Annotated in this window: 45 protein-coding genes and 2 pseudogenes; 22 read left to right on the forward strand and 25 right to left on the reverse strand. The window is 54.4% G+C overall.

Features of this window, described 5'->3' with window-relative positions; all coding sequences use genetic code 11:
• From APY94_RS06395 to APY94_RS06410, 4 genes are all read right to left on the reverse strand, one after another.
• On the reverse strand, positions 1 to 925 hold a 925-nt coding region (locus tag APY94_RS06395), incomplete at its 3' end, for a hypothetical protein (RefSeq protein ID WP_157065488.1).
• Positions 922 to 2,646, reverse strand: a complete 1,725-nt coding sequence (locus tag APY94_RS06400) for a PEGA domain-containing protein (protein ID WP_058938839.1) — start codon at positions 2,644 to 2,646, stop codon at positions 922 to 924. The genes APY94_RS06395 and APY94_RS06400, both read right to left, overlap by 4 nt.
• Positions 2,643 to 3,665: a hypothetical protein gene (locus APY94_RS06405; protein ID WP_058938840.1), complete on the reverse strand. Its 1,023-nt coding sequence runs from the start codon at positions 3,663 to 3,665 to the stop codon at positions 2,643 to 2,645. The genes APY94_RS06400 and APY94_RS06405 overlap by 4 nt, the downstream gene beginning before the upstream one ends.
• Positions 3,662 to 4,087, reverse strand: a complete 426-nt coding sequence (locus APY94_RS06410; protein WP_058938841.1) for a hypothetical protein — start codon at positions 4,085 to 4,087, stop codon at positions 3,662 to 3,664. The genes APY94_RS06405 and APY94_RS06410 overlap by 4 nt, the downstream gene beginning before the upstream one ends.
• 427 nt (positions 4,088 to 4,514) lie before the next feature.
• Between APY94_RS06410 and APY94_RS06415 the strand changes: the two genes are divergently transcribed.
• A complete protein-coding gene (locus APY94_RS06415; protein WP_058938842.1) occupies positions 4,515 to 6,122 on the forward strand; it encodes a B12-binding domain-containing radical SAM protein in 1,608 nt (535 codons plus the stop codon).
• On the opposite strand, the gene APY94_RS06420 is transcribed toward APY94_RS06415, so the two are convergent.
• From APY94_RS06420 to APY94_RS06435, 4 genes are read right to left on the reverse strand one after another with little or no spacing between them, the layout of a single operon-like run.
• Entirely contained in the window at positions 6,119 to 6,964 is an 846-nt protein-coding gene (locus tag APY94_RS06420) for a deoxyribonuclease IV (protein ID WP_058938843.1), read from the reverse strand. The two genes, APY94_RS06415 and APY94_RS06420, sit on opposite strands and share 4 nt — an antisense overlap.
• A gap of 41 nt (positions 6,965 to 7,005) precedes the next feature.
• On the reverse strand, positions 7,006 to 8,067 hold the full coding sequence (locus tag APY94_RS06425; protein WP_058938844.1) for a hypothetical protein: 1,062 nt from the start codon (positions 8,065 to 8,067) through the stop codon (positions 7,006 to 7,008).
• A complete protein-coding gene (locus APY94_RS06430) occupies positions 8,045 to 9,178 on the reverse strand; it encodes a DUF373 family protein (RefSeq protein ID WP_058938845.1) in 1,134 nt (377 codons plus the stop codon). The genes APY94_RS06425 and APY94_RS06430 overlap by 23 nt, the downstream gene beginning before the upstream one ends.
• The gene (locus tag APY94_RS06435) at positions 9,171 to 9,473 is read right to left on the reverse strand and encodes an MTH1187 family thiamine-binding protein (protein ID WP_058938846.1); all 303 of its coding nucleotides are present in this window, start codon (positions 9,471 to 9,473) and stop codon (positions 9,171 to 9,173) included. Before APY94_RS06435 ends, APY94_RS06430 begins: the two co-directional genes overlap by 8 nt.
• A gap of 93 nt (positions 9,474 to 9,566) precedes the next feature.
• Here APY94_RS06435 and APY94_RS06440 point away from each other — a divergent pair, with 93 nt between their 5' ends.
• Positions 9,567 to 10,184: a TIGR00296 family protein gene (locus tag APY94_RS06440; RefSeq protein WP_058938847.1), complete on the forward strand. Its 618-nt coding sequence runs from the start codon at positions 9,567 to 9,569 to the stop codon at positions 10,182 to 10,184.
• Here the strand turns inward: APY94_RS06440 and APY94_RS06445 are convergent.
• A complete protein-coding gene (locus APY94_RS06445) occupies positions 10,181 to 11,536 on the reverse strand; it encodes an RsmB/NOP family class I SAM-dependent RNA methyltransferase (RefSeq protein ID WP_058938848.1) in 1,356 nt (451 codons plus the stop codon). The two genes, APY94_RS06440 and APY94_RS06445, sit on opposite strands and share 4 nt — an antisense overlap.
• A gap of 86 nt (positions 11,537 to 11,622) precedes the next feature.
• On the opposite strand from APY94_RS06445, the gene APY94_RS06450 reads away from it, so the two are divergent.
• Together APY94_RS06450 and APY94_RS06455 are read left to right on the forward strand one after the other, a co-directional pair.
• Positions 11,623 to 11,919 (forward strand): hypothetical protein, encoded by a 297-nt coding sequence (locus APY94_RS06450; RefSeq protein WP_157065489.1) that lies wholly within the window; start codon positions 11,623 to 11,625, stop codon positions 11,917 to 11,919.
• A 799-nt stretch (positions 11,920 to 12,718) separates the two neighbouring features.
• A pseudogene (locus tag APY94_RS06455) lies at positions 12,719 to 15,047 on the forward strand (DNA polymerase).
• Positions 15,048 to 15,164: 117 nt separating this feature from the next.
• Here APY94_RS06455 and APY94_RS06460 read toward each other — a convergent pair.
• The 4 genes from APY94_RS06460 to APY94_RS06475 all read right to left on the reverse strand — a co-directional run bounded on the left by APY94_RS06460 (position 15,165) and on the right by APY94_RS06475 (position 17,817).
• On the reverse strand, positions 15,165 to 15,368 hold the full coding sequence (locus APY94_RS06460) for a hypothetical protein (RefSeq protein WP_058938850.1): 204 nt from the start codon (positions 15,366 to 15,368) through the stop codon (positions 15,165 to 15,167).
• Between the two features lie 222 nt (positions 15,369 to 15,590).
• On the reverse strand, positions 15,591 to 16,283 hold the full coding sequence (locus APY94_RS06465) for an HAD family hydrolase (RefSeq protein ID WP_058938851.1): 693 nt from the start codon (positions 16,281 to 16,283) through the stop codon (positions 15,591 to 15,593).
• 40 nt (positions 16,284 to 16,323) lie between these two features.
• On the reverse strand, positions 16,324 to 17,355 hold the full coding sequence (locus APY94_RS06470; protein WP_058938852.1) for a DUF3226 domain-containing protein: 1,032 nt from the start codon (positions 17,353 to 17,355) through the stop codon (positions 16,324 to 16,326).
• Positions 17,356 to 17,817 carry a DUF2391 family protein gene (locus APY94_RS06475; protein WP_083500626.1) on the reverse strand — a complete coding sequence of 154 codons (462 nt, stop codon included), beginning with the start codon at positions 17,815 to 17,817 and terminating at the stop codon, positions 17,356 to 17,358.
• Positions 17,818 to 17,951: 134 nt separating this feature from the next.
• On the opposite strand from APY94_RS06475, the gene APY94_RS06480 reads away from it, so the two are divergent.
• Together APY94_RS06480 and APY94_RS06485 are read left to right on the forward strand one after the other, a co-directional pair.
• A complete protein-coding gene (locus tag APY94_RS06480; RefSeq protein WP_245610429.1) occupies positions 17,952 to 19,427 on the forward strand; it encodes an S-layer protein in 1,476 nt (491 codons plus the stop codon).
• 138 nt (positions 19,428 to 19,565) lie between these two features.
• Entirely contained in the window at positions 19,566 to 20,732 is a 1,167-nt protein-coding gene (locus APY94_RS06485; protein WP_058938855.1) for an MFS transporter, read from the forward strand.
• Positions 20,733 to 20,742: 10 nt separating this feature from the next.
• Here the strand turns inward: APY94_RS06485 and APY94_RS06490 are convergent, their stop codons facing one another.
• Positions 20,743 to 22,971: a methyl-accepting chemotaxis protein gene (locus APY94_RS06490; RefSeq protein WP_058938856.1), complete on the reverse strand. Its 2,229-nt coding sequence runs from the start codon at positions 22,969 to 22,971 to the stop codon at positions 20,743 to 20,745.
• A gap of 206 nt (positions 22,972 to 23,177) precedes the next feature.
• Here APY94_RS06490 and APY94_RS06495 point away from each other — a divergent pair, with 206 nt between their 5' ends.
• From APY94_RS06495 to APY94_RS06505, 3 genes are all read left to right on the forward strand, one after another.
• Positions 23,178 to 25,403, forward strand: a complete 2,226-nt coding sequence (locus APY94_RS06495) for a DHH family phosphoesterase (RefSeq protein WP_058938857.1) — start codon at positions 23,178 to 23,180, stop codon at positions 25,401 to 25,403.
• An 83-nt stretch (positions 25,404 to 25,486) separates the two neighbouring features.
• Positions 25,487 to 25,741: a hypothetical protein gene (locus APY94_RS06500; RefSeq protein ID WP_058938858.1), complete on the forward strand. Its 255-nt coding sequence runs from the start codon at positions 25,487 to 25,489 to the stop codon at positions 25,739 to 25,741.
• 39 nt (positions 25,742 to 25,780) lie between these two features.
• Complete coding sequence (locus APY94_RS06505) at positions 25,781 to 25,996, forward strand: hypothetical protein (protein WP_058938859.1); 216 nt, start codon at positions 25,781 to 25,783, stop codon at positions 25,994 to 25,996.
• A gap of 64 nt (positions 25,997 to 26,060) precedes the next feature.
• Here APY94_RS06505 and APY94_RS06510 read toward each other — a convergent pair whose 3' ends face one another.
• The 3 genes from APY94_RS06510 to APY94_RS06520 are packed head-to-tail and all read right to left on the reverse strand — an operon-like array spanning position 26,061 to position 28,002.
• Entirely contained in the window at positions 26,061 to 27,242 is a 1,182-nt protein-coding gene (locus APY94_RS06510) for an MFS transporter (protein ID WP_058938860.1), read from the reverse strand.
• 3 nt (positions 27,243 to 27,245) lie between these two features.
• Positions 27,246 to 27,536: a PadR family transcriptional regulator gene (locus APY94_RS06515; RefSeq protein ID WP_058938861.1), complete on the reverse strand. Its 291-nt coding sequence runs from the start codon at positions 27,534 to 27,536 to the stop codon at positions 27,246 to 27,248.
• A gap of 49 nt (positions 27,537 to 27,585) precedes the next feature.
• Positions 27,586 to 28,002, reverse strand: coding sequence for a PaaI family thioesterase (locus tag APY94_RS06520; RefSeq protein ID WP_058938862.1), 417 nt, complete (start codon positions 28,000 to 28,002; stop codon positions 27,586 to 27,588).
• Positions 28,003 to 28,100: 98 nt separating this feature from the next.
• On the opposite strand from APY94_RS06520, the gene APY94_RS06525 reads away from it, so the two are divergent.
• Together APY94_RS06525 and APY94_RS06530 are read left to right on the forward strand one after the other, a co-directional pair.
• Positions 28,101 to 28,499: a DUF2240 family protein gene (locus APY94_RS06525; RefSeq protein WP_058938863.1), complete on the forward strand. Its 399-nt coding sequence runs from the start codon at positions 28,101 to 28,103 to the stop codon at positions 28,497 to 28,499.
• A gap of 65 nt (positions 28,500 to 28,564) precedes the next feature.
• The gene (locus tag APY94_RS06530; RefSeq protein WP_058938864.1) at positions 28,565 to 29,110 is read left to right on the forward strand and encodes a nicotinamidase; all 546 of its coding nucleotides are present in this window, start codon (positions 28,565 to 28,567) and stop codon (positions 29,108 to 29,110) included.
• Here the strand turns inward: APY94_RS06530 and APY94_RS06535 are convergent.
• Genes APY94_RS06535 through APY94_RS06545 form a run of 3 tightly spaced genes read right to left on the reverse strand, consistent with a single transcriptional unit; the run spans position 29,098 to position 32,097 of the window.
• Positions 29,098 to 30,438, reverse strand: a complete 1,341-nt coding sequence (locus tag APY94_RS06535; RefSeq protein ID WP_058938865.1) for an RNA-guided endonuclease InsQ/TnpB family protein — start codon at positions 30,436 to 30,438, stop codon at positions 29,098 to 29,100. The genes APY94_RS06530 and APY94_RS06535 overlap by 13 nt on opposite strands.
• Positions 30,435 to 31,055 carry an IS607 family transposase gene (locus APY94_RS06540; protein WP_058938866.1) on the reverse strand — a complete coding sequence of 207 codons (621 nt, stop codon included), beginning with the start codon at positions 31,053 to 31,055 and terminating at the stop codon, positions 30,435 to 30,437. The genes APY94_RS06535 and APY94_RS06540 overlap by 4 nt, the downstream gene beginning before the upstream one ends.
• Positions 31,056 to 31,110: 55 nt before the next feature.
• A complete protein-coding gene (locus APY94_RS06545) occupies positions 31,111 to 32,097 on the reverse strand; it encodes an AI-2E family transporter (RefSeq protein ID WP_058938867.1) in 987 nt (328 codons plus the stop codon).
• Positions 32,098 to 32,140: 43 nt separating this feature from the next.
• Here APY94_RS06545 and APY94_RS06550 point away from each other — a divergent pair, with 43 nt between their 5' ends.
• Genes APY94_RS06550 through APY94_RS06555 form a run of 3 tightly spaced genes read left to right on the forward strand, consistent with a single transcriptional unit; the run spans position 32,141 to position 33,872 of the window.
• Positions 32,141 to 32,410 (forward strand): hypothetical protein, encoded by a 270-nt coding sequence (locus tag APY94_RS06550; RefSeq protein WP_157065491.1) that lies wholly within the window; start codon positions 32,141 to 32,143, stop codon positions 32,408 to 32,410.
• Complete coding sequence (locus APY94_RS13350; protein WP_169791806.1) at positions 32,410 to 32,565, forward strand: hypothetical protein; 156 nt, start codon at positions 32,410 to 32,412, stop codon at positions 32,563 to 32,565. Before APY94_RS06550 ends, APY94_RS13350 begins: the two co-directional genes overlap by 1 nt.
• Positions 32,562 to 33,872, forward strand: coding sequence for an RNA-guided endonuclease InsQ/TnpB family protein (locus APY94_RS06555; protein ID WP_058938869.1), 1,311 nt, complete (start codon positions 32,562 to 32,564; stop codon positions 33,870 to 33,872). Before APY94_RS13350 ends, APY94_RS06555 begins: the two co-directional genes overlap by 4 nt.
• Before the next feature lie 81 nt (positions 33,873 to 33,953).
• Here APY94_RS06555 and APY94_RS06560 read toward each other — a convergent pair whose 3' ends face one another.
• Complete coding sequence (locus tag APY94_RS06560) at positions 33,954 to 34,445, reverse strand: hypothetical protein (RefSeq protein ID WP_245610430.1); 492 nt, start codon at positions 34,443 to 34,445, stop codon at positions 33,954 to 33,956.
• A 54-nt stretch (positions 34,446 to 34,499) separates the two neighbouring features.
• Between APY94_RS06560 and APY94_RS06565 the strand changes: the two genes are divergently transcribed.
• Complete coding sequence (locus APY94_RS06565) at positions 34,500 to 35,183, forward strand: DUF4152 family protein (RefSeq protein ID WP_058938871.1); 684 nt, start codon at positions 34,500 to 34,502, stop codon at positions 35,181 to 35,183.
• Between the two features lie 254 nt (positions 35,184 to 35,437).
• Here the strand turns inward: APY94_RS06565 and iorA are convergent, their stop codons facing one another.
• From iorA to APY94_RS06575, 3 genes are all read right to left on the reverse strand, one after another.
• Positions 35,438 to 37,336 carry an indolepyruvate ferredoxin oxidoreductase subunit alpha gene (iorA, locus tag APY94_RS06570; RefSeq protein WP_058938872.1) on the reverse strand — a complete coding sequence of 633 codons (1,899 nt, stop codon included), beginning with the start codon at positions 37,334 to 37,336 and terminating at the stop codon, positions 35,438 to 35,440.
• Between the two features lie 139 nt (positions 37,337 to 37,475).
• Positions 37,476 to 37,634, reverse strand: coding sequence for a hypothetical protein (locus APY94_RS13195; protein ID WP_157065492.1), 159 nt, complete (start codon positions 37,632 to 37,634; stop codon positions 37,476 to 37,478).
• 70 nt (positions 37,635 to 37,704) lie between these two features.
• Positions 37,705 to 37,965 carry a hypothetical protein gene (locus tag APY94_RS06575; protein ID WP_342667077.1) on the reverse strand — a complete coding sequence of 87 codons (261 nt, stop codon included), beginning with the start codon at positions 37,963 to 37,965 and terminating at the stop codon, positions 37,705 to 37,707.
• An 81-nt stretch (positions 37,966 to 38,046) separates the two neighbouring features.
• On the opposite strand from APY94_RS06575, the gene APY94_RS06580 reads away from it, so the two are divergent.
• Together APY94_RS06580 and APY94_RS06585 are read left to right on the forward strand one after the other, a co-directional pair.
• Positions 38,047 to 38,334 (forward strand): hypothetical protein, encoded by a 288-nt coding sequence (locus APY94_RS06580; protein ID WP_058938874.1) that lies wholly within the window; start codon positions 38,047 to 38,049, stop codon positions 38,332 to 38,334.
• A gap of 19 nt (positions 38,335 to 38,353) precedes the next feature.
• A complete protein-coding gene (locus APY94_RS06585; RefSeq protein WP_058938875.1) occupies positions 38,354 to 38,680 on the forward strand; it encodes a nucleotide pyrophosphohydrolase in 327 nt (108 codons plus the stop codon).
• Here the strand turns inward: APY94_RS06585 and APY94_RS06590 are convergent.
• Positions 38,667 to 39,119 (reverse strand): HIT family protein, encoded by a 453-nt coding sequence (locus tag APY94_RS06590; protein WP_058938876.1) that lies wholly within the window; start codon positions 39,117 to 39,119, stop codon positions 38,667 to 38,669. The genes APY94_RS06585 and APY94_RS06590 overlap by 14 nt on opposite strands.
• Positions 39,120 to 39,165: 46 nt before the next feature.
• Here APY94_RS06590 and APY94_RS06595 point away from each other — a divergent pair, with 46 nt between their 5' ends.
• The 5 genes and pseudogenes from APY94_RS06595 to APY94_RS06615 all read left to right on the forward strand — a co-directional run.
• Positions 39,166 to 39,396 (forward strand): hypothetical protein, encoded by a 231-nt coding sequence (locus APY94_RS06595; protein WP_245610431.1) that lies wholly within the window; start codon positions 39,166 to 39,168, stop codon positions 39,394 to 39,396.
• 77 nt (positions 39,397 to 39,473) lie between these two features.
• Complete coding sequence (psmA, locus tag APY94_RS06600; protein ID WP_058938878.1) at positions 39,474 to 40,256, forward strand: archaeal proteasome endopeptidase complex subunit alpha; 783 nt, start codon at positions 39,474 to 39,476, stop codon at positions 40,254 to 40,256.
• Positions 40,257 to 40,267: 11 nt separating this feature from the next.
• Positions 40,268 to 40,978, forward strand: coding sequence for a ribosome assembly factor SBDS (locus tag APY94_RS06605; protein WP_058938879.1), 711 nt, complete (start codon positions 40,268 to 40,270; stop codon positions 40,976 to 40,978).
• A complete protein-coding gene (gene rrp4, locus APY94_RS06610) occupies positions 40,975 to 41,745 on the forward strand; it encodes an exosome complex RNA-binding protein Rrp4 (protein WP_058938880.1) in 771 nt (256 codons plus the stop codon). The genes APY94_RS06605 and rrp4 overlap by 4 nt, the downstream gene beginning before the upstream one ends.
• Positions 41,742 to 42,185: pseudogene (locus APY94_RS06615) on the forward strand (exosome complex exonuclease Rrp41); the annotation flags it as partial. The gene rrp4 and the pseudogene APY94_RS06615, both read left to right, overlap by 4 nt.

Consider the following 42,185-nt stretch of genomic DNA (forward strand, 5'->3'; position numbering starts at 1 on the left):
TGGCCCTTGGGGTGGTGTTTACGCTAACCCGGTAGAGCGCGACGCTCTCCTCCCTCACCCTGATGAGCCCCAGGGCGGTCCTGAGGCTGTAGGAGATGCCGTACCTCTTCCCGGGTCTGAGCCTCACCACGGCCGTCACGAGGGTGTGGTTGACGCCGACGCTCAGGTTGTAGGTGTCGACCTTCGGAATATGATTTATCCGGATAACGTCTCCATCAGTAGTCGTTCCGGTGACGTCGTACACATCGTGAGGAACCACCGGCAGGATTAGGGTGAAGGGGGTTACCATCGAGGCGGAGCTGACGTTGTAGAGGTAGCCCTCGACGTATTCTACGTCCGCCGTGACCCTAACCTCCGAGAGGGGCACGATGAAACTCGCGCTCTTCACGGACGTGGAGAAAACGCCGAACGGCCCCACGATGATGTAGCTGGAGGACACCACAGTACCGTTGAGGAAGAGCTTTGCGGCCCTGTCGCCAACGTCCACCAGGGTCATCGGCAGGGGTCTGTTCGTGTAATAAAAGGGGCTCCATCCCCATCCACACCCCCCTGGGAGCCCGAGGCTCAGGGGAGAGCTGTATTTTGGGTAGTTCTTCAACCAGTCGTACGTCACTTTAACGCCGAGGATTGTGAGGTTGCCCTCAACGAGCTCCCCCGGGTTTCCCTTCCTGAACTCCACCTCGACGAGCTTTGAGGCGTTCAGGAAAACCCTGGCCTCGAGCTCTATCTGACTCCCGGCCCTTACCGTGTAGTTGCCTACAGGAAGGACAAGGGTTACCGGGGTAGGGTAGACCCCGATTCCCTGGACGCTGACCTCTTCAATGTCTCCGGTGATGGTCAGCATGCCGTAGGTGGGGGTTTGAGCGCCGGCACTCAGGGGCAGGAGTGCCCCGAGAAGGATGCCGATCAAAAGTAGCCTCTTCACTTTCTCCACCTCCGCCTGAGCAGGATTAGGGTAATCCCAACGACTAAGGCGAGAACGAGGAGCTTGAGCTCCACTCCCTTGTCGGTGTCCAGCGGTGAAGCGCTGGAGGAGGATTGATCACTTGAAGTTGGGGATGTTGGAGTAATCGCAGGCACACTGCTCGTTGTTCTCCCTTGCTTGATTTTTTCGAGGGTCAGCGTTACGCTGACATTCTCCCCGGCTTTCAGGTAAACTCCAGCACTCGCGTTCTCGTAGCCCTCCAGCGACGCGGTGACAACGTAGTGGCCGGGAGTTAGGGTTAGCCTGCAGGGACTGGCGCAGGTCTGATTCGTGACGCTAACCCTTGCCCCAGCCGGCTCTGTGTCAACAACCAGAACTGGGAGGCGCTTTAGGGCCACCTTTATAGTTCTGGACTCGTTTGGGGTGAGGAGTACGCTGAAGTTCTCCGCGACGTAGCCATTGGCCGAGACCAGAACCTGGTGCTCGCCGGGTGAAAGCGTCACGCTCGTGTTCTTGACCTGTTCGCCGTCGATGGCCACGGAGGCATTCTCGGGGGTGACGTTGAGGACGAGAGTCGCGGGGAGGGGCTTAAGCGTGAGGTTAATCCCTTCCCTCTCCGGGACGCTGAAGCTCTCTACGGCACCGCTGTCGTTGAGAAATGCCGTTACAGTGTAGCTCCCGGGGGGCAGGTAGAAGGTGCCTGGGGAAGTGCCCCTGACGAGGACGGTGCCGCTGATGACGAGCGATGCTCCCTCCGGATCCGTTCTAACCGTTATTCGGTGGAGTTCTACTTTCTCCTCGGTAACGCGCACCAGGTCACGGGCGCGCTTGAGACTGTAGCTTATTTTGTACTTCTTCTCAGGTTTGAGCCTTATAGCCGCCGTCACGAGGGTGTGGTTGACGCCGACGCTCAGGTTGTAGGTGTCAATCCTTGGAATGTGCTCTATTCTTATGACGTCCCCGTCCGTACTCGTCCCCGTGACGTTGTACACATCGCGGGGAATCACCGGCAGGATTACGGTAAACGGGGTCGTCATCGAGGCCGCGCTGACGTTGTAGAGGTAGCCCCCGACGTATTCTACGTCCGAGACCACTTCAACGGACGAAAGGGGAGCCAGAAAGCTTGTGTTCTTAAGGGCGATTCCTGATGTTCCAAAGGGGCCTACAATCGTATAAAAGATGTACTCCAGCTTTCCATTTATGTCTTGGATGCCACTCATTAAGTAACATGGTGTTATAGTGTTATTGATCGTGAGCTTTGCAATGGTGTCCCCAACGTCCTCCAGGGTCATCGGCAGGGGTCTGTCCGTGTAATAAAAGGGGCTCCAGCTGCCCCCGCATCCCCGCCCAACGCCGAGGCTTGGCGTGGAGTTGTAAACGGGGTAGTTCTTCCACCGGTCATAAATCACTTTAACGCCGAGGATTGTGAGGTTGCCCTCAACGAGCTCCCCCGGGTTTCCCTTCCTGAACTCCACCTCGACGAGCTTTGAATGGTTCACGAAGACTCTCGCCTCGAGCTCAACGTCTCCTTTCACTCTAACGGTGTAGTTGCCGGCGGGGAGGACTAAGGCAACCGGAGCGGTAAAGGTGCCCACCCCATCAATTGTGACTTTTCCCGCTCCCTTTATGCTCAGGACACCGTATGCGGTGTTGCTGGCATTGACGGCGGGCAGTAGGGAGAGCAGGAGAACCCCAAGCAGGAACAGTCCCTTCAACCTCACCTCTTCCACCTCCTCAAGAGCGATGCAGTTAAAATGATTAGCCCAAAGACGAGGTAGTACTTCAGTGGCGTGTCTGGGGCTTTCCCAGTCCTCTCCTCCGGGAACTTGATGTTGGTATCGTAAAGAACGAACCCGTAGGGCCAGTACTCCCTGGAGAAGTCGATTTTATCGTTCATCTCCGCGGAGCAATAATTGAATGGGGCGACGAACATTATCCCGGCTACGTAGAGTTCAGGATAGGGTGAATCTATATTAATTGCGATTCCTGTGTTCAAATCGTAGAGTGATTCAAAACCGATAGAAGAGCTTAAGTAGCCTTTTTTCTGATAGAGTATCGGCAACCAGTTTGATCTAATCTTCACTAGCGGTGGGTAGAAGGTTCTAACGAAAGTGTGCACGAGTTTGTCCTGGGTGAAAGTTATGTTGTTAACCTTAAGGTCGCCCACTATCGTAAAACCATACCTTCTCAATATTGATGCTTTGTATAGCAGACTCCTCCTCTCGGGGAGGCTATATGGGAGTATAAAGAAGGAAGGCCTTCCTAGTTTGGAGCCGTTGAGGTAGTAGTACCCATCGGTGATGTTCAGAAAAAGCTTTCCTCTGAACGTTAGGGAATCAACCCAGCATCCGGGGCTCGGAGTCGCGTTCTCCAGCGTTAATGTAACCAGAACCACCGCGGAGGAGTTCGTAACGTCCGTGAGGTTAAACGTGATGAAGACAGAACCGTTGTATTGAACGATGTCCCAGATACTGTTGCTATAGTTTTCCAGTTTCTCCCGAAGCCCCCTGCACTCCTCGCCCCCGTTTTTGGCGGCGGTGGAAAGGGAGTTCCAGTTCTCCCGGGGGAGGAGAGCGGGGATGTAGAAGAAGGTATTGAAGTTTCTCCGGGTTTTTTCATTGGGGAACGCCGCGTACGTCACGTACGTCCCGTTCTTGAACCAAGGGGGAGGGGTAAAAGCGCCTGCATAGGAGACAAAAAACAATGAAAGGATGAAGAAGCCCGCGAAAGCTCTCTTCACGGCCTAACCCTCCGCTCATCCGCGGGGCCAGAGGTGGGGATTTCCGCATGTACATAGGTACGATCTCCCGTCTCCGGGTCGATGTAATCAATGTGGGCATACGCCTTTTCCCACTTCTTGACATCCACGAAAGTTTCATTGTTTATTACCTGCACCCCCTGTGCTTCTGCAACAAGGTTAGGTGAGGGTGGGTTGTGGTTCGGATCCGGGATTATGCGAACGAACCTACCGTTGCAAATGAGAACCTTGGCGTGGACGCCGGCCCAGACAAACTTAGAAGTGCCCCAGCTCTTCTCATCCACGTCGTGCTCCCATACCTCATTGCAGGATGCCGCTGTTGGAACCCGGGGTTTCCACGCTGACACCAACCCGAAGAGGAGTCCCCCGAGCAGGAGAACTCCGAGCAATTTCCTCAACCTCATAGGTGCCACCCCTGCCCCAGCAGGCAGTTTTAACTATGAATAAAAGTACATAAGTCTTTTCAGCAAACAAAACAATTTACGTTCAATATGAATGATTAAGAACATTCGTGAATACTGTTGTTCTTCAGATACTAGTATTTAATGGTCACAATGTAACGAGGGATGTTCCGGTAGGGGCCCATATCAGGCCAAAGATTGGTTCTAACGTGGTGCTTTAAATAGATAATGTTACCTTAAGTACGCATACCTGAGGCCATCGCCGTCTCAGGGGCACCTCTGATTTGGGAAGCACGTCCCGGGTTTCCGCTCTGTGTTACTCTATTTTATAGGTATTAATTGGGATATTTTAAATTGACACTATGATATTTCTGGAAAATAGAAATTCTTAAATATGCAATTTTTTCTTCAGATGTATGTGGTGACCGAAATGACCAGGGTTGTTTTCACGTTGGATGAGACCCTGACGAGCACGTACCACGACGTCCCCCTGCTGGACTTCCTCGGCTGTGCGCCCTACGACAAACTCCCCAAGTGGGTCTTCCGGGTAATGGACACCCAGCTCCCGGACGAAGACGGCATCTTAATCCAAGCGCCCTACGGCCTCCGGAAGGTCGAGGCGGCGCTCCTCAGGAATGGCTTTGGGAGGGACGAGGTAGTCGTGGCGCACCCAAGGAAGGTAGAGAGGTTCATAGGTGAGGACACGACGATAGTTTCCCTCTACGAGATGGACCCCCTCGGCCTCGGTCCGGTAAGCATGATGTTCACCAACGGCGGCCAGTGGAGGAACTACACCCGCGTTAAGTTCAGGGAGCTAGTCGAGAGGATAAACGCGGTAAGGGAAAAGAAGAACCTGGACTTCAAGCTCGTTGTCGGCGGCCCTGGAGCGTGGCAGCTCGACCTCAGGAAGGACGAGAGGGAAATGCTGAGGATAGACCATGTCGTCATAGGGGAGGCCGACCATGTTGCTGGAAGGCTCTTCAGGGAGATAGAGGCCGGAAGCGCCGACGAGACGATAGTAATCAGGGGCTGGCCGAGGGTAGAGGAGATACCCACCATCGTGGCCCCATCCTACAAGGGGCTCGTGGAGGTCATGCGGGGCTGTGGGCGGGGCTGCCGCTTCTGCGAGCCCAACCTGAGGGTTGCGCGCTTCATACCCCTCGAGAAAATCGAGAGGGAGATATGGCTCAACGTTAGGGCCGGGATAGACCACGCCTGGCTGCACAGCGAGGACATCTTCCTATACATGGTCGAGGACAGGAGGAACTTCTACCCCAACGTAGATGCCGTGGTTGAGCTCTTTGAGACCGCGAGGAAGTACACAAGAAACGTGAACCCTACCCACGGAACCGTTGCGGCAGCGCTAGCTGCGCCGGATATGATAGAGGCCATCTCGGGCATCGTTGACGCCGGCCCGAACCACTGGGTCGGCATACAGGTCGGCTTCGAAACCGCCGCCCCGGAGCTCATCGGCAGGTACATGAACAACAAGATGAAGCCGTTCTCTCCTGAGGAGTGGCCCTGGGTTCTGCTCAACGGAACCTACGTCTTCAACAGGAACTACTGGTTCCCGGCTTACACAACGATTCTGGGATTGCCAGGCGACACGGACGACTACGAGATAGAAACGGCCCGGCTGATTGTCACGATGGAGAGGAAACTCGAGGAGAATCTCGGCGAAAGGGCCCACTTCACGGTGACCCCGCTCGCCTTCGTGCCCATGGGCCTTCTGAGGGGCGAGGAGTTCTACCGCATCGAGGACATGATAACCTACGGGCAGTTCCTCCACCTCTATTACGCCTGGAAACACCTGGCGAAGGAGGTCATCCGGGGATTACCCAAGCTCCTGCGGGGAAACCCGTTCCTGATTCCCTTTTACCCCCTCGCGCGCTTCGGTGTGAGGGTCGTCCTCAGGCAGATAGAGAAGTGGGGTAAGAGAAAAGGCTATGAGGTCAGGCCCCTCGAACCACTCGATTTGCACATCGAGGTCGAGGAGCACAGATGGTATGGCCAGTCGAGTCTTGTTGAGGCCTATTAGGCCTTTATCTCCTCGTATTTCTTCTTCATCAGGAGGGCATCGCCCTCGATGTTCGGGCTCTCGCTTATGACGACGCCCTTGACCCTGAACTCCTTGAGAACCCTGAGCAGGTCTTCCCAGTTCATGTCGCTCTCCTGGAGGTTCAGGTGGTTCCTCTCGCCCTTCGAGGTGTAGTTTATGCCGCTTATGTGGATGTGCATGTTGTCGAGCGCCTCCCTGCCCAGGCGGTCCTCCATGAAGGCCAGCATCCCGCGCCACTCCTCAGCGGTGTTGAACTTCCCTACGTTTCTCGCGTAGCAGTGGGCGAAGTCTATCGTAGGCAGAACCATTTCGATCTCCTCGCTGAGCTTCACGAGTTCCCTCAGGTTTCCGAACTGGGTTGGCTTTCCGGTCAGCTCAGGTCTTACCCACACTTCGATGCCCCTGTCCTTGAGGTTGCTCACTATGTCCTCAATCTCGCCCTTTATCCTCTCGTAGACCTTCGCGGGGTCCTGCTTGAGGTAGTAGCCCGCGTGGAAAACAACGCTCCAGCCGCCGGCGTCGTGAAGCCGTTCGGCGCTTTGAATTATTCTCTTTTTGCTGGCCTCGACCTTGGCTTTCTCCGCTGCGTTGAGGTTAATGTAGTATGGAGCATGGGCCGTCAGCAGGATATCGTGCTTTTTGGCGACGTATTTTATCTTCTTGGCCAGCTCGGGCTTGATGTTGACCCCTCGGACGAATTCAAGCTCCATCGCATCGAGGCCGAGGTTTCTCACGTGGACTATCCCATCTATAGTTGAGCGCTTTGGGGTTGAGATTGGTATTCCAGCCGTTCCGAAGCGCAGCCTGTCAACTTTAAACATGCTCACCACCCAAAAGAATTAGGGGAGCCTAATTCATAAACCTATCGCTCTATCGATTCGCCCAGGGCTGCTTCGAGCCTGGAAATTGCTTCGTCCAGCTCCCTCTCGAGGTGCTCCAGCTTGCTCCTGAGCTTTTTGAGCTCCGTCGCTCTTTCCTCGATGAGTCTCTGGAGCTCCCACAGCTCCTTTTCCATGCCCTTAGCACCTGTTAGAACTTCGTCGCGCCTCTCTTCAAGCTCTGCCAACTTTTTCCGTTCCTCCTCTATCCTCCGCGCCCTCTCCTCGAGGTTATCGATGAGCCACTCCGCGGTCTTTCGGTACTTCTCCTCCAGGCCGGGGTGTATCTTCTTCACGAGGGATATGAACTCCTCTGGCTTTCTGAGTGCGACGGAGCTGTCCCTGACGAATTCCTGGGCGATGGCCTCGTGCAGGCGCAGCCTCTTAACGGGCTTTTGGAGCTTCGAGGCCTTCGAGCGTACTTCCGTTTCTTCGCTCCGTATCCTGGCCGAGAGGCTCTTTATCTCCGCCTCCAGCTCTTCCAGGCCGTGTAGGCGGCGCGATTCCTCAATCTCCGCCCGCTTCTTCTTAGCCTTCTCCTGGAGCGCGCGGATCTCGTCCGTGAGTTCTTCAATGCTTCTCCGGAGGGTTTTCTCCTCCGATAGAATCTCCCGTATTCTGATGTCCTCCAGCCCCTTCTCCACCAGCTCGTTGTAGTACCTCACGTAGTCCTCGTTCAGCTCCTTCAACAGGCGATTTATTGCGTAAACGTCCTTCTCGAAGAGGATTATGAGGTACCTTCCGTGTCCAACGTGGAGCTTCGCGAGGTCCGGGAGGCGCTTTCCCAGGTCGTCCATGTCGCCGATGCTCTCCAGGGCGTTCCTGAGGGAAGTGACGTAGCTCTTCCGCTCTGCGGTCACGATTTTCCTAATGTTTTCGTCCACGTTCTTCGGAATCTTCTTCCTTTCAAGGGAGTCTATCCTCTTCAGAACCTCCCGCAGCTTTTTCTCCAGGCGTTTGTTGTATTTTTTTCTTATTTTCTCGGCCTCTTTTGCGGCCTTCTTTCTCCTCTTATCGTACTCATCAAGCGCTTGCTCCAGCCTCAACTCTCTCCCATCCCCTAACTTTTCCTCTCATGTAGATTCCAACCAGAACCGCCACCGCGACGTCTGCCAGCGCAAACAGGAGCTTCGTGAAGACCTCTATGTCGGAGAGCGTCAGTATGGCCATCGCGTAGCGGGTGGTGAGGTCTATCGTCACCCACAGGGCCGGCATCATGAGCAGCGTTGATGTGTAGTACCAGATGTGGTGGTCCTTCCTCAGGTAGGACTGTATCACCTTACCAGTTATCATGACCGCTACCCCTATTATCAGGGAGGGGTTGAGTGCGTTGATGTAGATCAGCATCGCGAGGAGCGGCGTTCCTGGATAACTGCCTATCAGCTCCAGGGAGTACTCCTCGAGCCGGAAGTAGGCGTTTATCGCACCTCCTATGATGATCAGCGCTCCGGCTATGACCGAGATGACGAAGACGAACTGCTTGGCTATGGTCTCACGGACGTTGAATCTGAAGCCCTTGGTGAAGAAGTAGCCGCCGATGAAGAGCAGTATCGTGCCGGTTATCGTGGCGGAGATGATCTTAACACTCTCCGGATACCAGACGCCGATGAGGCGCGCTATCCCGTACAGCAGGAGTATCATACCCGGAATCCCAAGGACCACCTTGGCAACCTCGGGGTCGCTCAGTATCTCCTTCAGATACCGGTAGATGATGTAGTATGTCGTCTCTATGCCCTCGCTCTGTTTGACCACGACGCGGTGGGAGCTTATTATCGGTACCTTCGATGTGATTATCGGGAATATCTGCTCGTCCTCGGCGCCGTCGGTGACGGTGATAACCCCATCCGCCGGGAACCTCTCAAGGACGAGCTCCAGTTGCCTGGCGAGCTCCAGGTCGCTCTTGACACCCACCTTCGGATGGCCGGTTATGAGGGCCACCTGAACGTCTTCGAACTCGTCGCTCTCGCGCAGCCCGTCGTAGAGTTTGACCGCGGCGTAAACCACGTTGGCATCGCTGTCCTCCGGGTCGGCCAGGCTGAGCTTTAGGGCGGCGTCGATACAGGCGTCTCGCCCGATGACCGGCCCCTCCACGCCGGCCTTCCCTCCGAAATCGTCGTCGCGGTCTATAGCGAGAATCAGTGCTTTAATATCAACCACCCCTCACCTTCTCCATCACCGATTTTACCTTGTCCTCCATGTGTCTGTCCTTGTCGCGCCGGTCGTCTATCCTCACGGTTGTTGAAACCCTCTCGGCTCCCATTTTGAAGATCAGCTCATGGGCCTCCTCGATTATTGCGAACGCTTCCCGCACCGTTGGAACCTCTATGATCGTCGCCATCGGCGTCAGTTGATATTTAACTCCCTTCCTCTCTAAAAGCTTTACCACTTCTGCGACGTACCTGCTGAGACTCTTCTCACCGAGGGGAACTATGACGAACTCCACTATGACCATATTCGACACCCGACTTAACTTTTTTCGGCAATCTTTTAAATCTTGCGGGAAAGGTAAATAACCCTTCGGCGCATTAATGAGTGGGGTGAGTGGATGTACAAGATAAAGGATGAGTGGGGCGAGTTCCTCGTCAGGCTCGCGAGGAGGGCGATAGAGGAGTACGTTAGAAACGGCAGGACGATAAAGCCTCCAGAGGACACACCTCCGGAGCTGTGGGAGAAGATGGGCGTCTTCGTGACCCTCAACAATCGCCATGCTCCACCTCAGATGGCCCTCCGCGGGTGCATCGGCTTTCCCCTTCCGGTATATCCGCTCGTCGAGGCTACGATAAAGGCGGCCATCTACGCCGCCGTCGACGACCCGCGCTTCCCGCCCGTGCGGGAGAGCGAGCTGAACGACCTGGTTATCGAGGTGAGCGTCCTGACGCCCCCTGAGCCGGTTGAGGGGCCGCCGGAGGAGAGACCGAGGAAGATAAAGGTCGGCCGCGATGGGTTGATAATTGAGAAGGGCATCTATTCCGGCCTGCTTCTCCCACAGGTGCCGATAGAGTGGGGCTGGGACGAGGAGGAGTTTCTGGCCCAGACCTGCTGGAAGGCCGGTCTTCCGCCCGACTGCTGGCTCGATGAGGATACGAAGGTTTACCGGTTCACGGCGGAGATATTTGAAGAAGAAAAACCGGGAGGGCCGGTCAAAAGGAAGCCGCTGGTTTAACCCTTTCTCAATTTTGCAATGAAGAATCCGTTGCAGTCGTGCCTATGCGTCCACGCTCTAAAAACTCTATCGCCGATTTCAAGGAAGCCCCTATCGCCCCAGCTGAAGCCGTAGTCCATCAGTTCAAGCCCGACCCTTTCAACCGCGAAGAGAACGTTCTCCTCGTCCTCGTCTGTTCTAATCGAGCACGTCGAATACGTCATCTCACCGCTGTCGCGCAGGTTCTCGTACGCGTTTCTGAGCATGTTCCTCTGGACGCTTATGATGCGCTTGATCTTGTTCTCATCGAAGCGCCACTTCACCTCCGGGAACTGCCTGTAGGTTCCGGAGCTTGAACACGGCGCATCGAGGAGGATTCTGTCGAACTTCTCCCTATCTCTGAAGCTCTGGCCGTCCGCGTGGACGAGCTTGACGTTCTTGATTCCGAGCAGCTTCATCTTCTCCTTCATGCGCATGAGCCTGTCGTACGAGTAGTCAACCGCGATTATCTCGCCTTTGTTCTCCATCAGCGCCGCCGCGTGGAAAGTTTTGCTCCCCGGGGCTGCCGCCAGGTCAAGAACCCTCTCGCCGGGTTCGGGGGCCAAAACGTGGGCGACGTAGGCAGAAGCCAAATCCTGGATAACGAACTTCCCTTCCTTGTACCAGTCGAGCCTAGTTACCGGAGTTCTGTATTCGAGGACCTTCAGGACGTCCGGAACGGGGGTTAGAGCCGTCCTCACACCGTTCTCCTCGAGGTAGTCCCGCAGCGAGTCCACGTCCGTCTTGAGGGTGTTTGTCCTCACATAATAGCGCTGCGGCCTGTTGTTGCTCAGGAGTAACCTAACCGCCTCATCGTAGCCCAAAAGCTCTACCGCGTACTCGACGTACCATCGGGGGTGGGAGAAGCGGACGGAGAGCCATTCTATTCGGTCCCTCTCCTTGAGTTTCTTCAGAGCCTTCTCGACGTCGAACTTCTCTATCGAGTGCATGAGCGCGTTGACGAACTTGGCGCGGGAAAAATCAAAGCGCTCCTTAACGACCCTGATTATTGAGTCCGTGGCCACTGCCGGCGGGACCTTCCTGAAGTGGATTTCGAAGGTTCCTATCCTCAGAAGGTTGGCCAGGTAGGGGTCCAGGTCTTCCACCCTCGAACCCTTTAGGACGGAGTTGATTATGAAGTCTATCTTCGCCCTCCACTTCTCTATCTCGAAGACGTAGGCATGGGCCAGTCCGCGCGCTTTGTCCCGGTCTCTACCCGACACCCTCTTGAAGACCCTCTCAAGGGCGTGCTTCGATGAGAGTTCACGCTCCTCAACTAAGCTTAACGCGTCCGCCACCACTTCCTGAAAGCTCACGCGGTAAAACAGCTCCATGGACGGGGCTTTGCAGGGGAGTTTAAAAAGGTGGTGGTTTTTAATAGATTGCGGAATATTTATCAACTGGATCTCGTAAATAAGATATGGTTGATCAGACGATGAAGAATAGGGACGTTAACTGGACGGTACGGTTCAGGTCTAACCTGATGAGGGCGGTTCCTTCATCTTTGATTCTCTCGCTTATCTTTGGAACTGTCGGAGACGATGCTAAGGTCGTGGAATTTGCTTTGGGATACGAGTTTCTGTTTGGGATTTTCTGGTTCCTGTATACTGCTTCAACGGTAGACAAGCTAAGTAGAAGAAAGGAGTGCCTCCCCCTTAGAGAGCTTAAGTACAGGGTCGCCTTGATTGATATTATGTGGCTTACTTTTTTCTTTTGAAGGCCTCGTCCTTTAGGGTGGGGATGGAGTAATCAGCAATCCTGCCTTTAATCAGTTAAAACCCTTTTAAACTTTGTAAGGTAGTAAGGCCTCGGAGGGGCCAAAGTTAGAACTCGATGGGATGAGGGGTTTAAGTGTCCCCTTCGGCCTGAAGGGGAGTGGACGCTGTTAAGCGTCCTTCGAAATACTGCCCGTTCGGGCAGGCAAGGACTGAAGATGTGGCCTCTAAACTATAACCCCAAGTCCCTTTTGGGGATAGGGGTAACGGGCACGAGACCGTGCCCTCGGGCTGAACCGAAACCGGCAACGGGAGTAGGAGATGAGTGCCCGTAAACCTCCCTGCCATTAGCGAGGGGGTTAAGCCGAACCCTCGCCCCTCACGGCGGGAAGGAGGTCAGCATTGCCATTGTGGCAAGTCTGATCAACCGGTATTTGAACTGAGAACTATCTGTTGCTCGCCATAGTGGCCGTTGTCTACGCAGTAGGGACATCAAAACTCAAGGCAGATATGAATTACCCATACGAATGGGCTTCCTCTGAGAGAATCAGACGGGCGAAGGAAAAATGTCTGTAAAAAGTAAGAGGATTAAACCTGATCCACGACTTTGCAACGGAATGGCGAGAGAACGGCGACTACCCCAGTGAGGAGCTTTTGAAAGCCAACGTTGAGCTCCAGAGGAGGTGCGGTGACCTTGTTCAAAAGGTTGAGACACCGTGATTGTCCCTTTCCGCTGCCATTCTTTTTTAAGCATGGCGAAGTTTATTAGTCCCCACGTCGAAAATCCCACAGGTGTTGGTTATGATACTCGATACCGATTACATCACCGAAGATGGGAAGCCCGTCATAAGGATATTCAAGAAGGATAACGGCGAGTTCAAGATAGAATATGACAGGAACTTTGAGCCCTACATCTACGCTCTCCTGAGGGACGATTCTGCCATAGAGGACGTCAAGAAGATAACCGCCGAGCGCCACGGCAGGGTCGTTAAGGTGAAGCGCGCCGAGAAGGTTAAGAAGAAGTTCCTCGGCAGGCCGGTGGAGGTCTGGAAGCTCTATTTCACCCGCCCCCAGGACGTCCCGGCTATAAGGGACAGGATACGTGCCCATCCTGCCGTCGTTGACATCTACGAGTACGACATCCCATTTGCCAAGCGCTACCTCATAGACAAGGGCATAATCCCGATGGAAGGCGACGAGGAGCTCAAGATGCTGGCATTTGACATCGAGACGCTCTACCACGAGGGCGAGGAGTTCGCTGAGGGGCCCATTTTGATGATAAGCTACGCCGATGAAAACGAGGCACGCGTTATCACGTGGAAGAAAATTGACCTGCCCTTCGTTGACGTTGTCTCCACCGAGAAGGAGATGATAAAGCGCTTTCTGAAGGTCATCAAAGAAAAAGACCCCGACGTGCTCATAACCTACAACGGCGACAACTTCGACTTCGCCTACCTCAAAAAGCGCTGCGAAAAGTTCGGGATAAAGTTCACCCTTGGCAGGGACGGCTCGGATCCAAAAATCCAGCGCATGGGGGACAGATTTGCGGTCGAGGTGAAGGGGAGGATTCACTTCGACCTCTACCCCGTCATACTGCGCACCGTCAACCTGCCCACATACACGCTTGAAGCTGTCTACGAGGCAATTTTCGGCACCCCTAAGGAGAAGGTCTACCCCGAGGAGATAACCACCGCCTGGGAGACCGGCGAGGGGCTTGAAAGGGTCGCGCGCTATTCCATGGAGGACGCTAAAGTCACCTTCGAGCTTGGAAGGGAGTTCTTCCCGATGGAGGCCCAACTTTCGCGGTTGGTAGGTCAAAGCTTCTGGGACGTCTCCCGTTCAAGCACCGGCAACCTCGTGGAGTGGTTTTTGCTTAGAAAGGCCTACGAGAGGAACGAGCTCGCTCCAAACAAGCCAGATGAGAGGGAGCTAGTGAGGAGAAGGAACAGTTACACCGGCGGCTACGTTAAGGAACCAGAACGGGGATTATGGGACAATATTGTGTACCTGGACTTTCGTAGTCTCTACCCTTCAATCATCATCACCCACAACGTCTCACCAGATACGCTGAACCGCGAGGGCTGTAAGGAGTATGACGAGGCCCCGCAGGTTGGCCACAAGTTTTGTAAGGACTTCCCCGGCTTCATCCCGAGCCTCCTCGGAAACCTGCTCGACGAGAGACAGAAGATAAAGAAGCGCATGAAGGCCACGATAGACCCGCTGGAGAAGAAGCTCCTCGATTACAGGCAGCGGGCCATTAAGATACTGGCCAACTCTTATTATGGGTACTATGCCTACGCCCGCCGCTCGCTGGTACTGCAAGGAGTGCGCCGAGAGCGTTACGGCATGGGGAAGGGAGTATATTGAAATGAGCATACGGGAGATAGAGGAGAAATACGGCTTTAAAGTCCTCTACGCGGACACGGATGGGTTCCATGCGACAATTCCAGGAGCTGACGCCGAAACTGTCAAAAAGAAGGCGATGGAGTTCCTTAAGTACATCAACGCCAAACTCCCCGGTGCGCTTGAGCTCGAGTACGAGGGCTTTTACAAGAGGGGTTTCTTCGTCACCAAGAAAAAGTACGCGGTAATAGACGAAGAGGGCAAGATAACCACGCGCGGACTTGAGATTGTGAGGCGTGACTGGAGCGAGATAGCCAAGGAGACGCAGGCGAGGGTTCTGGAGGCGCTGTTGAAGGACGGTAACGTCGAGGAAGCCGTGAGCATAGTTAAGGAAGTGACGGAAAAGTTGGGCAAGTACGAGGTTCCGCCTGAGAAGCTTGTAATCCATGAGCAGATAACGCGCGAGCTGAAGGACTACAAGGCCACAGGCCCGCACGTGGCGATAGCGAAGCGTCTGGCCGCGAGAGGCGTGAAGATACGGCCGGGAACTGTCATCAGCTACATCGTGCTCAAGGGCTCCGGGAGGATAGGCGACAGGGCGATTCCCTTTGACGAGTTCGACCCCACGAAGCACAGGTACGATGCTGAGTACTACATCGAGAACCAGGTTCTCCCGGCCGTCGAGAGGATTCTGAAGGCCTTCGGCTACCGGGCGGAGGATTTGCGCTACCAGAAGACGAGGCAGGTTGGGCTGGGGGTGTGGTTGCAGCCGAAGGGGAAGAAGTGAAATTCAAGTTTTCAAATGAACCCAGTATTTGTGTTTTCTCTTCCTCATCTTAGGATTTTGATTTTATACAACATTCTTCATCTAATTAAGTATCAACAGTAACGAAGGAGCGAGAATTTACTCTAAGGACTGGATGAACTTTTTGTACTCTTCAATAGCCATGTCCAGCTCTTCCTTTCCAAATATGAGCTTATGAATCCCAATAGCCCAGTTAAGAGCAGCTCTTCTAGCGTTGTCGATTCCTTTGTGTGGATACTTAGTTCTGTATGCAGTGTAATAATTTTTGATTCTAATTTCAGACACTCTCTTCACTTCGTTCATATCAGCACCCATTTTGATACAGGGATTCAAATTATAAATACATTACGTTGTTTTTAACTGTTGTATTATCAAGAGCGACGAGAGGCAGTACTATGCCGCCCGAAATTACGTAAAGGCAAAGCTGATGAGATAGCTCACCACTTCCTCGCCCATTTAAAGATACCCTAACTCGTGAGTAGGCTTTTTCGTGCCTAAACCCCTTCGGGGTGTAGGTTTAACCCATCATCCCACCAGTTTAAGAACCTCCAGAATCCCCTCGACAGAGGGTACCTCAAAGCCCCTCTCGTGGATCTTCCTTGCTTCCTCGGCCTCGGGGTTTATCCAGACCGCCCAGAGACCGGCCTTCAGGGCACCTTCAAAGTCCTCCGCGTAGGTGTCGCCGATGTGTATAGCTTCGCCCGGCTCTATGCCAAAGGCCTCGAGCGGTTTTCTGAACATCTCCGGCATCGGTTTATAAGCCAGAACCTCGTCGGCGAAGAAGGTCTTGTCTATGAAGTTCATAAGCCCGAAGCGCTCCAGCAAGAGCCGGGTGTACGAGCCGGGCCAGAACATCACGTTGCCCGTCACGGTAACCTTCAGGCCCTTTCTCTTGACGCCCTCCAGCGCCTCCTTCGCCCCGGGGAGAACTATCTCGTCCCCAACGTTGAGTGTTGCCCTCGCGGCGGCCCTCTTGACGAGCTCGACCTCTGCTCCCAGGAGCTCCGCCAGCATCTCCTGGCTTTCCTCAAGCGACCTCGACGGATCTCCCGCCGTTTGGGCCCTCATGCGCTTTATCCTCTCGCGGGAGAGCATCATTCCTTCGACGACGTCTATTATGCACGCTCCCATAAGCTTGGAGAGCTCAACGGCCATGGCGTCGAGCATAACCTCTATGTCGAGGAGTGTGTTCCAGACGTCGAATGAAACGAGCTTCATATCCACCACCCGTTCGGATTTGGGGTGTGGCAATAAAAAGTCAACGCTCCCTTTCCCTTCCTGCTAGATATGCGAGGCCCTCTATGAGTCTGGCCTCCTTAAGGACTGCTTTGAGGTTTCTGAACCTTGAGCGCATGACGAACAGCTCGTAGAAGCCCTCCAGGTTGCCCCAGTGGCCGTAGGCTGACAGGGCCAGGTACATCACTTCTTTGGGCTTGAGCTTTCTCCCGAGGCTCTTGTTAAGAGTTTTTAGACCGGGTTTTATATTATCCAGGAGCCCCTCCCTCGCTATGAGGTGGAGCATGAGGTCTTCAACCGTTGGCTTCTTCCACTCTATCGTATCGTCCTCGAAGGGAAGGCCGATTATGAGCGGTATGACCTCGGTTTCTCCGACGCGGTAGCCGAAGGAGGTTTTTTCGTGCCTGAAACCGGAGAGCTTTCCAGCTATCGATGCGAGGGCACTCCGCCGGTCCTCGTCAATGTCTATAGCAGCGCCTATCCTGTCGACGCGGAAGTCGAAGACCTCCATCGCCCTCAGGAAGTTCCCAAGGTTCCTTGTGACTCCGGAGTTCCCCTCGCTCGGGATAACCGCGAGGTAATAGTTATCCTCCCCGCGCTTCAGCAGGTCGAAGTTGTCGCGCTCAAAGACGCGCTCGATGAACCGCAGGCTGTAGGGCGCCTCTCGGCGCTCCTTGAACTCGAAGAGCTTCTTGAAGACCGCCTTGAAGAACTTGGCGTCAGTCTTACCCTCGACGAAGAGGATGCTGGTTTCACTCCTTGCCCCAGAGAAGCCACCGCGAACGTCGAAGTCGAGGTACTTCCTCAGCTCATAGACCTCCTTCATGGTGAGGCTCTTCCCTGTGTCCGAGTAGATAAGGACGTTCTCCTCGCCCCGCCGAAACTTCCAGGCGATTAAATCAATAAGCTCAAGGCTCGCCGTGATGACGGTTTCCTCTCCGGTTAGGGAATCAACGAAGTCGATGAGTTCATCGCGGTTTTTCCTGTACTCTGGGAAGAGTATGGATTTTTCGTCTGCGAAGGCTTCCCACCTTTTTCCTGTTACGAGCCTCATTCACTTCACCATATCAACGGTTATTGCACCTATCACAGCGAAGGTGCTTATAAGTATGGTAGCGTTGAGATACTGCCCGGCTGTAAAGTCCGCCAGGTTGTTTATCCCGTAGAGATATATCAGGCCCGCGGAGATAAGGTACGCTATCCCCGTGACGGTTAGGAGTCTTTTGGGGATGTGAAACAGCTCCTCCCTCTTCAGGTTCCCTATTCTGGATTTGGCGATGAACAGGTAGGCGACGCCGAGCGTCATTAAGAATACCAGAAGGGCGCGTTCAACCGAGATGTCCTTGGCTATCTCCCACAGCTCCGCCGTGAAGAGAAACGGAAGGGCGAAGGTTACGGCACCGATGATCTCCTGGGCAATGTCGTCCCATCCGAGCTGATCTGGAGCTTTTCTCTTCTCGTTCTCTTTTTTCAATTCCTGGATGCTGGAATACAGCTCCTCAAGTTGTCTCTCCATTTTGGTTCGCCTTTCGTTTTCAATCCGACGCTCAGGTTCGGGGTTCATCATCCCGTCAGCATTGGATTCACTCATCATCGCGGAAGTGTTTTTCTCAGGAAATATTATAAACATTGAGCTTTAATCTGAACTTGGTGATAAGAGGTATGAAAAATGTCCTAGTGGTTGTTACGGTCATCATGATTTTGGGATTGGCCATTGCGCCCATCAGCGCAGAGGTCGCATGGATTAACTCAGCCAACACAGTGATAGTCCTTCCAACCACTAAGATAGTTAACGGGACGCCTTTGCACATAGGGGAAGATGCGATAAGCGGGTCGAGATTGGGGGCGTTCCTTGTTCTTCAGGGGATAACCATTGGAAAGTACACCTCAGTCGCTTCTGTGCCGGTTGAATACCACAGCGTCCTTATCCCGGACGAAAACCAGGTTTACCTGTTGAACGAAGAGGATATGCCGGACGTGGGAATCAACGTCAGTGATCAGCCTGTGGGTGATGTGGTGGTTGTTCAGGTGAACTTCTCCCGTGTTGGGTTCAACCTGAGTCGGGGCTCGGTGGAGTTTCTTGATAGGAGTGTTGAGGTGACATTTAACGAGAACACGACCCCCCTCGACGTTGGTGAGGATTACAAGATTGTATCAACCACCGTTGATGGAAAGGACACGATGTTTCTATACTCCCACGAGGCTGCTGATTCAAAACTCACGTCCCTCGGCGACTCGATAACGGTCGGCGGGTGGAAGCTCAAGCCTCTGGATATAAACATCAACGCCTCGAAGATGCTGGTTGAGCTAACGTATCCGAGCGGCATCATCAAGACTAAGGCCATGGCGCGGAGCAGGTATTACATCATGTACCTAACCGCCGATGGTGAGGAGGATTTCGAAGAATACGACAGTTATCCGGTCTCCAGGCTCAACGAACTCTTTGAAGCAGGAGCGGATAAAGTGTTCCTGTTTTCCCCGACTGACTTCTTTATTGGGGTAAGTGGATCCAAGACCGTCATCTATAGCTACGAATACTATGAGAAAGTTGGGCGGTATCAGGATGGGGATATCTACAGTGACCAGTGGGTCTGGGACATAGACCCTGAGCACGGGCTCTACACACTTTACCTCCACGTGGATGGTGAGGGCTTCCCGCGGGTGTTCGTGGCTCCCGGACAGTCCCTCTCGATCCCGACGGGATGGAACTTGAGCATTGTCCCCTTCTTTGCCAAGAACGCCCAGGGGGATATCGTCGGTGTGAGTGGTTACCGTTTCGTGCGTAGGGTCTCCGTGGCCAAACAGGTCTCCATAACCGCCCCCAAGGTTCAGGCGACCGAGGATGTCTACTCCCTCATAATAAACGACACTCAGCTGACCGCCCTCCCAAGCGATAAAAACGTTATCATCGTGGGGGGCTGGGTCAGCAACAGCGCCTGGGCTCTCCTGGAGAGGGTCTATGGGGAGGATGTTGTGGATTCCATAAAGCGGGAGATACTGCGTAACGGCTACGTTGTGAAGGACCTCCCCAACCCGAACAACAGCAGGTACAGGGTCATAATACTGGCCGGCAGGACCCACGTGGAAACTGGTAAGGCGGTTGAGGAGTTCATGGCCAGCCAGTGAACTTTTTCATTCTATATGACTTTTTTGGCTCCTTCGAGAGGAGGAGACCAGCCTTCGATGCCTTGATGTGCATGGTTAACTGCACCCAACCTTTGGTTTGCGACAAGGTTATATACTCAAATCGCGGTCTGAACGTTCATGTCACTGCAGAACTATCGCGGGTTCGGAAGGGACGCATGGCTGCTCGTTGCCTACTCCTTCGCCTCCTCCTTCGGGGGCAACATAGCCTGGTTTATCTTCCCGTTCTACCTCAAATCGCTCGGCTTCGACTACACTAACATAGGCGTGGTCTTCTCGCTCTCAACGCTGGCCCAGGCGGCGGTTCTGTTGTTCTCAGGCCCATTCGGCGCGAGGGTGGGCTACAAGAAAACCGTCCTCCTTGGAGTGAGCATGATGTTCCTCGGGAGGCTCGCCCAGGTTCTCCACCCGACCCTCTGGATGCTCACCCTGGGCGGCGTCCTGATAGGGATAGGCATGGCGTTGGAGTCGCCTTCATTCATGGCACTGCTCAGCGGGGAGGTGGAGGACGGAAAGAGGCACTACCTGTTCAGTCTCTCCTCAGGAATCGGCACGATAGCCTCCGCCCTCGGAATACTCGTCGCGGGCTTTCTCTCGCGCTGGCTGAGCTATGGAGGGGTGTTCTCCCTGGTTCTCGTGGTCATACCTATTCGGTTCGCGATAGTTCTCTTCGTCAGCCCCGTGCTTGAGAGACACTCCCGCGGGCTGAACCTCGACAGGAGCCTTCTCATTAGAATAGGCCGCTTCGCACTTCCGGGGGCACTGATAGGTCTGGGTGCAGGAATAGCGATTCCCTACATGGGGCTCTGGTTCAACCAGCGCTTTGGAACGAGCCTGGAGAGCATCGGCTGGCTCTTCGCCTTCCAGCAGTTCATAATGGGGATCGGGATGTTCCTGCTGCCCATGATAGCCGACAGGTTCGGCAGCGTTAAGACCATCGTCTCCTTCAACGGGACGGCGAGCCTCCTCATAGGGGCCCTTCCGTTCTCGCCGGTGTTCCCAGTGGCAGCGGTCGTATACATCCTCAGGACGATACTGATGAACATAGTCAACCCGATATGGAACTCCTTCATGATGGGGTTCTTCGAGGAAGAGGAGCGCTCCACCGCGATGGCGCTTAACAGCCTGGCCTGGACTGCGACCTTCGGAGTGGGCCAGTACGTGGGCGGCGTTCTCTTCGACATGTCCCTGGTCTGGCCGTTCCTGATAACAGCCTTCCTGTACAGCCTCTCGATGGTGGTATTCTGGGGCTTCTTTGGAAAGAAGGGGGAGGGTGAAAAAGAATAGGTATAGAGATTCAGAGCCTGAACTGTTCAACGTTCTGGCGAAGACGCTTGGCGATTTCCCTGAGTTTCCGGGCCTCGGAGCTGAGCGTCTCAATCTCTGCTCTCTGCTCCTGCATGGCGGAGTTAACCTCCTCCGCGCTGGCGGTGGTCTCCTCAGCACTTGCGGCAAGGTTTTCCAGGGCCTGGAGTGCTTTCTCAACCTCCTCCTGTGTCCTGATGGTCTGCTCCCTTATCTCCTCAACTTTGGTGCCAACGTTCCCTATCATTTCGGCGATGTAGCCGAGATAGCCTAGGCTCTCACTCAGGGTCTCCGTTGAACTGGCCACGTTCTTTACTCCCTTCTGGGTCTCTTCCACGGCTTTCTGAACTTTCTCATCCATCTCATCTATGATGTCCCTTATCGTTTCCGCGGCGCTCTTGCTTTCCTCCGCCAGTCCCCTTATCTCCTGGGCAACGACCGCGAAACCTCTACCTGCTTCCCCCGCCCTTGCCGCTTCGATCGCCGCATTCAGGGCAAGGAGGTTTGTTTGCTCCGCAATGTTGCTTATGGTATGGGTTATCTCGCCTATGCGTTTGCTCATCTCACTGACCGCGTTAACTGCCTCCTCTATGAAGTCCATGGAGCGTTTAATGCTCTCAACGTCCCTAACCGCTTCGTCTCCCTTCTCTCTTCCTTCCTGTGCTATTCTGACGACTTCATCTATAGCCCTCTCGAACTCGTCCATGATGTTGGAGGTTTCTGAGGTGGTGTCCGAGACGAGGCGCATTCCTTCGGTTATCTCGTTTATGTGCTCCTGCTGGCGCTGGGCCTCGATGCTGACCTGTTCTATTGCTTCACTAACTTGGTTGGTCGAGTTTCTGACGTGGGTCGCTATATCCGCCAGTTCCCTGGCCTGCTCGTCCAGGGTTACTCCAATCTCCCTGATGTTTCCGATAAGGGCTTTCATCTTGGCTGAGGTCTTTTGGAGTGCAATTATTATGTTCTGGAGGTCTCCCTGGGCCCTGGCGTCTATGGTGTAGTTCAGCCGGCCCTCGGCCATGGCTTCGAGCTTGTCGATAACCCCGTTGAGGGTGCCTATGACGTCGGCGGATATGGCCTCGAAAGCGGTTATCAGTTTTCCTATCTCATCGTCCCTGTGGGGGTAGTCTATCGAACCAACCACTTCCCTCGCATCCTCAAGCCTGCCCGCCGCTATGAACTCCGCCGCGTTCGTGAGCTGCGATATTGGCTGCAGCGCCCTCTTTAGATATCTGGCACTCAGGAGTACAAGCCCCCCTGCCACCAATATTGTTACCGTCATCCCGTACAGGAGTTCCTTTGATGCGTCCGTCTTCGCCTCGTCCAGCGCGGTTACAAGCCCGCCGATGAGCTCATCCTCCGGCGCTATAGCGGCTATCGTCCAGTCTGTGGTTTTGCTCCTGGCGAATGAGATCACCATCTTTGTCCCATCCAGTTCTATTTCAACAACCCCATCCTCCGAGTTTTCCATTGCCCTCGCTAGTGCCGCGTATCTGCTGTCCTCAAAGACATTCAGCTTTCCAACGACCTCCGGGTCGGGATGGATTATGACGGTTCCATTGGGGCTGATGACGAAGAGGTATCCTGTTTTACCCACCCGAGTGTTCACTATTTCATTCGCCAGGTATGAGAAGTCAACGTCTATTCCAAGAACGCCCTTCACGGTCCCCTTGTACTTCACGGGGGTGACGTAGGTTATCACGGTCTTGTTTGTTATTATGTCCGTGTAAGGCTCCATCCAGAACGCTCCCCGAGATACCGCCCCTTGGTACCAGGAGGATTTTGTGGCGTTGTACCCCTCGGGAAGTTCGGCTCGGGGGATTATTATTACTTTTCCGGTTTCATCGGCGTAGTAGGCGTTTATTATGTCGTCATTTGAGTTTTTTAAGTCCCCGAGTCTGCTGAAAATGCTTGCGCCGAAGATTGGGGTTCGTGAGTAGCCCGGTTCGACTTCGTCCTTCACGTAAAGCGACCCTATCGAGTTTGCGTAGGAGTTCGTGACGACGATCAGCGGCCTAAGCCTTTCATCAATCGTCACAGCGTATTTCTGGCTCTCCAGAAGGGCTATCTGTTTTGCATGTTCTGTCAGAGTAGGGGCCACGTTTTCCTCTATCTTCTGCCCCATGCCGTCTATCGTCCTGAACTGGATTAGTGACGTTATTAGTATGACCATCAGGACCGTCCCGAGGAGTGCGGTGTAAAGCTTCTGGCGGAATTTCAATTCTATTCCCCCCATTGAGACATTTTACTATTTTGGGCCATCTTTTGGTTGCGTTTTATCCCTAATTTCGTGTTCTTTTAAGCGCTTTGTGTAGGGTGGGGGGTAGGTTCTAACTGCGAACCAGCCGTTGAAAATTACGCATTTGGTTCGGGAGAGCGTTGATTAATGTTTTTAAGCTCCCCGGAGAACCCACCGCGGTGATGCTCATGGTGGTTAAGGATTGTCCCGAGTGCCACGGAACCGGGAAGATTAAGGCTGGCGAGAAGGAGTGCCCCGTTTGTGAGGGATGGGGTTACGTTCCTGCCGATTTCAAGGTTGGAGAGAAGCTGAAGGGCTATCGCAACCTCGACTACATCGGCGTTGAGGACGAGGTTGACGAGATACCCTGTCCCGAGTGCCACGGGAAGGGCGTCGTGCCGGTTTACGACACCTGCCCGACCTGCGGTGGGACCGGCCGCGTTCTGGCCTGCGACATCTGCGGTAAGGTGAAGGGGCCCTGGGAGCCTGGTATGGAAACCACCTGGGTCTGCCCTGACTGCATGCGTAAGTACAAGGTCGTTTACGTTCTCGACAAGACCTGCGACGTTGAGGACATTGAGATTGGGGGCGTTTACAAGGGCACAATCGACCGTGTCGAGCGCTTTGGCGTCTTCGTCAAACTCAATCCGCACGTCAGGGGTCTTATACGGAGGAAGGACCTCCTCGGCGGGAGGGATTACAAGCCCGGAGACGGGATACTCGTTCAGGTTCTCGATGTAAAGCCAGACAGGGGTGAGGTGGACTTTATAGAGTCCGCCCTCAAACACTACAAGGAGGTAGTCGTCAGAAAGGAGCTCCCGGTAACGCTCATCGGCGACCTCCGCAAGGACATGGCGGGCCAGACGGTCAGGCTTCGCGGTAAGGTCACCCAGATACAGGTTACCGGCGGGCCGACGGTCTTCACGATAACGGACGGAACGGGTATAACATGGGCCGCGGCTTTTGAGGCTCCTGGAGTTAGGGCCTACCCCAACATAAACGTCGGAGACATCGTGGAGATAATCGGGAAGATAGCCTTCCACTCCGGCGAGATTCAGATCGAGACCAGCGACATGGCGAGGCTCTGGGGGCCGGAGGCTGCCGAGGTCAAGAGGCGCATAGAGGAGGAGCTCGACAGGCGCGCCCAGCCCAAGGACGTGGGGTTCCTGGTCGAGAGTGAAGTGCTCGAGGCTTTGAAGCCGAAGATAATGAAGGCCGCATCCACGATACGCCGCGCCATCCTGGAGGGCAGGCCGATACTGCTGAGGCACCACGCCGACGCGGACGGCTACACCTCGGGCCTGGCCCTTGAGTACGCAATAGTTCCGCTCATCGAGGAGATCTCGCCCGATTCCGGTGCCAGGTGGAAGCTCTTCAAGCGCAGACCGAGCAGGGCACCCTTCTACGAGCTGGAGGATGTCCTCAAGGACATAATCTTCATGGTCGAGGACCACGAGAGGTTCGGCGACCCCTTGCCGCTTTTGGTTATTGTTGACAACGGCGGAACGAGCGAGGATATTCCGGCCTACAGGCGCATAAGGGCCTTCGGCGTTCCGATAGTGGTCATAGACCACCACGACCCGCGCGAGTGGGTGAGCGAGGACAGGGCGAAGGTGGACGACTACGTCGATGTGCACGTCAACCCGCACCACATAAAGCGCGGCTACTACGAGTTAACGGCGGGAATGCTGGCAACGGAAGTGGCGCGCTTCATCAACCCCGATGTTGAGGACAAAATCAAGCACCTCCCCGCCATAGCCGGAACCGGCGACAGGAGTAAGGCCCCGGAGTTCTACCAGTACCTTGAGATAGCGAAGAAGGCCAAGGGCCTTGACGAGGAGGACCTCAAGAAGATAGCCGAAGTGATAGACCACGAGGCCTACTTCTGGAAGTTCATGGACGGACACGGCATAATAGACGAGATTCTCCTCCTCACGGGCAACCTCCAGAGGCACCGCGAGCTGATAAACGCGATCTACCCGGAGGTCAAGGAGAAGCAGGAGAAGGCTTTGAGGGCCTCGCTGCCGCACGTCAAGAGCGTCGTCCTGCCGAACGGGATAAGGTTCAACACGATAGACATCGAGCTCTTTGCTCCAAAGTTCAGCTATCCGTCCCCGGGCAAGCTCTCCGGCCTGATACACGACCACTTCAAGGAGAAGTACGGCGAGGACGCGCCGATACTCACCCTGGCCTACGGTCCGGACTTCGCGGTGGTCAGGGCCGCGGACGGGATGGCGGCGTACAGCTTCGACCTAAACGAGATAATTCCAAAGCTCCAGGAGGCTCTGCCGAGCGCGGGCATAGAGGGCGGCGGCCACAGCTACGCCGGCTCGATAAAGTTCTTCGAGGGCATGCGCAAGGAGGTGCTTGAGGAGTTCGCGAAGCAGGTCGTCAAACTGAAGAAGACGGGCTGAAAGCGCTTTTTATTTTTTCCGGGGCCAACCTTTTTAACATCGTCGGCCTTAGAGGATTATGAGCAATATCCGGAGGAATGTTGATGAAAATCGTTCTTGAGGTTACCTTCAGAATGGGCGGCGTTTCTTACCGCGGCCACCGCTGGGAGGGCGATGCCCTTGTTTTCGAGTTCGAGCGCCTTGGAGATGCCTTCATTCAGGTTCTCAGCAGGAGGAATGTGGAGGAAGAGGTCGAGCGCGAGCCCTCGGCCGTGATCGTTGAGCTGAAGACGAAAGAAGGCGGGAAGATATTTGAGGCCGCCCTTGAGGATGGCGTTTACAGAGCGAGGGAGCCTTAGGTTTTTATACCTCTCCCCCAATTCTCTACGGTGATGCCCATGTACATGGCGGAGTTCAAGCTTCGCTTTGGTGACAGGAAGTGGTACGTCAGGAGGCTCGTTGAAGCTTCGAGCGTTGAGGAGGCGGAGGAGAAGGCTAAACGCTACGCAGAGGCCATGAACTGCGGAGAGGTTAAATGGGAGTTCAGCTATGTTATTGAGGCTGGAAGGCCCCTCATTATAGGCGACGAGGAGCTTGAGAAGCTCGGCGCTTGATTTTATCCCTTTTGTTGACTTCCTCTGACTCTTCTGGGTTTGGAAAGAAAAGCGAAGAAGAGAGTCACTGCTCCCTCACGAAGGCCATTAGAACCATGGCAACGACGTTCATGGCTGCGGCGAAGGTGAAGGCATAGGCCAAGGAGTAGCTCCCCCAGAGCCAGCCCGCTATCACCGACGCCGGGAGGACGAAGATGCCGAAGACCGTGTGGTAGGCCCCTATTATCGTGCCCTTCTCGTATTCCCTCGCCAGGTCCGCCATGTAGGCTCGTGGAATGGTGTCCTCGATGGCGATGTAAATCCCGTAGAGCACGAAGGCCGCTATGAGCGTGTAGAAGTCCCTCGCGTAGGCAAAGGCCAGAGCCGCCAAAGCCGCAACTCCGAAGCCGAGGGTTATCATCCTCTTCTTGCCGAAGGTGTCGGAGTAAACCCCGAGGGGATAGGCCGAGAGGGCGTAGATTAGGTTGAAGAGGGCGTAGAAAGCTATGCTCTGGACGACGGAGTAGCCGAGCTCCTGCGCCTTCCACATCGTGAAGGCGTAGCTGTACCTTCCGAGGGCACCTATCGCCACCACCGCGAGGAAGAGCTGCAGGTTCCTGTTCTTCAGAGTGGATATGCCCTTTATCTTCCTCTTGACCTCACCGCCCCGGTCCTTCACGAAGAGGATTATAACAAACAGAGATATCGCCCCGGGAACCGCAGAGAGCAGGAAGATGTGGCGGTAGGCCGTTTCCGCCGGAAGGCTCTTCAGGAGCTCGATGAGTGTTATGGCAACGAGCGGCCCGGCGACGGCTCCGAGGGTGTCCATCATCCTGTGGAAGCCGAAGGACTTTCCGGTCTTCCCCTTCTCGCTCGACTCGGCTATCAGCGCATCCCTGGGGGCTGTTCTTACCCCCTTGCCTATCCTGTCCACCGCGCGCAGAAGGAGGAAGTCCCACCAGTAGCGGGTGAACCCCAGGGCACCTTTGGCGAGGGTTGAGAGGGCGTAGCCCGCGAAGACGAAGACCTTCCTCTTTCTAAAGCGGTCGCTCACGTAGCCAAAGGCAACCTTGAACAGCGAACTCATGCTTTCTATCGCGCCCATAACGGAACCGCTGAGCAACTTTCCGGCGTCGAGAACCTCCATCAGATAGCTCGGCATAACGGGCATTATCATCTCGCTGCTCATGTCGTTGAGGAAGCTGACGATTCCGAGCAGGAAGACGTTCCAGCTTATTCCGAATATCTTCTTCTCCCTTTCCTCCATTCCTCATTCCCCCAGCAGTTCAAGGCAGAGTTCCCTCAGCTTCTCTTTGCCCTCGTCGAGGGTTCTCCGGCCGATTTCCGTTATCTCGTAGACCCTAACCCGTCTCCCACTCCGGACCTCCCAATGGCTTTTGAGGAGGCCCTCCCCTTCCAGGGAGTGAAGGAGTGGGTACATGGTTCCCGGGCTGATGTGGTAACCGTGTCTCTCAAGTTCTTTCATCAGAAACGAGCCTGTAACTGGTTCTTCGCTCGCGTGGTGGAGTATATGCAGGGCCAGGAAGTCGCGGTACTTCATATCGAACACCGATATCGAAATGCGATATTTGGGTTTAAAAAATTTTGGCTCATTCGAGCACGTGCTTCTCCAGAACGTAGCAGTGGAAGGTTCCCTCGAAGACTTTCTCGTCCCTCTCGTTGAAGACCTCTGCTTTCACCAGCTTCTTCCTCCGGGGGGACGTTCCGTCCCCCACACCCCCTCCAGACTCTTCTATAACCTCTGCCTTCGCCCTCAGAGTTTCACCTGCCCTCACTGGCTTCAGGAACTTGACTTCCGCCTTCCCGAGGACTACGGTCGGCTCGTTGACGGCTAACATGGCCGCGTAGTCAGCCAAGCCAAAGGTGAAGCCGCCGTGAACCAGCCCGTACTCGTCGACCGCCATCTCTTTGACGGTCTCCATAAGGACTTCCGCGTAATTCTTCTCAATTTTCACGGGCTTTCCAACCAATCTTTCAGAGGTCAGCCTGTGAGTCCTCTGCTCCATCGACATCACCGTTTAGAGTTCTCGCGAGTGCTTAAACATCTAACGGCGTTATGCAAAGGTTTATTTATTCCAGCTCCCTAAAAAAGTTAGGTGGTTGCGTGCACCCGATAAAACGCGCGGTTGAGTATAAGGGCTCGGTTGAGTTCACCCGGAGCGAGCTCGTTGGGATACTTGCCTTCAGCCTCCGCCTGATGGACGTGAAAGCCGCGAAGGAGCTTATAGCGAAGTCCCTGGAGGAGGGCCTCCTCGAGGAACGGGGAGGGGTTCTGGTGGTCAACAAAGCCCTGCTCGCGGAGGAGGAAGCCGAGGAGGACCTCTTCAACGAGATGGCGGCGCATATAGCCGGTTCTCTCGGCTGGGAGCGGGAGGAGGTTCTTGAGGGCATTAAATCCATGCGCGAGCGCTACGGCGACCTAGACGAGAAGGTTCTTGCGTACCTGTTCGGCATGGACAAGGGCGTTGATATGTCGCGCTTTAAGGACCGGCTTGAGATGTGAGGGCTTTCCCCTCTATTCCGCAAACCGTTTTAACGATCCCGCCAAATTCTCTCCGGGGTGATGTCATGCCCGAGGAGGCGCTCATCATCGTTGACATGCAGAGGGATTTCATGCCTGGAGGAGCTTTGCCGGTTCCCGACGGGGAGGGGATAATACCCCGGTGCAACCGCTACATCGAGGAGTTCAGGAAGAGGGGGGCCCTGATAGTTGCCACGCGCGACTGGCATCCCGAGAACCACGTCAGCTTTAGGGAGCAGGGTGGGCCGTGGCCGAGGCACTGCGTCCAAAACACTCCCGGGGCAGAATTCGTCGTTGAACTTCCCGCAGATGTCGTGATAATCTCAAAGGCCACGGGGCCGGATAAAGAGGCCTACTCCGGATTCGAGGGAACGAATCTGGCGGAGATACTGAAGAGAAACGGGGTGAGGAGGGTCTACATCTGCGGCGTTGCAACCGAGTACTGCGTTAAAGCGACCGCCCTCGATGCCGTCAAGCACGGCTTTGAGACCTACCTCCTCCGCGACGCGGTGAAGGGGATTAAACCCCAGAATGAGGAGCGGGCTTTGGGGGAGATGGAGAGGGCCGGCGTGAAGGTTCTCTACCTGATATGACCGTTTCCCCCTGCACCTACTTTTGTTTCAATCCGACTAACCACTACCAATGAATTCTTGCAGTGCAGGAGGTTGGCCTCAACCACCAGCATCACAGAACTCACCGAGCCCTCAACCAGTGGTTCATTGGCCTTCAGGCTGAATGGAAACAGCCCCGACAAGTTCAAAACCGCCACAAAATCCCTATCCAAAGAAAACCCACAAACCGGACACTTAAAAACCCTCCGACGCAGAGCGTCATCATCAGGCTTAACCTTAAACGCACCACAGTGAGGACAAACCTGAGAAGAATAAGCGGGATTAACAAATATGATAGGAACACCACACTCAACCGCCTTTTCAAAAACAAACCGCTGGAAACCACTCATCCCAATGTTGTGAGGAGTATCCCTCAACCTCTTCTCACTCTTCCTTCTCCTATTAACCATTTTTTGATTAAAATTCTTTGGCACGGCCTCAAGAACAATCGTAGCGTTCAACCTCCCAGCGAGTTCAACAAGCCTCATCGCCAACTTCCTCTGTAAATCAACCCTCCTGTTCGTCTTTCTCCGCCCAAACTTTCTGAGGAGTCTCCTCCCCCTCTTCGAGGGAACCTTCCTCTTCCAACTAATCGAGTGAGTCTTTTGAACTTGCTTTCTCACATCGGAATAAAACCTCGTCATCCTACCAAACCCAGTCTTAACTTGGATTAAGAACTCGTGAGTACCGAACGAAACGTTGTCAGCGTTGTAATCCACACTAAGGAATCTTCCAGTTGGTTCAAGTTCAGTGAACTCTTTCTCAAAGACGAAATAAGCAAGAACTTTCCGCTCCTTTTCAAGTAATCTGAGTTTGATGCCGGGTTTAATTTTCCAGCCCTCGTCAAGATACCTGAAGAAGAGTTTGTGTGGTTTTAATGAGAGTTTTATCCGACCCCTCTTTGTCGTGAAGCCTATGATGAGGATTTTTCTTCCGTTTTTCAGGATGTTGAACCGTGGAAACCTCTTGTAGTCCCACAGAACGTCGTCCAGCCAGAGTGAAACGTTCCTGATTACTGGTTTCTTAGTCTTAGCTTTCCCTTTCTTTTTCAATTCAAGAAAACTCTTCGCCCTTGTTGTGGCGTCTTGACAAACCGTGTAGTAATAGTGGGTTGGTAAGTCGTGCTCCTCCTTGAGTTTTTTGTAGAAGATTTTCCTAAGTTTTAGATGGCTCTTAACCCTGTTTTCGACGGCGTAATTAGTTAAAAATTTCAAAATCTCCGAGTATTCATCATAAACTTCTTTTATCGCCTTGAACTTTCTCTTCGTGAGTGGGAGGCTTTCGAGGACGACTGTTCGAGTTAGTTTCACTCGTTCTCAACCTCTACGAGGAGTTTTTTGAACCCTTGAACGAGCTTCTTATTCTTGTGGCTTCTTAGCCCGTAAAGTCTCCCCGCAAAGCTGGTTATTATTGCAATTAAGTCTTCAACGAGTTCTTCTCTTGGCGTCTTGTCCTTTTCGAAGACCGTTTCAATCCTCACGTTGTAAGCCGAGAAGAGTTCTTCCAAGTATTTGAACCCGAATCGTGTAAGCCTATCTGGATAAGTGACGATAAGAACGTCATACTCGTTGTTCTTAGCGAGGTTGATGAGTTTTTTGAGGCCTTTTCTATTCTCGTTCAGTCCGGAGGCGATTTCTTTCACTTCTTCAACTATTTGGTAGCCTTTGCTGATGGCGTATTGTTCGAGGGTTTTGAGTTGGGTTTCCAAGTCTTTCTCCTGGTCTCTTCCTGAGACTCTTGCGTAGAGGACTGCCCTCGTTGTTTCGTTCTTTTTACCCAGTAGTCGCTGGACTTCCTCCTCGGGAATTCTGAAGTCTCGGCCTATTTTGATGGCTCTGATTTTTCCGGCGTGAATCCAGCGGATTATTGTGACTTTGTTGTAGTTGAGGAGTTCTGCCACCTCTGAAGGCTTGTAAAACTTCGGCATTGCTGACCCTCAAGTATTAATATGCAACTAAAGTATTTAAATCTTTCGAAAGACACTACTTAGATAACAGCCTTTTCCATTCTTTGAGGAGGACAAGGAGAAGGTTGAGCACTATCGGACCGATTATGAGGCCCTTCACCCCCATGGCCCACGTTCCGCCTATCATCCCGATGAAGACGAGGGTCTCGTCGAGGTTCGCGTCCTTAGCGACCATCATTGGCCTTATCGTGTAGTCGGGCATCGGGGAGACCAGGAAGAAGCCGTAGATTGCTATCCCGATTGCGTGGAGGTACATGGCCTTCTTGGCAAAGTACGCAGCTGCGATAAGCCATATCATCCAGCCCTCAAATAGGGGAACGAAGGAGAAGATGAAGGTCAGGAACCCGGCCACTATCGCGGTGTAGAGGTCGGAGACCCCGAACAGGAGGAAGCCAAACGTCATCAGAATCCCTTTTATGACGTTCAAAACCAGCCAGGCCCTCACCAGTGCTCCGAGGGTCTTGTTGAGGCTTTCCAGGATTCTCTCGCCCAGTTCGCGGTTCTTTCTCGGGAGGGACAGGTGAATCTGCTTCGAAATCTCCTCGGCGTATGCGAGGGAATGGTAGAACGTGAGCAGGAATACCAGGAGCTGGAGGATGTAGAGGGGGAGTGAGAGGGTTTCGTGGGATATGTACTCCGAGATCCTGGGTATCAGCTGGTCCGAGAAGCGCTCGAGGAAGGCCAAAACCTCCGGCGGCAGTGGCTGGCTCATCAGCCAGTCAAAGAAGTCGACGATGCTGTCGTAGAAGGAGGATGCTACCTTAACGGATATCAGCAGCAGCTCGAAGGTCACCACGCCTCCTAGGCCGACGGTTCCAACGGTGAGGGCCGCGGCGGACTTCTTCCTGCCCATCCTGCCACTCAGCCGGCGGTGGATTGGGTATGCGGCGTAGGCGAGGACGATGCCAAAGAATATCGGGGTGATGAGGGGACTAACCGTTTCCCACGTGAGATACGTTATTATGAGAACCGCCGCCGTCCAGGCGATTAGTTCCGCCCGCATCGTCCCTCGACAGGTTTATTAGCCTCCCCCTTATAAATGCTGTGTGGTGAAGTGGAGGGAAAAAGAGCTTGCCGAGAAGGTTTCGGCCTATATAAACCGCGCGGAGCATTATGCCAAGGAAAGGCGCTTTGAAATGGCGTACGGTGCCTATGTGGACGCCCTGTACGCAATCGGGGCATACGTGATTTTTTCTTTTCCAAACTTCGCCCTTTGGGCGGGGTACGGGCAACCACCTAACAAGCCCTTAAGCAGGAAAGCGAAGGAAAAGCTTAAATATCATAATCACCCATACTCACTATTGGGTGGGCAATAGTGGGAAGAATCGACATTTACCTGAGGGACGACGTGGAAAAGAAGTTCAGAGAACTCGTCGAGAAACTTTACGGTGGAAGAAAAGGGAGCCTGAGCATAGCCGCTGAACAGGCGATTCTCGACTGGATTAAAAAAGTCGAAAGCGGGGAAAAATGAAGCGGACGGTAACCGTTAAACTCCAACCGAGCAAAGAGCAGGAAAAAGCACTCTTCGAATTAGCCCACGCTACCGCAGTAATCTGGAACAAAATCAACTACCAGAGACTCAAGCAATTCAAAGAATTCGGCAAGATAGATTTTCTTGGAACCCAACGGGAGGCTTATTACGAGTTTAAGGATTGGATTGGTGGTTCCACAATCCAGACCCTATCCAGAAAAAACGCTGAAAGCTGGCGCTCATTCTTCACCCTCCTCAAAAAGAAAAAAGACGGAGAACTCCCCGAAGAATTCAAGCCAAAACCACCCGGCTTCATCAGGAAAGAAAACGGAAGAAAACTCTTCATTATTCCACTCCGAAACGACCAGTACAGGGTTGATGGGAACGTTATCGAGTTGAGACGCCTCGGAAAGTTCGAGAGGCTAAGAATCCAGTTCAAGGGGAGAATACACTTGGAGGGAAAGCAGGGAAGGTTAGAGATAACTTATGATGACGTTAAGCGAAAATGGTATGCTCACGTGAGCTTCACTGTTGAGGAAAAGTTAATTGGGGACGAGTGGGTGAGAGTTCCAAGAAACCCCTTGGGCAATCTTTCAGCAGGAATTGATTTGGGAGTGAATAACTTAATGGCAGTTTACGTCGAGAACGGCGAGAGCTTTCTTGTGAATGGGGGGCCGTTAAAGAGTATTGCCTTTTACTGGCAGAAGAAAATCGCTGAGTACCAGTCGAAACTCAATAAAAGTGGTGCAAAGAAGAGCAGGAAGCTTAGAAGAATGCACGAGAGGGCGAAACTTCAAGCGGGACACTACATCAACACGGCGGTTAGACAAACAGTGGAGAGACTTTATCACCTTGGTGTTTCGAGAATTGTCGTTGGTTATCCTAAAGGTATTGGCAGGAACTCCAACAAGGGCAAGAAACAAAACTTCATTCTCTCCCACGTTTGGCGCTTCAACACACTGATTCAACGGCTCAAAGAGGTTGCAGAGGAGTATGGTATTCTCGTTGAGGTTGTGAACGAGGCTTTCACTTCTCAGTTTTGCCCTCTCTGTGGCCAACGCCATAAGAATGCTCGCTTTGTTAGGGGTTTGTTTGAGTGCCGTAGAGAGGGCGTTGTGATGAACGCCGACCTCGTTGGAGCTTTTAATATCTTAAAGAAGGCTTTGAAAACGATAACCCCGAACCTGCCGGGTTTAACGGCGGGTAGGGGTAATTGGGGCAAGGCCGCCCCTGAGGGGTTCAGGGAACCCTTAAAAGGGTTCCTGATGGAGACCCCTCAAACCTTCCCGGGCTTGGCGAGGGGTTAATTCGTTGGAACCCTCTCCCTTCACGGCGGGGAGGAGGTCAGGAGGCAACGATAACCACTTTAAGGGAGGACGTTGAGAGGCTCAGGGGAATGATGACTTTGCCGAGTCCTGAGGGGTGATGAGGTTCAGCGGCTGACCCTTCGACGACAGAAGCTCGCCTTCTCCTTTCCCCTCCTCCCTCCGGCACGCCTTCGCGGCATCCCTGAGTGTCTCTGCCAGTCCGGGGTTTCCGTGGAGCGTGACCACCACCGCGCCGCCGCCCAATGGGTGGAACGTTATCTCTATAACGCCCGTGATTCGGTCGACATCGATTCTCGAGGGCACCATCCTCACCAGAAATGCACCCTTCTCCATTCGGCCCCATACCGCCGTTATCTCGATGAGCCCGTGGGAGTAGAAGATGTTCATGAATGGAAGTGGGTCTTCCGTTGGCGTCAGGGGGTGGGCCACCTCGCCGTAGAAAAGGGCCTTTCCCCGTGCCGTTCCCAGGTAGATAGAACCGCAAAGGTCATCTATGTAACGACCCAAAGTTTCATAAACTACATTAACCGAGTCACCCAATGCTATCACCATGATATACTTTGTCGTGGGATGTATATTGGTAATTGCCCGTTAACGGTGGTTTCCATGAAGATCGTTGCAGCTGACACGGGTGGTGCACTGCTCACGGAGGACTATGAACCGGTTGGCCTGATAGCGACGGCGGCGGTACTCGTTGAGAGGCCCTACAGGACCGCGGCCCTGAGCGTGGCCCGCTACGCGGATCCGTTCAACTACGATATGAGCGGCAGGCAGGCGGTAAGGGACGAGGCTTTCCTGGCCGTTGAACTCGCGAGGGAAGTCAGGCCCGATGTAATTCACCTCGACTCCACCATCGGGGGAATAGAGGTCAGGAAGCTCGACGAGCCGACGATAGATGCCCTGACGATAACCGACAGGGGCAAGGAAGTGTGGAAGGACTTGGCCAAGGACCTTCAGCCCCTGGCAAAGAAATTCTGGGAGGAGACGGGGATAGAGATAATCGCCATCGGCAAGTCGAGCGTTCCCGTGAGGATAGCGGAAATCTACGCAGGCCTCTACACCGCCAAGTGGGCGATTGACTACGCGAGGGAGCACGGCAAGGCCACCGTCGGCCTGCCGAGGTATATGAAAGTTGAAATCCGCCCCGGAAAAATCCACGGCGAGAGCCTTGACCCACGCGAGGGCGGTCTCTTCGGGGAGATTGAGGCAAAAACGGAAGGAATCGGCTGGGAGCTCTATCCAAACCCGCTCGTGAGGCGCTTCATGGTGCTAGAAGTTTGGAAGGAGTGATACAAAGTTTTTTAACCGATTATTCATTACTTTTTTCTTCTGAAAGCCTCGCCCTTCACGGCGGGGAGGAGGTCAGTTCTCGCGGTTCCTGTGATACTCGTTATCTGGTTGTTCAATTTCGTAGATGATGTAATTGGCATCGTGGGGGGATTTGGAGTTGTGGTTTTGTATCAGCTTTTTCTCGGTGCCATGGTCTCCAACGAAATAGAAAAATTAAGAAGGGAACGGAAAGATGGCTGGCGCTACGGCTGGTATTAGTCCAGCTCGCTCGGGAACTTTATCGCGTCGAACGGGCAGAGCTGGTTGCAGACGCCGCATCCGGTGCAGAGCAGGTTGTCTATCCTGACCTTGTTGGTATCTGGCTCGTAAACGAGCGCCGGACAGCCGGTCAGGAGTATGCAGGCCTTGCAGCCGGTACACTTGTCCTCGACGACAACCGGTATCTCTCCTATCTCGCCGCGCCTTATGACCGGTATAACGCACTCCTGCTTCGCTATTATCACCGCCGGCCCATCGATCTGCATCGCCTCCTTTATGGCCTCCCTGGTGGCCTTGAGGTCGTAGGGGTCAACGGTCTTGACGTACTTAACTCCTAACGCCTTGACGAGGGCCTCTATGTCAATCTCGTTGAACTTCCTGCCGGTCTCACTCCCGCCCGTTCCCGGATGAGGCTGGTGGCCGGTCATCGCGGTGGTTCTGTTGTCGAGTATCATCACCAGAACGTTCAGGTTCTTGTAGACGGCATCAACCAGCGGCTGGATTCCGTTGTGGAAGAACGTCGAATCGCCGATGGTGGCTATCACCTTCTTGTTCAGCGCCACGCTCTGGCCGTTGGCCAGGCTTATGCTAGCGCCCATCACGTACTCGGTCCAGATGGCTTCGAGCGGTGGGAGGAGCGAGAGGGCGTAGCAGCCTATGTCGCCGTGTATCGGGACGCTGTATCTGCCGAGCTTGAGGTCCCTCAGAGCGTCCAGCGCGGCCCTGTAGGAGCCCCTGTGAGGACAGCCTGGGCACATCCCAGGGGGTCTCTTCGGGGCGAGGCTTTCGGCGTATTTGACCCCCTCGGGCTTCTCGTAGGTCTCTCCTTCCTCGCCGATGAGCCTCAGCAGCGCGTTTCTCACGAGGCTCGGGGTGAGCTCGCCCTCGAGCGGGAAGTGGCCGGTTCTCTTGCCGTAGATTGGGACGTTGAGGCCGGCCTCGTAGGCCGCTATCTTGACCTCCTCCTCGAGGAACGGTGCGCCGTCCTCGACCACTATCGCGAAGTCCACGCCCTTGAGGAACTCAACGACGAGCTTCCTCGGAAGCGGGTGCGGCGTGGAGAGCTTGAGAACCTTGAAATCTCCCTTTATCTTCGGGAGAACCTCGCGCACGTAGTTGTAGGGCGCGCCCTCGACGATTATTCCTATTCTACCGCTCCCCTCGACCCAGTTGAAGGGCATCGAGTTGAACTCCTCCTCTATCTTTGCCAGGGTCTCGTTGAGCCATTTGTGCCTTTTCCTGTTGCCCTCCATGCTCGCCCTGACGTACCTCTCAATGTCCTTCTTGAACTTCGGCTCGCGCTCAAGCTCGACGAACTCGCCGACTTCAACATCGGCCGTCGTGTGGTTCACCCTCGTGGTTGTCCTGAAGATGACGGGAACCTTGTAGCGCTCGCTCAGCTCGTAGGCGTAGATGATTAAATCGTGGGCCTCCTGCGGGTCCGCGGGCTCAAGAACCGGCAAAAGCGAGATTTTTCCATAATACCTGTCGTCCTGCTCGGTCTGGCTGGTGTGCGGTCCGGGGTCGTCGGCGACGAGGATTACGAGGCCACCTTCAACGCCGGAATAGGCGAGACTCATGAGAGGGTCGGCGGCGACGTTGAGACCGACGCACTTCATGGTGACGAGCGTTCTTAAGCCGGTGTACGCAACTCCCGCGGCTTCCTCAAGGGCGACCTTCTCGTTGGGAGCCCACTCTGCGAAGACCTCCGGCTTAAGATGGGCTATCGTTTCTATAACCTCTGTCGAGGGCGTTCCTGGGTAACCGGTAGCAAAAACGACTCCCGATTCCAGGGCACCGTAGGCTATGGCCTCGTTCCCCATAAGAAGTTTCCTTTCCCTCTTTTTGGCCTTGGGCTCGGCCGAGTCAGAAGGGTGAGCCTTAACTGTCTCCATGATGACCACCGTAGGCTATCTGTGTCGAGGGTTAAAACTCTATGCTCAGAGAAGTGCCGGTAAAAATCAAAAAATTTTCGAAAAATTAGGTTTTTCGTTTGCCCTTTTTGTTGTAGTACACTTCGTTGTGGGTGCGGAATCACGTCCTGGTTATTGTCTCCGAACGCCATTCCCTGGGCGCCATTATGAAGAGAACCCCAATGATGAACGCCACCACGGTGATGCCGCCGGCAAGGGGTGCGTAATCGGGGAAGCCCCAGAACATGATGAGAAACGGAACGCTGATGATCCCGATCACTATGGATGCGAAGAGCACCGTGAGAGCTTGTATCCGTACCGCTCCATGAACAGCCCTATGTCCACTTTCCTCACCTCCTCGGCCTGTCGTCGTAGAAGTACTTCGCGTGGGCCTGCGCCTGAGCGTCCATGACGCGCCTCTTTACGGTGAGGGCGTAGACGACCAGGAGGAGCAGGAACAGTCCACCCGCGAAGAGTCCGTAGAGCCTGAGAATTGAATACGCGGAGAACGCCAGAACCCCAAGTATCGTTAGAAGGACGATCCCGAATATCCCGAAGAGTATCTTATACCCGTACCTCTCCATGAAGAGGTCGAAATCCACCACAACCACCGTATGAGTTTTATCCCATACAACGTAAAAGCCTTTCGGGAGGCTTAAATACTCTCCCTGATAAATGGGTACGTGGTGAAGATGAAGGTTCGCGAACTTTTGGAGATCCTGGACGAGACGATAGCGACGGTGAGGATAGCCATCGTTTCCAACCAGCAGAGGGCCTTTGAAAGTCCCCACACCAGCTACGAGTTCACGCAGAGGGCGATTGAGCTTCAGGAGGACCTCGACGATCTCTTGAAAGCTAGAGATGTCCTGACAAAGCTCGACCCGGAGGACGATGTGGAGAACCACTACCCCCGGGAGGAGCTCGAGGAGTTTTTAAAGCTCCTGGAACTTCTCAGAGGGGCCGAACCGCATGCCTTCTAAAATCCACTGGGGTGGTGGCATGGACTTCCGGGAGCTTGAAAGGAAGGTCGTCGCCTTCCGCGAGGAGAGGGGCTGGGGGATATACCACACGCCAAAGAACCTGGCCATATCCGCGGCGGTCGAGCTGGGCGAGCTTCTGGAGCACTTTCAGTGGGGGAGCGATGGGGAGATACTTGAGGCTGTGAAGGATCCGACCAAAAAGGAAGCCATAGCCGACGAGATAGCTGACGTCGTGATTTACCTAACGCTCCTCGCCCACGAGCTTGGCATAGACATCGATGAGGCGGTTGAGAGGAAGCTGGAGAAGAACGGGAGGAAGTACCCCGTTGGAGTTACCCCCGAGTGAGGGCTTCCCTCAGCCTCTCAACCTCTTCCTCGCTCATCCTGTTTCTCTTCCAGCGCTCCTTTAAATTCAGGTTCTCGTCCTCCAGATCCAGAACCGCCTTTCTAACGCCTCCCCTCGGATGGGCGCAGTCCCCTTCCCACCTCGGAATGACGTGGAGGTGCAGGTGCGGAACCGTCTGACCTGCCGCCTTTCCAAGGTTCATGCCGACGTTGAAGGCGCCAGGTTTCAGTGTCCCCCTCAGCTTTTCTATCGCCAGTTCCATACCCCTAATCAGCGCTGATTTCTCCGTCTCAGTTAGCTCCTCCCACCTTTCGACGTGCCGCTTTGGGACGACGAGCAGGTGCCCCCTGCTTGCCGGATAGGAGTCTGTGAGAATTCTAATGAGCTCATCCTCGTGGAGTATGACATCTTTCTTGGGACTGCAGAACGGGCACTCCATTGGAAACACCAAAGACTTAAAACAGGTTCGGAATAAAAAGCTCTCGGTGAGTGCGGTGGACGATACCTTAGAGGTTATGAAGAAAAGCTACCAGAGGTTTCTGGCCGTTGGCCTCGGCCTCATGCTGATAGCGTTCCTCCTGATGATATGGCAGCCGCTGGGCAGACAGAACTCGCTGATACTGGCGGTGATAGTCTTTTTGGTGGCATTTCTGCCGCTGGAGTTCGCACGCAGGATAGCGAGAAAGATGGCCCTCGGGGCTTTGAAAGGTGAATAGAAAAGCTTAATTAGACCGCCCGAGAATTACGGGAAGAGTGTAGAGGAGTGACGATAATCCGTTAGAGGTGATGTAAAATGGCGTTTGTACCACCACAGGCAGGCTACGACAGGGCGATTACCGTTTTCAGCCCTGACGGAAGGCTCTTCCAGGTGAACTATGCCCGGGAGGCAGTGAAGAGGGGCGCCACCGCCGTCGGCGTCAAGTGGAAGAACGGCGTCGTCCTCGCGGTGGAGAAGAGGATAACGAGCAAGCTCATCGAGCCGAGCAGCTACGAAAAGATTTTCCAGATCGACGACCACATAGCCGCGGCTCCAAGCGGCATCATAGCCGACGCCCGCGTTCTCGTTGACAGGGCCAGGCTGGAGGCCCAGGTTTACAGGCTTACCTACGGCGAACCCGTTCCTCTCACCGTTCTGGTGAAGAAGATCTGCGATCTCAAGCAGGCCCACACCCAGTACGGCGGTGTGAGGCCCTTCGGTGCCGCCCTGCTCATGGCGGGCGTGAACGACAAGCCCGAGCTCTACGAGACCGACCCAAGCGGGGCTTACTTCGAGTGGAAGGCAGTGGCAATAGGCAGCGGCAGGAACACCGCCATGGCGATCTTCGAGGAGCACTACACCGACGACATAGACATGGAAGGTGCGATAAAGCTTGCGATAATGGCCCTGGCGAAGACCCTTGAGGAGCCGAGTGCGGATGGCATAGAGGTTGCCTACATAACCACGGACGACAAGCGCTGGAAGAAGCTCTCCAGGGAGGAGGTCGAGAAGTACCTCTCAGAGATACTGGAAGAGGTCAAGGAAGAGGAAGTCGAGGAGAGGGAAGAGGACTACTCCGAACTCGACCAGAACTACTGAGGTGACGGGCGATGCCCATAGGTGTGGATAAAGCCGTCATCGCCCGTCTGAAGACGCACGGCGAGACGTTTGAGATACTCGTTGACCCGTACCTTGCGAGGGACTTCAAGGAGGGCAGGGACGTCCCGATAGAGGATGTCCTCGCCACCCCTTACGTTTTCAAGGACGCCCACAAGGGCGACAAGGCCAGCGAGCACGAGATGGAGAAGATATTCGGAACCAGCGACCCCTACGAGGTGGCCAAGGTAATCCTCCGCAAGGGAGACGTCCAGCTCACCGCGGAGCAGAGGCGGCAGATGATAGAGGACAAGAGGCGCTACATAGCGACGGTAATACACAGGCATGCGGTTGACCCCAGAACGGGTTTTCCCCACCCCGTTGACAGGATTCTCCGGGCGATGGACGAGGCCGGTGTCCACGTTGACCTGTTCAAGGACGCCGAGGCACAGATTCCGGGAGTCATCAAGGCTATACGACCGCTCCTCCCGATAAAGATGGAGATGAAGGTCATCGCTGTGAAGGTGCCCGGTGATTACGTCGGAAAGGCCTACGGGGAGATCAGGAAGTTCGGAAAGATAAAGCGCGAGGAGTGGGGAAGCGACGGCTCGTGGATGTTCCTCATAGAGATTCCGGGAGGAATTGAAGAGGAGTTTTATGAGAAACTTAACGCCCTTACGAGGGGCGAGGCGGTAACTAAACTGATAGAGAGGAAGGGACTATGAGGCGGATTTTTGTAAAAAGTAGGGAACTTGTGGTCCCGGGTACTTTACTTGCCCAGGGGCCGTTTAAGAACGGAAGAGGGACCTTCAGGGAAGGCAACAGGATATACTCCACTGTCGTGGGGCTCGTTGAGATAAGGGGCGACACTATACGTGTTATCTCGCTCGAGGGGCCGTACATACCCGAGGTCGGCGACAACGTCATAGGGAAGATAGTAGACGTCAGGTTCTCCAACTGGACGGTTGACATAGGCGCCCCATATCAGGCGGGCCTCCGCGTTCAGGACGCCACGGAGGAGCGCATCGACCTCGCAAAGACAGACTTGCGCAAAATATTCGACATAGGGGACATAATCTACGCCAGGATAAAGGCGTACAACGAGATAAATCAGATAGACCTCACCACGAAGGGCATGCCCTTCCGGGGCGGTCCCCTGCGCGGGGGGCAGATAGTGGAGATAACCCCCTCCAAGGTGCCCAGGCTCATAGGTAAGGGCGGTTCGATGATAAACCTCATCAAGAAGCTGACCGGCACGAGGATAATCGTCGGCCAGAACGGCTGGGTGTGGGTCAGCGGAAAGAACGAGGAGCTCGAAAAGCTGGCCATCGATGCCATCCTCAAGGTGAACAGGGAGAGCCACACTCAGGGACTGACCGATAGGGTCAAGGAGCTTCTCATGACCAGGCTCCAGGAGCTCAAGGAGCGGGGAGTTATTGAGGAAATACCGCAGATTGAGGAACCAACCGCTGGAAAGGGTGAGGGAGAATGATGGGCAAGCCCGAGGATTTAAAGCTCATAGATGAGAACGGAAAGAGAGTCGATGGGAGAAAGAAGTACGAATTGAGACCCATTAAGATGGAAGTTGGTGTTCTAAAGAACGCTGATGGCTCCGCCTACGTTGAGTGGGGTAAGAACAAGATCCTGGCCGCGGTTTACGGGCCGAGAGAGATACACCCCAAGCACCTCCAGAGGCCGGACAGGGCCATCCTGCGCGTCCGCTACAACATGGCCCCCTTCAGCGTCGAGGAGAGGAAGAAGCCCGGCCCGGACAGGAGAAGCGTTGAGATAAGCAAGGTCATAAGGGGCGCCCTTGAGCCAGCGCTCATACTCGAGATGTTCCCCAGGACTTCCATAGACCTGTTCATTGAGGTTCTCCAGGCCGATGCGGGAACGCGCGTCGCTGGAATAACCGCGGCCTCACTCGCCCTC

Source organism: Thermococcus celericrescens, from assembly GCF_001484195.1.
Taxonomy (GTDB): Archaea; Methanobacteriota_B; Thermococci; order Thermococcales; family Thermococcaceae; genus Thermococcus; species Thermococcus celericrescens.

Excerpts from the sequence above, each read along its gene's own strand:
- APY94_RS06500 (WP_058938858.1), top strand. The coding sequence starts at position 25,487 with ATGAAAATCGTTCTTGAGGTTACCTTCAGAATGGGCGGCGTTTCTTAC.
- APY94_RS06485 (WP_058938855.1), top strand. The coding sequence starts at position 19,566 with ATGTCACTGCAGAACTATCGCGGGTTCGGAAGGGACGCATGGCTGCTC.
- APY94_RS06410 (WP_058938841.1), bottom strand. The coding sequence starts at position 4,087 with ATGAGGTTGAGGAAATTGCTCGGAGTTCTCCTGCTCGGGGGACTCCTC.
- APY94_RS06565 (WP_058938871.1), top strand. The coding sequence starts at position 34,500 with ATGAAGATCGTTGCAGCTGACACGGGTGGTGCACTGCTCACGGAGGAC.
- APY94_RS06420 (WP_058938843.1), bottom strand. The coding sequence starts at position 6,964 with ATGTTTAAAGTTGACAGGCTGCGCTTCGGAACGGCTGGAATACCAATC.
- APY94_RS06585 (WP_058938875.1), top strand. The coding sequence starts at position 38,354 with ATGGACTTCCGGGAGCTTGAAAGGAAGGTCGTCGCCTTCCGCGAGGAG.
- APY94_RS06460 (WP_058938850.1), bottom strand. The coding sequence starts at position 15,368 with ATGAACGAAGTGAAGAGAGTGTCTGAAATTAGAATCAAAAATTATTAC.
- APY94_RS06580 (WP_058938874.1), top strand. The coding sequence starts at position 38,047 with ATGAAGGTTCGCGAACTTTTGGAGATCCTGGACGAGACGATAGCGACG.
- APY94_RS06530 (WP_058938864.1), top strand. The coding sequence starts at position 28,565 with ATGCCCGAGGAGGCGCTCATCATCGTTGACATGCAGAGGGATTTCATG.
- APY94_RS06435 (WP_058938846.1), bottom strand. The coding sequence starts at position 9,473 with ATGGTCATAGTGGAGTTCGTCATAGTTCCCCTCGGTGAGAAGAGTCTC.
- APY94_RS06465 (WP_058938851.1), bottom strand. The coding sequence starts at position 16,283 with ATGAAGCTCGTTTCATTCGACGTCTGGAACACACTCCTCGACATAGAG.
- APY94_RS06440 (WP_058938847.1), top strand. The coding sequence starts at position 9,567 with ATGTACAAGATAAAGGATGAGTGGGGCGAGTTCCTCGTCAGGCTCGCG.
- APY94_RS06515 (WP_058938861.1), bottom strand. The coding sequence starts at position 27,536 with ATGAAGTACCGCGACTTCCTGGCCCTGCATATACTCCACCACGCGAGC.
- APY94_RS06605 (WP_058938879.1), top strand. The coding sequence starts at position 40,268 with ATGCCCATAGGTGTGGATAAAGCCGTCATCGCCCGTCTGAAGACGCAC.
- APY94_RS06510 (WP_058938860.1), bottom strand. The coding sequence starts at position 27,242 with ATGGAGGAAAGGGAGAAGAAGATATTCGGAATAAGCTGGAACGTCTTC.
- APY94_RS06450 (WP_157065489.1), top strand. The coding sequence starts at position 11,623 with ATGGTTGATCAGACGATGAAGAATAGGGACGTTAACTGGACGGTACGG.
- APY94_RS06445 (WP_058938848.1), bottom strand. The coding sequence starts at position 11,536 with ATGGAGCTGTTTTACCGCGTGAGCTTTCAGGAAGTGGTGGCGGACGCG.
- psmA (WP_058938878.1), top strand. The coding sequence starts at position 39,474 with ATGGCGTTTGTACCACCACAGGCAGGCTACGACAGGGCGATTACCGTT.
- APY94_RS06505 (WP_058938859.1), top strand. The coding sequence starts at position 25,781 with ATGTACATGGCGGAGTTCAAGCTTCGCTTTGGTGACAGGAAGTGGTAC.
- APY94_RS06520 (WP_058938862.1), bottom strand. The coding sequence starts at position 28,002 with ATGGAGCAGAGGACTCACAGGCTGACCTCTGAAAGATTGGTTGGAAAG.
- rrp4 (WP_058938880.1), top strand. The coding sequence starts at position 40,975 with ATGAGGCGGATTTTTGTAAAAAGTAGGGAACTTGTGGTCCCGGGTACT.
- APY94_RS06590 (WP_058938876.1), bottom strand. The coding sequence starts at position 39,119 with ATGGAGTGCCCGTTCTGCAGTCCCAAGAAAGATGTCATACTCCACGAG.
- APY94_RS06560 (WP_245610430.1), bottom strand. The coding sequence starts at position 34,445 with ATGGTGATAGCATTGGGTGACTCGGTTAATGTAGTTTATGAAACTTTG.
- APY94_RS06415 (WP_058938842.1), top strand. The coding sequence starts at position 4,515 with ATGACCAGGGTTGTTTTCACGTTGGATGAGACCCTGACGAGCACGTAC.
- APY94_RS06555 (WP_058938869.1), top strand. The coding sequence starts at position 32,562 with ATGAAGCGGACGGTAACCGTTAAACTCCAACCGAGCAAAGAGCAGGAA.
- APY94_RS06495 (WP_058938857.1), top strand. The coding sequence starts at position 23,178 with ATGGTGGTTAAGGATTGTCCCGAGTGCCACGGAACCGGGAAGATTAAG.
- APY94_RS06540 (WP_058938866.1), bottom strand. The coding sequence starts at position 31,055 with ATGCCGAAGTTTTACAAGCCTTCAGAGGTGGCAGAACTCCTCAACTAC.
- APY94_RS06470 (WP_058938852.1), bottom strand. The coding sequence starts at position 17,355 with ATGAGGCTCGTAACAGGAAAAAGGTGGGAAGCCTTCGCAGACGAAAAA.
- APY94_RS06475 (WP_083500626.1), bottom strand. The coding sequence starts at position 17,817 with ATGGAGAGACAACTTGAGGAGCTGTATTCCAGCATCCAGGAATTGAAA.
- APY94_RS06545 (WP_058938867.1), bottom strand. The coding sequence starts at position 32,097 with ATGCGGGCGGAACTAATCGCCTGGACGGCGGCGGTTCTCATAATAACG.
- iorA (WP_058938872.1), bottom strand. The coding sequence starts at position 37,336 with ATGGAGACAGTTAAGGCTCACCCTTCTGACTCGGCCGAGCCCAAGGCC.